We start from the raw sequence: 57,671 nt of genomic DNA, 5'->3' as shown, positions 1-57,671 counted from the left end.
GACATGCGCATCATCCCCATTCTTCATGGTCTTATCTGTTTTTCTTTTCCTTTCCAAATGTACCATAAAGCCCACTTGCCCACAATACGCCGTTCCTTCCAGCCGCAGGAAGAAAAAAGAAACCCGGAAGCGGATGCTCCCGGGTCTCTCCATTATTAAGCCGCTCTTTTGGCAGCTTTGCTCTTGCTGACTGCGTGTGCAATGCTTGCACCCAGGCCACCCCAGATGACAACCATCCCGATGATCATAACAACGATCGCTTCAATAGACATATGGTGAACCCTCCTTATTTATGTTCGTCGAATTCCGCATGGTCTTTATGCCATTTGCCAAGGGACATGAGAACTCCGAGCACGATGGCGCCAAGTGCAACGCTCGTACCGCCCAGCATGATGAATGTATCCGAGTAGCCTTCATAGTTTCCAGTCTCGGTATCAAACTCTTTCAGAAGGTTGGTTTTCAACAAACCGAACATCATGTAGCCCAAAACAATCGGCGTAATGAAGCCCAGGCAGATCTTCCACCAGCCGCCCAGATGGATGTCGGAGATTCCATTGGCATGGTCCCGTAGAGTATCCACTTTGCGGAATGCCCAAACGATCAAGATGACTTCCACTAATCCGATAGCCGCAACACCAAACTGGTTGATGAAGTAATCGGCTACGTCAAGGAAGAATAATCCGCCTTGAGTGGCAAACAGAACGGAAATCAATGCTGCTAGTCCACCGCCGAAAATGACAGCTTTGTTGCGCGAAATGCCGAATTTCTCAGAGAAGCCGGCAACGTACGTTTCTGTAATGGAAATCAATGAAGTCAATCCGGCAAGCGTCAAGGACAAGAAGAATAAGACGCCGAACAGGCCGTTGAATCCAGGGAACTCATTGATAATCTGCGGGAAGACAACGAATGCTAACCCGACGCCCGCTGCTGCTACATCCGCAACCGCTACGCCTTGCTGGTTCGCCATGAATCCTAGTGCTGCGAACACCCCAATACCGGCAAGCAATTCGAATGCCGAGTTCGCAAACCCAGTGATGAAAGCATTATTCGTGATATCCGATTTTTTCGGAAGGTAACTCGCATAAGTGATCATAATCGCAAATGCGATGGACAAACTGAAGAAAATGTGTCCGTACGCCGCTACCCATACCTGCGGGTCCATGATCGCATCAAAATTCGGTTTAAAGAATGCATCCAATCCGAGTGCTGCTCCGTCAAGCGTGACTGCACGGATAACGACAATCAGGAAGATGACGACCAGTGTCGGGATGAAAATGCGGTTTGCCATTTCGATCCCTTTTTTGACGCCGCCCAACAAGATTCCTAAGGCGATAGCCCACACCAGAATTAGCGGAATTAAGACACCCCATACAATTCCTCCGGTTTGCCCTGGCGTTACAGTCAATTGAAGGAAGTCATTAAAGAGGAAATCTTGCGTATCTGATCCCCATGCCTGGTTGATTGAGAAAATCGTGTAGCGCATCGCCCAAGCGATAATAACTGCGTAATACGTGGAGATGACGAATGAAACGAATATCGCCCACCAGCCCATCCATTCCAATTTCTTGCCGCTCATTCTGAAGAATGACAACGGTGCCGATCCGCGGTATTTATGCCCGATGGTGAATTCCATAATTAGAATTGGTATCCCTGCGGTTAACAGAGCGAATAAGTACGGTATAAAGAATGCTCCTCCACCATTTTCATAGGCTACATATGGAAAACGCCAAATGTTCCCCAAACCTACCGCTGAGCCGACAGCCGCCATAATAAATCCGGCGCGTGTACCCCATTGCGAACGTTCCATCTTTCTTCCCCCTTTGTTTGTCTGCTTCCAATTTTCTTACAGAAAAATAGGAAGTTTGTTTATTTTCAGATTATTGACTAATCTAAAAATAGTATAACGATGCTGCCTTTGAAAGTAAAGATAATTCCGGAAAATATTTATAAAAAACTATTGCTAGAATAGTAAAAAGCAGAGGAAAAATTCCTCTGCTTTTAATATTTGCTAGTTATTTGCTTGTTTCTCAAGAATTGTAGTACGTTTTGACCATGTGATAAATAATACTGCTAAAATGACCGCAACTGCTAATAAAGACCATAGCAGCGAACCGGTAAAGCCTATGACGATATACCCCACTGCCCCGATCGCGGCTGCGGTCAGCGCATACGGCAATTGGGTCAATACGTGGTCCATGTGGTTGCTTCCTGCCCCTGTAGATGACAGGATCGTCGTATCTGAAATCGGCGAACAATGGTCCCCGAAAACAGCTCCGGCCAGAACCGCTGACAACGTTGCCAGCAGAAGTTCAGGCGCTGCCTGCCCCATGATGTTGCCGGCAATCGGCAGCAGAATCCCGAAAGAGCCCCAGGAAGTTCCGGTCGAGAAAGCCATGATTCCGGCTAAAAGAAACAGAAGCACCGGCAGGATTTCGGTTGGAATATTATTCTTTGTCACCACATCCGCCAGGTAGACGCCGGTTTCAAGTGCGTCGATCAAATAGCTGAGTGCCCAAGCAAAGATCAAGATCAGCACAGCGCCGATCATCGAGCGAAGCCCTTCCACGATGCCTTTGCCGACCCAGGATGCTTTTGCCGTTTCGTTTTTCTTGAACTGGCGTACATACAATAGGATGGACGCGACAGCTCCCAAAAGGCCGCCCGCCATCAACGACGCCGGTACATCTGTGTTCTCGAAGATTGCCCAGATGTCCCACGCTTGTCCGGCATTCTGATAGCCGGTCCAAACCATTGCCCCGATTGTGCCGGCGATCAGCAAGAGGATCGGCAGGAGCAGATCCGTCACTTTTCCATGTGCGTGCGCCGGGAACTCTTCTTTCATTTCCCCTGGGATTGTTTTGTTTGCGTCGTATAATTCCCCAGTCGTAATTGCGCGCGTTTCATGTTTTTTCATCGCTCCGAAATCGACGTCGCGGATGGCGACGAAAATGACGATGGCCAGCGTCGCAATGACGTAGAAGTTCATCGGGGCCATCCAGATGAATGCTTCAAGCGCCGACATCTGAACATAAGATTGCGCCGACAGGATCGTGGCGACGATTCCGATAATCGCCGCTCCCCAGCTTGATACCGGTGAGATGACACAGACCGGCGCTGCCGTAGAATCGATGAAGTAAGCCAGTTTCGCCCGCGACACTTTATAACGGTCAGTAATCGGGCGTGCGACTTGTCCGACCGCCAATGCGTTGAAATAGTCATCGATGAAAATCACCATGCCGAGTACGACCGTCAGGACCTTGGCGCCGCGGCGGGTCTTGATGCGCGCAGAAGCCCAATCGGCGAATGCTCGGCTGCCGCCTGACAGACTGACGAACGCGGTGATGACGCCTAACAGCAGCAGGAACAGCAAGATAAAGACATTATAGGCGTTGAAGCCTTCGTCCCAGAACGTGACCGCAAAAGAATTGAAGATTTCTCTTGCAGCTTGGACAGGTGCAAACGACGTCAGGATCAACGCAGCTGCCACCACACCGGTGCCGAGCGACAACAGCACCCGCTTGGTCAGCAGCACCATGACAATTGCTACCAGCGGCGGCAAAATCGAGAAAATAGTATTTTCCATATGAATCCCTCCTATTTTTTTAAGGATGGAAGAGAAGATAGAAAAAAGGCCGATCGCTCCAATGGATACAATCAGCCTTCTACAATTCGTCTGTGCATAAAAACATCAAACAACCCTGTAGCTCTTCGCCTGTAAAATCACAGACGACAGTGACATCCTTTTTCAGAATGCCCCCAGCCCTTTTTCCATTGACACCTGAAAAAAGAGCTTCGGCAAAACTTCCTTTCATATGCGTTCAACGTTGTCACACTCCCGCATATTACTGATAAGCTTCGCAGCCTCTACCCATCGATATTGAATTCCTTAAAAGCATAGCGCAGAATTTTATTGAAATCAAATGAAACTCTACTTCGAATATTCGTTCATTTTACTGCTTTTGCCTGGAAAAACCGGCTGAAAACATCCCGCAGGAATTCTGGCATGAAATAAGTTTTTGGCGCCCGTTTCAGCTCCGGGAAAAAATAGCCGAACGTGAACATATCAAGCGTAATCAGCTGATAGACTTTTTCCGGGTCTGCCGGAATGCCGCCGACATACAATTGATGCTCTTCGACGGCCATATTGACATGGACGATGTTCCCGAGGACAGCGCCGCGGAACCCCATCCCTTTCAATTCGATGTTCGGCCACTCGGCATTCAGCGACTGCTGGTAGATTTCCTTCAGTTCTGCGCCCGTCAATTCGACCAGACAGAGATTGATCGGGTGCGGCAGCATCTTATGGAAATCATAGCGTGTCGCGACCCCGACCGGCATCCCCTCCATAAACAAGCCGGCATTGAACAACGCACAGTCTGCTCCGGAATACTCAAGCATCGCTTCCCCGAACAGCTCGGCCAGTTCCGACTCTTTGAACCACTCCGCTTTCAATTCTTTTTCGTTATAAAAAATCGGCTCGCTCAGTTGGGTTTTGCCGTCGGCAATCAATTCATCATTGAACCCCTCTTCCGAATTGCGCAATTCTGCGGTATCGATCAATTCAGCTTCGGTTTCACCGGTTGCCGGATCCCATGTGATATGCCCGATGAACATGCCGAATTTGCCGGCCGCCCCGAGCAGCGTGCTGCCGATTGTTTTCCCTTCGTGGAAAATATGGTGGGTATGGGCGCCGAGGATCACGTCGATGTCGGTGCAAAGCTCCGCCAGCAGTTCATCCTCCCGGATGCCCAGATGGGACAAGCAGACAATGAAGTCCGTCTGGTCCTTGATGGCGTTGACCGATTCAATGATCGATGCTTTCGCATCGGTCACTTCCCATCCCAAGCGCTGATAAAACGGAGTGAATTCTGCTGTTGCTCCGACCAGGCCGATTCTCAGCCCTTCCGCAGTCTCCAGGACCCCGTAAGGCTTTGCCCATTTCGGCCGGCCGCCGCCTTCTTCAAACAGGTTGGATACAATGACATCAAAGTCAGCCTGGATATACAATTCGTCCAGTTCATCCTTGGACAGCGTAATGCCTTCATTATTGCCGATTGTCACTGCATCGTAGCCGGCTTCATTGAGCAATTCCACATTGCCTTTTCCCGCCGTCCCTTCCGTGAACGGATGGGAACGGTCGACGTGGTCGCCGATATCAAGGATCAGGCAGGTATCACCGGCTTCCTCATGCCAGCGTTTCCGTTCATGCAGAAGCGCCCGGATGCTCGGCCAATGCGAAAAATGGCTGTGCAGATCATTTGTATGATAAATGTGAATGAGTTCTCCCATGCCTTACACCTCTTTAAGAACTGAATAATCCTTCGTAGATGGACCGCAGGCCGAGAACCAGCAATGCGATCCGCAAAATGACGACCAATGTTTCTGATTGGAGCTTCTTGTTGAGCGACGCCCCTATTTTGGCTCCGATATACGCGGCAGGCACAACAGCGAGGGTATAAATCCAAGGGACATTGCCAAGCGAAATATGCGTTACCGAATTGACGATCGCGGACAAGAACACCATGAACATCGACGTCCCGACCGCCACGTGCGGCGGGAACAGGAACAGCAAAATCATCGCCGGCACCATGATCGAGCCGCCCCCGATTCCGAACAGGCCGGAGGCGAAACCGACGCCGAACGTCAAAAGCAGCGCGAACCAGACCGGATAGCCGTACACGTATTCTTTGTTCATGGAATCTTTGAAAGTAAATTTCCGCCCGTTCTCGACAAACCAATGCACCGCTTTCAGCCGGTTGCGGATCAACAGCAAGAGGGCCAGAAACACGAGCAGGATGCCGAAATACAAATTGAACGACGGCAAGTCGAGGCCTTTGTTGACAAAGGCGCCGATTATGGTCCCGGGAGCACTGCCGATGAAGAACAGTAAGCCGCTCCGGTAGTCGACCGTTTTGACTTTCATATAGGATAGTGTTGAAGAAAGGCCTGTGAAAATCATCATGATCACCGACAAACCGACAATTTTCTGAGGCGACAAATCGGGGAAGAAAGCCAGTGCCGTACCCAGGAATAAGAGAGCTGGCACCAAAATGACACCGCCGCCAAGGCCGATCAGCGCTCCGACAATCCCTGAAAGCAACCCCGCGATTGCCAGTAGAAGAAATTCCATTAAAGTCCACCGTCAAACAGATCCAGCTGTTTATCGGACAAGCCGGTGAACTCCAAGCCGTTCATTTCCTGGAATTCTTTCGCATCGCCTGCGGCATGTCCGCCCGAATTATTATTGAAAATGATATAGACGTTTTCAGCGGACTGTTGGAGGGTTTCTGCCGCTTTGCTGATTTCCGCCAGTTCTTCCTTGTTGTAATCGTATAGGTACCGCACTTCCCGCCACTTCTGCCCGCCGCCGGGGTTTGTCCAGCCATGCAAATTGCGGCCGTGCAAACGCATCAGCACTTTGTCATCGCGCGTAGCAACCGGCACGAGCGGAACTGATCCATCCCCAGCCTGTGGTTCATCGCAGACCGTGTGGATCAGCCGGTTTTCCCGCAAAAATTCAAAAGTCTTTTCGCGAAGTTCCGGTGAATACCAGGACTGATGGCGGAATTCAACGGCCAGGTCGAATTCTCCCAAATGGCTGATGATTTCCCGGATCGCTTCGACGTTCGATTTCTGGCAATCGAACCAGGGCGGAAACTGGAGCAGAACCATCGCGAGTTTACCGGCTTTCTTCATTGGGCGGACTGACAGCCGGAATGCCTCGAACATCGCTTCACGGCTTTCGAACGGGTTCTCGCCCCGCTGATGCCCTGTCATCCCCTGATAGGCTTTAACGACGAACTGGAAGCCTTCAGGCGTTTCATTGATCCATTTTGTTATATTGCGTTCCGGTTGGACTGCATAAAATGAGGAATCCAATTCGACTATCGGAAAATGCGCGCTGTAATCGATCAATCTTTCTGTTTTTTTTGAGCCTGGGCTATAGACATCCGGATGATCGCCCCAACCCGTCAAACCTACATATATCATCGTCCCGCCTCCATTGTTCGTTATTATTTTATGATAGCATAGAAAAAATTAGGCGTCTTTTTGGAAGATGGCCAGTGCAGCTTGCTGGCTTCCCTCCAAATATTGCCGGTTGCTTTACAATTCCCTGCTTTCGGATGTGCTACACTTTTTTAAAAGGTTTCAGGAGGCAAAACATTTATGAAAAAGACGTGGGACCATCACGGAATTATTCAACGGTTTGAAGCGAACCGCAATGATGAGCTGGCTGTGCCGATGGCCGCTTATATGCGGAACCAGTTCCCTTTTCTGGGCATCAAAACGCCGCTGCGCCAAGCATTGTTGAAAGAACAGTTTTTGGAATATCAGCTGCCGGAGCCCGGACAGCTGGAGCAGGAAGTATGGAAATTGTATAGGCTGCCGGAGCGGGAATATCAATATGCGGCAATCGCATTGCTCGAAAAAATGGCTACACATCTGTCGGTAGCAGACCTGCCTTTTCTTCGGGAGCTGATCGAAAGCAAATCCTGGTGGGACAGCGTCGATTCCATTGCACCACGGGCAGTCGGAAGGATAGTCGCCAAAGAGCGGCCGGCAGGGACCTGCGCCATGTTGGAATGGGCTGAAGCCGGCAATATGTGGACAAACCGGGCAGCCATCCTCCATCAATTAAAATACAAACAAGGGACGGACACGGAAGTGCTTCAGCAAATCATCCTTCGGCATGCCGGTTCCCAGGAATTCTTTTTGCAGAAAGCGATTGGCTGGGCGCTGCGCGAATATGCGAAGACGGATTCCGAATGGGTCCGTTCGTTCACCTTTGAAAATACATTGATGCCACTCAGCAAGCGCGAAGCAATGAAAAATATCGGCAAGTAGAAGCGCGGCTAGAAGTGCGCACTCTATATTCCCTCCAAGGAGGCTTTCCCGGCCAACGAAAACGGATGAACCACTTCTTTTTCACTTTATCCTGAACGAAAACAAACGAAAAAGCCTTCGACATACATAATTGTATGCCGAAGGCTGCTCTTTTTCTCCCAAACATATTCAGCTGCGCCTACTTAAAAAATCCCGCCAATCCCTTTGTCCCCGATGACGGATTTAGCTGATTCAATCAGTTCATTCTTTTCATTTTCGTCGATCTGGCCATCTTCATAAGCTTGTTTCGCTTCCATCATGACATCTTTCGCCTGTCCCAAGTCTGCGCTGCTCAGCTTTTCTTTCAATGCATCGAATTTTTGGCTCATATGCAAACTACCTCCTTGGATTTGGTCTTCTACCCTCTTATACCCTTAAAACAAGCAGTAAAACTGTCCGATTTTGTTCAAGCTGGAGGAATCGGTTTTGGAGAAAACAAAAAACCCTTGGCATGAACAAAGTCATGCCAAGGGTTACTGAAGTATTTATTAACCGATAGAGCCTTCCATTTCGAACTTGATCAAGCGGTTCATTTCCACCGCATATTCCATTGGAAGTTCTTTTGTGAATGGCTCGATGAAGCCCATAACGATCATTTCTGTTGCTTCCTGCTCAGAAACGCCGCGGCTCATCAAGTAGAACAATTGCTCTTCAGATACTTTTGAAACTTTCGCTTCATGCTCCAAAGATACGTTGTCGTTCAAGATTTCATTGTATGGGATTGTATCAGAAGTTGACTGATTGTCCATAATCAATGTATCGCATTCGATGTTTGAACGGGCGCCATCGGCTTTGCGGCCAAAGTGGACGATCCCGCGGTATGAAACTTTACCGCCTTGTTTCGAAATGGATTTCGAAACGATTGACGATGAAGTGTTCGGAGCCAAGTGAATCATTTTCGCTCCAGCATCCTGGTGCTGTCCTTTGCCGGCGATTGCAATCGACAAGGTCATGCCGCGTGCGCCTTCGCCTTTCAAGTAAACAGCTGGGTATTTCATCGTCAACTTCGAACCGATGTTGCCATCAATCCATTCCATTGTACCGTTCGCATCCACGAATGCACGTTTCGTTACAAGGTTGTAGACGTTGTTTGCCCAGTTTTGGATTGTCGTGTAGCGGCAGTATGCATCTTTTTTCACAATGATTTCAACTACTGCAGAGTGCAATGAGTTGGTTGTGTAAACCGGTGCTGTACAGCCTTCTACGTAATGAACGCTTGCGCCTTCATCCACGATGATCAATGTGCGCTCGAATTGGCCCATGTTTTCCGAGTTGATGCGGAAATAAGCTTGGAGCGGCGATTCCACTTTAATGCCTTTTGGCACATAGATGAACGATCCGCCTGACCATACGGCCGTATTCAATGCTGCAAATTTATTGTCAGCCGCCGGAATAACCGATTGCCAGTATTCCTTGAAAAGGTCTTCGTTTTCACGAAGTGCGGCACCGGTATCTTTAAAGACGATGCCCATGTCTTCCAATTCGACTTTCATGTTGTGATAAACAACTTCGGATTCATACTGCGCTGAAACGCCTGCAAGGTATTTCTGCTCCGCTTCAGGAATGCCGAGTTTATCGAATGTAGCTTTGATTTCTTCTGGTACTTCGTCCCAAGAAGTCTGGCTCTGCTCAGATGGTTTTACGTAATACGTAATTTCATCGAAGTTTAACGACCCCAAGTCGCCGCCCCATTGTGGCATTGGCATTGAGTAGAACAATTTAAGAGCTTTCAAGCGGGATTTAAGCATCCATTCAGGCTCTTCCTTGATTTTCGAGATTTCTCTAACGATATCTTCCGTCAGACCGCGCTTGGATCTGAAGATCGAGACATCTTTGTCATGAAACCCATATTTATAATCGCCGATCTCTGGCATTTTTTTAGCCATCGTCGTTCCTCCGTTCTAAGTTACGATTTTTCTTCGCTTTGTACACCTTTTTCCATGGCTTTCCAAGCAAGCGTCGCACATTTGATGCGAGCCGGGAATTGTGAAACCCCTTGAAGGGCTTCAATGTCTCCCAAGTCAATCGAATCGTCATAATCTTTGCCGAGCATCATGTCAGAAAAAATGTGCGATAGCTCTAAAGCGGTGTCTACGTCTTTCCCTTTGACTGCCTGCGTCATCATGGATGCAGAAGCCATTGAAATCGAGCAGCCTTCGCCATCGAATTTCGCATCTTTGACGATGCCGTCCTCGACTTGCAATGTCAGCTGGATGCGGTCTCCGCAAGTCGGGTTGTTCATCTCAATATTAACACTGTTTGAATCCAGCGTCCCTTTATTGCGCGGAGTCTTGTAATGGTCCATGATCACGCGCCGGTATAGTTGATCTAAATTATTAGAAGACATCGTTGAAATACTCCTTTGCTGAACGCAGTCCTTCCACCAGGCGGTCGATATCCGACTCGTCATTATATAGGTAGAAGCTTGCGCGGGCTGTGGCTGAGACTTCCAGCCATTTCATCAGCGGCTGCGCACAATGGTGGCCTGCGCGCACTGCAATGCCGCTCATATCCAGGACGGTAGCAACATCATGCGGGTGGACATCATTCATGTTGAATGTCACAATGCCTGCCCGTTTTGCGGGATCTGTCGGACCGTAGATTTGAAGCCCATCGATTCCGTTCATCTTGTCCATGGCATATGCAGCCATCTGGTGTTCATGTTTCTCGATTTCGCTCAGGCCGACCTCATTGAGGAAGTCGATTGCAGCACCCAATCCGACCGCTCCTGCAATAATCGGCGTGCCGCCTTCAAATTTCCAAGGCAGCTCTTTCCATGTCGAATCATAAAGGCCCACAAAATCGATCATTTCGCCGCCGAACTCCACCGGTTCCATATCATTCAATAAAGTCTTTTTCCCATACAAGACGCCGATCCCTGTCGGTCCGACCATCTTATGCCCGGAGAATGCGAAGAAATCGCAATCAAGCTGCTGGACATCAATTTTCAGGTGCGGCGCCGCTTGTGCACCGTCTACGACCATGACAGCACCGACTTCGTGAGCGATCTGCGCCACTTCTTTGACCGGATTCATCGTGCCTAGTACGTTGGAAACGTAGACCATCGAGACGATTTTCGTCCGGTCCGTAATGGCTGCACGGACCTGTTCCAATGAAATGGTGCCGTCTTCTTCAAGTTCGATATATTTTAGGACAGCACCGCGTTCTTTCGCCAATTGCTGCCATGGAATGATGTTTGAATGGTGTTCCATATAGGTGATGACGATTTCATCGCCTTCTTCGACATTAGCACGCCCGTAGCTTTGGGCCACCAGGTTAAGGGCGGTTGTCGTGCCGCGGAGAAAGATAATTTCCTCTGTTGAAGAAGCATTGATAAACTTTTGCACTTTTTCGCGCGCACCTTCATATTTCTCAGTGGCACGGTTGCCGAGCGTATGAACGCCGCGGTGCACATTCGAATTATCGAATTCGTAATAATGCTTCAGCGCTTCGATCACTTGCACCGGCTTCTGGGAAGTAGCCGCGCTGTCCAGATAGACGAGCGGATGGCCGTTTATTTCCTGGTTCAAGATCGGAAAATAGCTTTTAATCTCTTTTGATATCATTAGCGGACTTTCCTTTCGATAACCTCCGTCAATTGCTTTTTAACGCCTTCGATTGGCAGCACATTTACAACTGGCGCCAGGAAGCCGTGAATAACAAGACGTTCAGCTTCTTGTTTTGAAATGCCTCGGCTCATCAAATAGAACAATTGAAGCGGATCGACACGGCCGACCGATGCGGCGTGCCCTGCCGTTACATCATCTTCATCGATGAGAAGGATCGGGTTGGCATCTCCGCGGGCTTGCGGGCTAAGCATCAAGACGCGAGATTCCTGCTCGGCATTCGCTTTGGTAGCGCCGTGCTCGATTTTTCCGATGCCATTGAAGATCGATGAAGCCGAATCTTTCATGACGCCATGCTTAAGGATCTGTCCATCCGAGTTCTTGCCCCAATGGATAACTTTTGTCGTGAAGTTCTGTTTCTGCGATCCCCGTCCAACTACCACTGTTTTCGTGTCGCCAACGGAATTGTCGCCAATCAAATACGTCGTATTTTCAGAAATCGTATCACTGTCGTTCATCATGCCCAATGCCCACTCAATGCGCGAGTCGCGCTTCGCAACGCCGCGGCGGTTGACATAAGTTGTGAAGCCTTCCGCCAAAACATCGACTGCACCATAAGTGACTTGTGCGTTGTCTTCCGCAATGACTTCAGAAACGATGTTTGCCAATCCGTTGGCATGCGGCACCGTCGAAATATACGTTTCGACATATGTCACTTGGCTGCTCGTATCCGCAACAACCAGCGCATGATTGAACAATGACGCTTCTTCGTTGTCATGGATGAAGATGACCTGGACAGGCTCTTCAACAACGACATTTTTCGGAACATAAAGGAAAACGCCGCCGTTCAATAAAGCTGCATGCAATGCTGTCAATTTATGCTCTTCGGCCTTTACTGCATCTTTCATGAAATACTTCCCGACGATGTCCGCGTGGTCGCGGATCGCAGTGAAGATATCCGTCAAAATGACGCCTTTCGCTTTCAGGTCATCAGATAGCGATGAGTATGCCGGTGTATTATTGTGCTGGATATACAGGTTTTTCTGTTCAAGGTCCACCAATGATTTCACTTCTTCAGGAAGCTCACCCAATGAAGAATATGTGGAGCTTTCTGTTGAATGGACCGGAAACTCTGTGAAATTCCAGGCTGTGATTTTCGTTTTATCCGGTTTTGGCAGCGGCAATGCTTCCGCAGCTGCCAGCGCTTGGACGCGCAGGTTCGTAAACTCTTCCGGTTCTGATTTCGAAGCCGAGAAGGAGCGCACGTCCTGCTCGGTCACTTTAAGATTTGTTTCAACCGTCACGTTAGTCTCCCCTTCCAATTAAGCTTCTTGTCCTACTGTCTCGTCTTCGATGCCAAGCTCAGCTTTGATCCAGTCATAGCCTTCCGCTTCCAATTTATGTGCAAGCTCTTTGCCGCCAGATTTCACGACACGACCCTGCATCATGACATGGACTTGGTCCGGAGTGATGTAGTTCAAGAGACGCTGATAGTGAGTGATGATCAAGCAGCCGAAATCTTCGCCTTTCATCTGGTTGACGCCTTCTGAAACAACTTTCAATGCATCGATATCCAAACCGGAGTCGATTTCATCTAGGATAGCGAATGTCGGTTTGATCATCATCATTTGAAGGATTTCATTGCGTTTCTTTTCCCCGCCTGAGAAACCTTCGTTCAAATAGCGCTGTGCCATTTCCTGGTCCATATCAAGGACTTCCATCTTTTTATCCAATTCGCGGATGAATTTCATCAATGAAATTTCTTCGCCTTCTTCGCGGCGCGCGTTGATCGCAGAGCGCATGAAATCGGCATTGGTAACGCCGGAAATTTCGCTTGGGTATTGCATGCCCAGGAACAGGCCAGCACGGGCGCGTTCGTCAACTTCCATTTCAAGAACGTCTTCCCCGTCAAGCGTAACTGATCCTGATGTGATTTCGTATTTCGGATGACCCATGATAGCAGAAGCCAAAGTGGACTTTCCTGTACCGTTAGGCCCCATGATGGCATGGATTTCACCTGTATTAATTGTTAAGTTTACACCTTTTAAAATCTCTTTATCTTCGATTTTAACGTGTAAATCTTTAATGACCAAAGTTGACATTTAAATACCTCCAGTAAGTTAATATAGAATGGAAATCCATCCTTAATTAGTATCATTCTAATCTTACCTGAAATTAGGCATAGTAGCAAATCTTTAAATCGGATGTTCCGGATTGATAAAACCATTTTATTTCCGTGTATTTTTGCTGAAATCTCTTCTCATTTAGGATATATTTTTTCTTGTTTATATTTTCAATAACCTTAGGCTAAATGAGAAATCCGGCCAAATAAAAAACCAGCACCTTAAGGCACTGGCTGGCTTTCTGCAATTTCTATTTATGAATGTCCGTGTACTTGGCGTTCGAGGCGGGCGGCTACTTGCTGCCCTTGCCGGTAATCTGCTTCCCTGCGCTGTTCCACCTGTACAATCTTGTCTGTGTCATTAGTGTATTCGTCAATTCCGAATCCGTGTACATCCCTGAAGGCTTGCTCCATTTTCTCGGTACGTTCTAAGCCATGTGAATCGATAGTTGGTCATCCCTCTCTTGGTTTGTAATTTTCTATTATGTTATACCCTTTGGCTTCAGAATAAAACCAAAGCTTTTATATTTTACAGAAAATAGCTCAATTGTCATGCGAATTTCCAATAAATGCAAAAGCCCGGCGGAGGACCGCCGGGCTTCGGAGTTTCTTATTGACTTACTTCGTTCTGGATGCTTGAAGGATTCAATTCCTGCACTTCCAACAAAGCGTTGAACTTGTCATCTGCTTCCTGGAATTTAGCAATTGCCGCTTCAAAAGAAGCTTCCTTCGTCAGTTCATCCGCCTTCATATCATACGATTCTTTGATCAGCGCCAATGCTTCCTCAATCTCGCCTTTTTGCTCTTCAAGCGTTTCAGGGATCTCGATGCCTTCTACGGCAGCAGCTGTTTTTTCTGCGGCTGCTTTCGCTGCATCTTTCATCTTCTGCAAATCTTCGCCTTCCGGAAGAGATGCATCCGCCTGCGCTGCTTCAAAAGCGTTCAAGTCTGCGTCGCTTGCATTGATCGTATTCGGCACTGACATATAGAAGCGCATCATTTCCTGCTTAATATCAGCAGAAGATCCTGCGGCTTCCTCCGTACCAGCTGTTTCTTCATTAGTTGTGTCTGTAGCGTTTTCTTCGCTGCATGCTCCAAGAAGCAAAGCCGCTGAAAATCCAATAACCAATAATTTCTTCATGTAAAAGCCCCCTATGTGTGTATGTTCCGAAAATTATATTAACACAGCTTTTTGGGGGCGTATATACATGGCCGAATAGTCGCAATTGGAAAAACATTCCTAATAATCCCATTCCTCATCCGGCTGCGAGAATTTCACTCCGCCTGAGAAAGACGTGTTGCTTTTACGGAACCGCCGCATTAGAGTTTCGCTGCCTGCTTTCCGTTCGTAAACCGGTCGACGATCATCGCTAACGCGCCGTCTCCCGTGACATTCGTCGCTGTCCCGAAGCTGTCTTGCGCCAAGTACAGGGCGATCATCAAAGCGACCATAGTGGAATCGAATCCGAGCATGGTCTCAAGCAAGCCAATCGCCGCCATCACTGCTCCGCCCGGGACGCCGGGTGCTGCGATCATCGTAACGCCGAGCATCAGGATAAATGGCAGGATGCTTCCGAAAGAAGCGACATCCCCCGTCAATAGCATGACGCCGACCGCACAAGAGACAATCGTGATCGTACTTCCAGATAGATGGATTGTTGCAAACAATGGAACCGCAAAATCAATGACCCGTTCGTTAGCACCCGTTTTGCGTGCTTGCCGCACAGTGACCGGGATTGTCGCTGCAGAAGACTGCGTTCCAAGAGCCGTGAAATATGCCGGCAGCATCGTTTTCAGCAATGAAAACGGGTTGCGGCCATTGAGTGTGCCGGCTGTCGTATACTGCAGCAAAAGCATGACCCAATGCAAAATGATGATCATCACGAAAACGACAGCGAAGAGCGAAAGTATCTCTGCCACCGCTCCGCCATAGGCCATGTTTCCGAAGATCCCGAAGATATGGAACGGCAAAAGTGGGATGATGACATACGTGATCGCTTTCTCGATAATTGCCTGGAATTCATCAAAAAACGAAAACATCGTTTTGCTCCCAGTGGAAGCCATACCGATTCCGAGCAGGAATGCCAGGATCAATGCAGACATGACGCCGAACACCGGCGGCATATCAAGCGCGATGAATGAGGTTGCGAGTGCATGTTCCGGATCATCAATTGCGCTCAACGAACCGCCTTGCATGAAATTCGGCAAAATCGTCGTCGCTGCAAAAAACGCCATCGTTCCAGCGATAATGGTTGACGCATACGCAAAAAACGTTGCCAGTCCCAGCAATTTCCCCGATCCTTTGCCTAATTTGGCAATGCCGGGCGCGATGAACCCGAGAATGATCAATGGCACGATGAAATTAAGAAAGTTTCCGAAAATCGTTGTGAATGTAGCAAAAATCCGTGCCAGCCACTCTGGCGCAAACGAACCGATCAACACCCCTAAAGCGATGGCGACAATGATTCTTGGCAGTAAACCAAAATTAAACTTCACTTCCATGTCCTCCCTATATGAACAGATGTATTTTATTTATTATCCAAAAGTATCACAAAGGCAAAAAAAAGTTAATAGGAACTCCAATACGCGAAATATTTTTATTATTTCAACAAAGTTAAAACTCCCCTTTCCTAGTTCCATCTTCTTTCCCACAATGCAAAAGGCCCCTGAATCGGATTCAGGGGCCTTTGTTCGTTTTATTAGTCGACCGGCACTACAGAGCCGCCCCACTCTTCAAGGATGAAGTCTTGGATTTCGTCAGATTTCAGCACTTCCACCAAGGCTTTGACGTTTTCGTTGTCTTCGTCGCCTTTGCGGACAGCAATGATGTTGACATATGGTGAATCTGAGCTTTCAAGAGCGATGGAATCTTCCATTGGGTTCAGGCCTGCATCGATGGCATAGTTCGAGTTGATCAATACGGCATCACCTTCACCTTGCTCATACATTTGGACAAGAATCGCCGCTTCGTAATCCGTTTCAAATTGCAGGTTCTTCGGATTATCTGTAATGTCGCTTACTTCAGCTGTTGTTTTTTCCACCGATTCATCCAAAGTGATCAAGCCTTGCGCTTCAAGCATAGACAAGATTCGTCCATGGTCCGCAACAGAGCTGCTCATCAAGATTGTCGCGCCTTCCGGAAGTTCTTCTAGTGACTTGTATTTTTGGGAATAAACACCGATCGGTTCAATATGGATGCCTCCGGCATTTTCAAACTCATAGCCATTCTCAGCAATCTGTGATTCTAAATAAGGGACATGCTGGAAGTAGTTGGCATCAATTTCGCCTGATTCAAGATCTTGGTTAGGGAAGATATAATCCTGATAAGTTTCGATTTCCAGTTCAATTCCCTGTTCTTCGAGGATAGGCTGGGCCTGCTCCAGAATCTCCGCATGCGGTACGTTGGACGCTCCCACTTTCAATGTGCTTGACTCTTCCCCGCCGGATCCGCCGCTGCCGGATTCTTCTGCGCCGCAGCCTGCCAATGCCAATGCTGCCAATAATGTTCCTGTTACAAGTTTCTTCATGTGTGTACGCTCCCTTTTCTATGGTGTTTTTTATTATGGAATTCTTGGATCAACGTTTATCTGATTTCACCGTCAAACGGTCTCCGACAAACTGGATGGCAAAAACGATGATCAAAATCAGGATGGTCGCTACCAGAACAACATCCTGGCGGCTGCGCTGGAAGCCATCTAGGAAAGCCAATGTGCCAAGGCCGCCTGCTCCGATGATGCCCGCCATCGCGGTATAGCCGACCAATGCAATGGCCGTCACCGTAATTCCGGAGATCAACGCCGGCTTCGACTCCGGCAGCAGCACCTTGCGGATGATCGTCCATGTGCTTGCGCCCATCGAGCGCGCTGCTTCAATGACGCCTTTGTCGATTTCTTTCAAAGCGATCAGCACCATGCGTGCATAGAAAGGTGCTGCGCCGATGATCAGTGCCGGCAATGCCGCATTCGGCCCCCGGATGGTTCCGATCATGAATTTCGTAAGCGGGATCAGCAAGATGATCAGGATGATGAACGGAATCGACCGGAAAATATTGACGAATGCGCCGGTCAGCCAATTCACGATGCTGTTTGCCCATAATTGTTTTGGTGCGGTCAAAAACAGGACGATTCCGAGCACAAGGCCGATGGCGAATGTAAAGAGCGTCGACATGGCCGTCATATACAAGGTTTCCAGCGTCGCTTCCCACATATCCTGCCAATCGACGTTCGGGAATAATGACTCAATCATTTGCCATCACCTCCGTCTGGACGCCTTCCGCATTCAAGAATGCCATGGCCTCAGCAACTTCCGGCTGAGAGCCTTTTATCTGCAAAATCAATGTTCCGTATGCTCCTCGTTGTGTATGGGCGATATTGCCCTGCACAATATTAATATCGACCGGATGCTTCCGGATCAATTTGGTCAAAATCGGCTGCTCTGTCTGATCTCCGACAAAGACCAGTTTTACCAGCACGCCTTCCGGATACAACTCGCGGAGGTGCTTGATCGTCTCTTGCGAATCTTCCGTATCCGTCACTTGCGCCACAAATCGTTTGGTGATGTTTTCCTTTGGCGCCTGGAAGACGCGGAGCACATCGCCCATCTCTACGACCCGGCCGCCTTCCATGACGGCGACGCGATGGCAGATTTTCCGGATGACATGCATTTCGTGTGTAATCAGCACAATCGTAAGCCCCAAGCGCTTGTTGATGTCCACCAGCAAGTCCAGAATCGAGTCCGTCGTCTGCGGATCGAGTGCAGACGTCGCTTCGTCGCACAGCAGCACTTCCGGCTCATTAGCAAGTGCGCGTGCAATGCCGACGCGCTGCTTCTGTCCCCCTGACAACTGGGACGGGTAAGCATTTTCCCGTCCGCCGAGGCCGACGAGTTCCACCAGTTCCTGAACGCGCGCTGCGCGCTTCTCTTTCGGAACGCCGGCGATTTCAAGCGGGAACTCGATGTTCTCCTTGACGGTGCGCGACCATAGCAAATTGAAATGCTGGAAAATCATGCTGACTTTCTGGCGCGCTTTCCGCAGCTCACCGCTGCTGATATTCGTGATGTCCTGCCCGTTGATAACAACAGAACCATTTGTCGGTTTTTCGAGCCCGTTCAGCAAACGGATCAATGTACTCTTCCCGGCGCCGCTATAGCCGATGATGCCGAAGATCTCGCCGTCGCCGATCGACAGGTCCACGCCGTCCACTGCGGTCAATGAACCTTTGCCGGTATCGAACACTTTCGATAATTGTTTTAATTCGATCATTCCTAAACACTCCCGCCTCAAAATAAAAACCCTTCTGCGCAAATTTGAGCAGAAGGGTAACTTTAAAAGTAAACCGATCTCTCATCTTCCAAAGCTATTGCTTTGTGTGATTTGGCACCATTTCATTTTCATGACGGTTGCCGGGCTTCATAGGGCACTTCCCTCCACCACTCTTAATAAGAGTTGACGATATTTAATTGATTTCAGAAATTCAATTTACCACGCTTCACTTTATACGTCAACAGATTTTAACTTTCCATATAAATAAGGCACGGATTGGAACGCGTAGATCTTTTCAGCCAGCTCGCCGTTCTTTGTCAAGAGCAGGCATGGCACGCTCTCCACTTGATAGAGTTCAGCTATTTCCTGCACAAAATTCAAGTTTGCCTTGCCCATCGGCATGTCCGGCAACAGCTCTTCGACCACATCCAGCATTTTCGAAGCAACTTGGCATGTGCCGCACATCGGCGTGTACAAATAAAACGCGGCAACCGTTTTCGTGTTCTTTTCTTTCAGCCATTCTTTATGTGTCCATTCTTCCATTTTGTTTCATCCCTCAGCTAATAACTTATTGACTTGAACGTTTGCTGAAATCAGAACATCGATCAAGTTGCGGATCGGCGTGGCCGCCACTTCCTTGAAGCTCGGGCTGATGTAAAAGTGCCGGGCTTCGGGAAATTCGCGCTTCACCAATTTCCGCAATTTCTCTCCTGATTTGTCCGCATCGACCAGGATGATGATGTCCAGGCCTTCATATGGCAGCAGCAGTTCTTCAAGCCTCGATGCACTTACTGTACCATTTGTGCAAAGAATCGTCACGGGTTCTGCAATGAGCGGCGCGATCCGCGACTTATCGCTGATCCCTTCCACCACGATTACTTTTTCCATAAGCCAACACCTCACTAGATCGGTATGAAAGAAAATCTGTATAAAAAAAGCGCCAAAAAGAGGCGCTTTGAGATTACTCGTTGATCATTTCTTTATATTGCTCAGCTGTCATCAACTCGCCTACTTCAGCTTCGCTAGGAGATTCGATTACCACCATCCACGCATTTTCGTAAGGAGATTCGTTGACAAATTCAGGGCTGTCTTCCAGCTCAGCGTTCACTTCAACCACTTTGCCGCTAATCGGCGCGTAAAGTTCCGATACGGTTTTTACAGATTCAACGCTTCCGAAAGGCTGGTCTTTTTTCAGTTCGTCCCCAACTTGCGGCAATTCAACGAAAACGATATCGCCCAATTCGGCTTGTGCAAAATCAGTAATGCCAATACGTGCTGTACCGCCTTCTACTTTTACCCATTCATGCTCTTTTGAATAACGAAGTTCTTGTGGTGTGCTCATCGAAAACCCTCCAAATTATGTAGTTTGCTCCCCTTTAGTTTGACATAAACATTTGGGAAACACAAGAAATGTATGGCGCTACTTCCAGGTATTTTCATAGACGTCTTCCTTAAAGCCAAGCGTCGTTTTCTCCCCGTCCCATGCAAGCGGCCGCTTGATGAGCATCCCGTCGCCAGCAAGCAATTCCAGCTGTTCGTCCTCGCCCATTTCCGGCAATTTTTCCTTCAGCCCAAGCTCGCGGTACTTGATGCCGCTCGTATTGAAAAACTTCTTCAGTTCGATGCCGCTGGCTTTGTAGATTTTGCGGAGCTCTTCCTTAGAAGGCGGCGCTTCGGCAATATTGATCTCCCGATAATCGGCACCGTTTTCATCAAGCCATTTCTTTCCGTTGCGGCACGTGGTGCATTTTGGATAAGCATAATACGTAATCACAATAAAACCCCCTTTTCCTCAAGCTTACCAAAATTCATCTAGCCGGTCGAATGGAGAAAAGTGTCCATTTGCGGTGTGCCTGTAATCATTAAGCTGGATGATTTACTAATTCTATAAAAAGTTGAACGTTTCATTCTCTAAGAGCGGTTCTCGAGGGTTTATGAGCGGCTTTCGGAATCCTATGAGCGCTTTTACAGATTCTATGAGCGCATTCCGTACTTCAATGAGCATACGACCGAAAATGCCTGTTCATGCCTTACTACTCTCCATCTGCCATAGAAATTGAACAAAAGAAAAAACGCAGCCTGAGCTGCGTTTTCAAAAATTCTTACACGACGTATTTTTCAACTTCGATCAATTTAACGGCCGCTTCGCGTTTTTTCGCAATGACGTTGTAAGGCGTCGAGCGCGTCAATTTACGCAATGCAGAAAGCATCATGCGCTGGTTGTCGCCTTCGATAGCTGCAAGCAACGTTTCTTTTGCGTCTTTTTCGATTTTGTCGAATGCTTCCTGGCAATAGATCTGCGTGTAAAGGAGTTTCTGTTTCGCTTTTTCTTCGCCAGAAGCCGCGATCGCTTTTTCGGTGCGCAAAACTGCTGATTCCATTGCAAAGACGTTGCTGACGATGTCCGCGATGTTCACAAGCACTTCCTGCTCCTGCTCAAGCTTCGCTCCGTAGGTCTGTGCCGCTAGGCCAGCCGCCAAAAGCGCGATTTTCTTCGCGTTGCGCACCAAGTATTTCTCCTGGGCCAATGCTTCTGTGCCGATTTCTTCCGGCATCATCATCAACAGCTCTTCCTGGAGTTTTTGGGCATGCTCGAACAATGGCAGTTCGCCTTTCATCGCTTTGCGGATCAAAGTGCCCGGCACCAGCAGGCGGTTGATTTCATTCGTTCCTTCAAAGATCCGGTTGATGCGTGAATCGCGGTACGCTTTCTCGATTTCATATTCAGCCATAAAGCCATAGCCGCCGTGCAATTGAACGCCTTCATCAACGATATAATCAAGCGTCTCTGTTCCGAAGAATTTGTTCATGGAGCATTCCACTGCAAATTCAGCGATCGAATCAGCCACCAGTTTGCCGTCTGCGTGCTGCTCATCCGTAAAGCCGCTCATGCGGTCTTCGAACAAGCCGACTGTGCGGTAAACAGAACTTTCAAGGGCATACAATTGCGAAGCCATTGTGGCCAATTTTTCGCGCGTCAAGTTGAAAGATGAAATCGGCGTCTTGAACTGCTGGCGCTGGTTTGTGTAAGGGATGGTCAATTCCATCGCATATTTTGCTCCGCCGATTGTGCCTACGCCCAATTTGTAGCGGCCGATGTTCAAGATGTTGAACGCGATGACGTGTCCGCGCCCTGCTTCTCCCAACAAGTTCTCAACAGGCACTTGCGCATCCTGAAGGATCAATGTACGGGTAGAAGAAGATTTGATTCCCATTTTCTTTTCTTCCGGTCCGACCGAAACGCCGTCGTACGCGCGCTCTACGATGAATGCCGAGAATTTTTCCCCGTCGATTTTCGCGTAGACAACGAAGACATCCGCAAAGCCGGCATTCGTGATCCATTGTTTTTCGCCGTTCAAGACGTAATGCGTTCCGGCTTCGTTCAAACGGGCAGTTGTTTTCGCACCAAGTGCATCGGATCCTGAGCTCGGCTCAGTCAACGCGTATGCTGCAATCATATCACCTGTCGCTAGGCGCGGAAGGTATTTCTGTTTCTGGTCTTCGTTTCCAAAAAGCACGATCGGCAATGAACCGATTCCAACGTGTGCGCCGTGCGTAATTCCGAAGCCGCCTGCTTTCGACATCTTTTCAGCAATCAAAGCAGAGGCGATTTTATCAAGCCCAAGGCCGCCGTATTGTTCCGGCACATCTGCGCCTAAAAGACCCAGGTCTCCAGCCGATTTCAACAAACGGACGGAATGTTCAAATTCATGGTTTTCCAAGTTCTCGACGACTGGCATGACTTCTGTGTTCACGTAGTCTTCCGTCGTTTTCGCAATCATCTTATGCTCTTCTGTGAAATCTTCCGGTGTGAAAACCCGTGAAAGGTCCGCTTCTTCAATTAGGAAACTGCCGCCTTTGATCAATGTTTTTTCTTCTGCCATTGTGAATTCCTCCTAGTTATTGTTTCTATAGAGATGAAATCGCTCCAGGCGGACGCTTTCCGCGGGGCGTGGCCTGAGCCTCCTCAGTCGCTTCGCTCCCTCCGGGGTCTCAGGACTCACGCTTGCCCCGCAGGAGTCGCCGCCTTCCACTCATTCATCTAAGATTCATGTGAAAAAAGTATAAGCTATTACAGCATTTCAAAGACGCCGGCTGCGCCCATTCCGCCGCCGATGCACATGGTCACGACGCCGAACTGTTTGCCTTGGCGCTTCAATTCGCTCATCATGCGGATGGTCAGGATCGAACCTGTTGCGCCGAGCGGGTGGCCAAGTGCAATGGCGCCGCCGTTGAAGTTCACTTTGTCGATATCGATGCCCAAGTTGCGGACAACTGCGAGCGACTGGGAAGCGAAAGCTTCGTTCAGTTCCCAAACATCGATGTCTTCAATCGAAAGGCCTGCGATTTTCAATGCTTTCGGAATGGCTACGATCGGGCCGATTCCCATGACTTCCGGCGGCACGCCGCCTGTTGCAAATGAACGGAATTTCGCAATCGGCTTCAAGCCGAGTGCTTCCGCTTTCTCCCGGTCCATGACCAACAACGCGCCTGCGCCGTCCGATGTTTGCGAGGAATTCCCCGCCGTTACTGAACCGCGTGCAGAAAATGCCGCGCGCAATTTATTCAATGTCTGGATGCTCGTGCCGTGGCGCACGCCCTCATCCATTTCGAACATGAAGGTTTTTTCCTGGTACTTATTGTTTTCGTCGACAAAGCGCTTAGTCACTTCGACCGGAACGACTTCTTCGTCGAATTTTCCGGCTGCGATTGCAGCTGCTGCCCGTTCGTGCGAACGGACGGCGAATGCATCCTGGTCTTCCCGGCTGACGCCATATTGTGTCGCCACTTGTTCAGCGGTATGCCCCATGCTCATATAATACTGGGGAGCTGTTTCTGCCAGTTTCGCGTTCGGGCGGATGACATTGCCCATCATCGGCACCATGCTCATCGATTCGACGCCTCCGGCGATGACCGCTTCGGCTGAACCGACCATGATCTTTTCCGCTGCATAGGCAATCGATTGAAGGCCGGATGAACAGAACCGGTTGACTGTAACCGCCGGTGTTGTATCCGGGAGTCCTGCAAGCGCCCCGATATTGCGGGCGATGTTCATGCCCTGCTCCGCTTCCGGCATGGCGCATCCCATAATCAAATCATCTATCGGGCCGTCATATCCTGCCCGGTTTAATGCTTCCCGTACAACCAGTGCCCCGAAATCATCCGGGCGCACAGTTGCAAGAGAACCTTTTTTCGCTTTTCCGACCGGTGTACGGGCGCCGGCCACAATTACTGCTTCGCGCATGTTGTTTCCTCCTTTAATGTCTCGCCCTTAGTTGCGGAGCGGTTTTCCTTTGACCAGCATATGCTGCATCCGCTGTTGGGTTTTCGGTTTCGCGACCAGGCTCAAGAATGCCTCGCGCTCTAAATCAAGCAGGTATTGTTCATCCACCAACGTGCCGTACGGAAGTTTGCCGCCGGATAGGACGAATGCAAGCTTTTTCGCAATCTTCAAATCGTATTCCGAAATATAGCCCGAAATCAGCATGCCTTCTGCTCCAAGAAGCAGCGTGGCATATCCCGGTTCCCCTGTAACCGGCACTTTATCACGTACGGGAGCCTGGTAGCCGTTTTCGAAAAGATTCAAGGCCGCTTGCTTCGCGTCGTAGATCAAGTGATCGCTGTTGACGCTGATGCCGTCTGTGAAGTTCAGGAAGTTGTTTTCACGCGCTTCTTCTGCCGAAGTCGAAACTTTCGCCATGGCGATCATTTCGAAGACATTGCTTGCGACGTTCTGGTAATCGAACGTGACGCCATGCGGCAGGCCTTTCAAGTGTTTGATATACAATTCCTTGTTTCCGCCGCCGCCCGGGATCAGCCCGACGCCCGCTTCCACCAAGCCCATATAAGTCTCCATCGACGCCTGGATATGTGCTGCATGCAGCGCCACTTCCGCGCCTCCGCCGAGTGTCATGCCGAATGGCGCCACAACGACCGGCTTGGAGCTGTATTTGATTTTCATCAATGCGTTCTGGAACGTCTTGATGGTGAAATCGAGTTCAAAGATATTGTCGTCCTGCGCTTCCATCAGGATCATGCCGAGGTTCGCTCCGACGCAGAAGTTCTTGCCCTGGTTGCCGATGACAAGCCCTTTGTAGTTTTTCTCCACTTCGTCTACCGCGTAATTGATCATTTGCATGATATCCAAGCCGATGGCATTTGAGCGTGAATGGAACTCGAGCAATAAGATGCCGTCGCCGAGATCGATCAAGCTGGCACCGGAATTCGACTTCAGGACGCCATGCTTTTTCTTATAGCGCTTCAAGTCGATCACTTTTTCATTGACCGGGACCGGTGTGTAGTCTGCGCCATTGAAGAAATAGAGATCGCCGTTTTCTTCTTTATAGAAGCTTTCGTTGCCGCTGTCGAGCAGGTTTTGAACGAATGCCGGAATTTCATGTCCTTCTTGCTTCATTTTTTCAACCGATTCGCGGACGCCGATTGCATCCCACGTCTCGAACGGCCCCTGTTCCCAGCCGAAGCCCCACTTCATGGCGTTGTCGATCGCCACGATGTCATCGGCGATTTCGCCGTGCAATTGTGCCGAATAAAGCAAGGTCGGTTTGAAGAGGTTCCACAGCAATTCGCCTGTGCGGTCATTCGCATAGACCAAGGTCTTCATTTTCGCGGATAGCCCTTTTTGCTGTTTCGCCATTTCCTGTGAAGGCGTTTTCAATTTTCCGGCTGTCCGGTATTCCATTGTTTCTGGGTCCAGTTCCAGGATCTCTTTGTCTTTTTTCAGGAAGAAGCCTTGCCCGGATTTGGCGCCGATCCAGCCGTTTTCGACCATCTTGGTCATGAAGGCCGGTGCTTCAAACACTTTCTGCTCTTCGCCTGTTGTCTGGTCGTAGACGTTTTTCGCAACGTGCATGAACGTATCAAGCCCGACCACATCCAATGTGCGGAATGTCGCGGATTTCGGACGTCCGATCAATGGGCCGGTGACGGAATCCACTTCGCCGATCGAATAGCCGCGGCTTTGCATTTCACGCAGCGCCACCAGCAGCCCGTATGTGCCGATCCGGTTTGCGATGAAGTTCGGCGTATCTTTTGCAATGACGACGCCTTTTCCTAGACGGTCTTCGCCGAAGCGGGTCATAAATTCAAGCACTTCCGGGGAAGTCGTGTTCGCCGGAATCACTTCAAGCAGTTTCAAGTAGCGCGGCGGATTGAAGAAATGGGTGCCAAGGAAATGCTTCCCGAAATCCTCTGAACGCCCTTCCGCCATGGCATTGATGCTGATGCCCGACGTGTTCGATGTAATAATCGTTCCCGGCTTTCTGACTGCATCCAATTTTTCGTAAAGCGATTTTTTCACTTCCAGGTTCTCGACAATGACTTCGATGATCCAGTCCACATCTTTCAAGCGGTCCAGATCGTCCTCCAAGTTGCCCGGAGTAATCAGCTGCAAATTCTTCTTCGCTGCAAGCGGAGCAGGCTTCTGTTTCAGCAATTTCTGCACCGCAGTCGATGCGATCCGATTGCGTACGCCTTTATTGTCCAAAGTCAGTCCTTTGGCCTCTTCTTCTTTTGTCAGTTCGCGCGGAACGATGTCCAGAAGCACGACTGGAATTCCGATATTTGCAAGGTGTGCCGCTATGCCCGATCCCATGACGCCTGAACCGATGACAGCCGCTTTTTTGATTTGGTATGCCACTCGAAAACCCTCCTAGTGTTTTTGAATGAATCCTCATTCATTTTTTGGTTAAAAAAAATAGAACGTTCTCTATGCTCTTTAGTGTAAATTATTTTCGTTGTTTTCGCAATATTTAATCCTTAAATTTTTAGCAGCTCAGAACCGGCTCCCAAACTTCCTTTGCCAATCCCCATTAAACTGCTTCACTTTTCGCTAAAACAAAACTTCAGCGGCGATAAGCAAAAATTCTTTTCGAAAAGCGAAACACAAGGTACACTGTTGTAGAAGCGATTAGGAGGAGATTTTATGAAACCGATCAACACAACTGAACAATTCAATGAAGTGATTGCAGGAACACAGCCTGTCATCGTGAAATTCCAAGCTGGCTGGTGCCCTGACTGCACACGGATGGATATGTTCATCGACCCGATCATCGAGGAATACAACCAATACCAATGGTTCGACGTAAACCGCGATGAATTGCCGGAGCTGGCTGAAAAGTATGAAGTCATGGGCATTCCTAGCCTGTTGATCTTCCAAAATGGCGAGAAGACAGCCCATTTGCACAGCGCAAATGCGAAATCGCCGGAATCGGTCACAGACTTTCTTGCAAGCCAGGAAAAATAAGCAGAACCCCCAAAAGAATTAGATTTCGGTCTAATTCTTTTTTTGCGTTATAATAGAATTACTAACTATAGCAGAGGTGTCCCATGGATCAAACACAGCAAATTGAAGAACTGAAACAATTGGTTTCCCATTATGAAAAAGTCATCAGAAATATGTCGGCGCCCATCATTCCTTCCATCGTTCCGAATACCATCCTGGTTCCGATCGCGGGATATGTGTTTCCTGAACGCTTCGAAACGATCCGCACAAAGGTGCTGGAGTATGCGGAGATAAACCGCGAAACCGAACGCGTCATTTTCGATTTCACCGGCGTCCGGATGGAGGACGTGGAAACGTTCGACTACAACGTCCTGGCAACTGAATTGAGGCAATTGAACAACGCTTTGAAGCTCATGGGGCTCCGCCCGATCTATGTCGGCTTCAACCCCCGCTTTGTCCGTGAAATCGTCCATGCCGGCATCCAAGTGGAGCTGGAAGTATTCAATACGTTCCGTGCGGCGCTTCAGACCTTACTGGATGAAAGTGCAAGCGGCCTGACGAAATAATAAATCTGTTCAATCCGGAGGTGGAACGATGAAAGTCCTGATCCCTTTTGCCGGCATGTCGCAATACGATAAGAAGATTGACGAAAAATTGCGCGGGTCGGCATGCGGGCCAACGACTGCCGCTTCCATACTCCGATACCATGAAAAAAAAGACTGGGATGTCAACGAGGTGTATCAAGCACTCGGCACCACCCGAATCGGACTTTTCACTTGGCGATTGAAACGGAATTTCCGGAAGCTCGCAGGCAAGCGGTACAAGATTGAAAAAACGGCTTCCTTGGAGGAAGTCAAAAGCGAGCTGGCCTCCGGGCGGCCGCTTGCTGTAAAATTCGACCGCTATTTTTCATTCCGCTGGTTCTCGAAACCGGTCTTCAATTACCATTGGGTGCCGCTTGTCGGCTTTGAAGAAAAGCTGGACGACCTGATCCTCTACATCCACGACAACGGAAAAAGAAACCGCCCCAGCAAATTGCAGGCGGTTTCCTATGGAGCGAATAAAAAATTTCTGACGTTCGTCAAGATCGTCCCTACTCAAACGGATTAATGGGCGCCACGTTTTTTTCCAGTTGGCGGGCCAGCAGTTTCAATTCCTGGCCGTCAAAATTCTGGACCATATCGTTCGTGTAGTTCGGGACCGTAATTTCATCAAGAGAAACCTCAAGCGGAATGTCGCATTTGATGACCGCCAATTCCTTGGATAGGAGAAGCATTTCTTTATGCTCTTCTATCTTTTTCTTTTGCGCCGGCTTTAGTTCGTCAATCGCTCCGAGGACGCCGTCGACCGATCCGTGCGTCTGGATCAACTGGAGGGCGGTTTTCGGGCCGATCCCTTTGACGCCCGGATAGCCGTCGCTTGCATCGCCCATGAACGCTTTGACGTCTGCAAACTGGGCCGGCTCGATGCCATACTCTTCCTTAAAGCGTTCTTCTGTATAAACATCGTATACATGAAACCCTTTTTTCATGAATGCGATCCTGACCGAAGGGTTCAGCAATTGCAGCATGTCCTTATCACCTGTGATGATGGTGAACTCTGCTTTGTCTTTCCATTGCTTCGTGAACGAGCCGATAAAGTCGTCTGCTTCGATCCCCTTTTCCCCGTAGTTCATCCAACCGAGCTCTTCTGATACTTTTTTCGCCAGATCGAATTGGTGGAGCATATCATCCGGCGGCGCCGGGCGGTTCGATTTATAGCCTTCGAACAGATCTGTCCGGAACGTATGGGCACCCATGTCCCAGCAGACCGCCATATGCGTCGGCTTCATCATTTCTTTCGCTGCCAGCACGTGGCGCGCGAAACCTTGCACTGCATTGGTGGCTAGCCCTTCAGACGTGCGGAAATACTGGCCGACCGCTGATGTTGCAAAAAAAGAACGGAACAAAAGCGCCATGCCGTCCACCAGCAGTACGTGTGGTTTTTCATTCATAAAAAGTCCCCCATTCACTCTAAACATAATCTCCATTATACACTTCCAGACAGCAAAAAACCGCCGAAGCGGCGGTTTTAGCGTTTTCTTTTATAGGCCCGGTGTTCGATGCTGACGGACTTGAAAAACGAAGCCATCATCATCAGCATGATGAACGAGAACGGGAAAGCGGCGACAATCAGCGCGGTCTGCAAGGCATCTAGCCCGCCGGCAGACAATAAAATTACCGCAATCAGCGACTGGGCGATTCCCCATGTCAGCTTGACTGAGTTTGCCGGGTTCAATGAACCGTTTGTCGACTGCATCCCAAGGACGAATGTCGCTGAGTCTGCAGAAGTGATGAAGAAGGTGATGATCAACATAACTGCCACTACGGACAACAGGATGCCCCATGGCAATTCATTGAATACGCCGAACAGCACTTCCGAAGTCAAGAGACCGGTAAGGTCCGTTCCGCTTTGCTGCACATCCATCGCTGTTGAGCCGAATGCCGCAAACCAGATAAAGCTAAGGAATGTCGGGATCAATAGGACCCCGATCAGGAATTCGCGCACGGTCCGGCCGCGCGAAACACGGGCGATGAAAATCCCGACGAATGGCGACCAGGAAATCCACCACGCCCAATAAAAGATTGTCCAGCCATCAATCCATGCCCGGTTCTCGCCGTTGACCGGCGCAGAACGGAAACTCATCTGGACGATGTTCTGGAAATAACTGCCCAGAGAATCGGTGAACATGTTCAGGATCAGCAAGGTCGGCCCTAAAATGATGACCAGTACAAGCAATGCGATGGCCAATACCATATTGGTGTTCGACAAATACTTGATGCCTTTGCTGAGCCCGCTCCATGCGGAAATCATGAAAAGGACCGTGATGACGGCAATGATGATCAGCTGGACGGTGAAATTGTCTCCAGGGATATCATCGATCAGAAAAGCAAGCCCTTCGTTGATCTGGATGGTCCCGAAACCGAGTGTTGTCGCAACGCCGACTGCTGTCGCAAATACAGCGATGACGTCCACGAGGACACCCAACGGGCCATTCATCTTATCTCCGAAAAGCGGCTTCAGCGTAGCTGAGATCAGCCCGGGCTCGCCTTTGCGGAATTGGAAATAGGCAAGCGATAACGCGACGACTGCATAAATCGCCCAAGCGTGGATGCCCCAGTGGAAAAAGGTGAAGCGCATCGACTCGCGGAAAGCTTCGACGCTTCCCGGTTCGGCCGTCGCCGGGTCGATGGCGAAATGGGACAGCGGCTCCGCTGCTCCCCAGAACACAAGCCCGATCCCCATGCCTGCTGAAAACAGCATAGCGATCCATGTGCCGTAAGAAAATTCCGGTTTGTCGGTGTCTTTCCCTAGACGGATTTGCCCCATCGGACTGATGAGGAAAAACAAGCAGAACAGAACCATGACCGAAACAATCAATAAATAATACCAACCGAACGATGTGGTCAGGAATCCTTCTATATTCCCGGTAACTTCTGCAAAACTGTCTGGTGCCATCGCTCCATAGGCTACAGCCAAAACGACAAGCGCCAGCGCAATCCAGAAGACATTGGTTACTTTCTTCATATAGTACCCCTCCTGATATTTTTATCACAAGTGTTTATGTTACGGAATAATGCGGTGAGTGTCAAACCCCTCCGCCTATGTATGCACGCAAAACGAGAGCCTGATTCCATAACGGATCAGTCCCGTTGGGTGGAGGAAATTCAAGCACTCCTAGTGTTGCGCAGCCTTCCGGCTGCCCTATTCTTTTGCTTCAGCATCCATTCATAAAATATCAAATAAATATTTCGGAACGCTGAAATCGTGCAAAAACCTGCTGAAATTTACAACATTTCCATCGAACGCTTTTTGCGTCCACACCTCATTAGTCTTTTCATTCCCTTTAATTTCTTAAACTATTCCCTGAATCGCCTTTTGACCAAAATAAAAAAGCGCCAGTTCCAGAGCCAATTTATGCAGCTCCGAAACCCGTGCTTATTCATGCCCGAAGGCCTGTTTTTACTCATCGATGCCCATGGACTTTTTATAGCCGGCCAAGTAGCCCATCTCGGACGGACTGCCCAGTTCCATTGAATTCATCGCCCGATGCCAATTCGGATAAATCGGTGCCGGCCGCGCAGCGGATTCGATCCGGTCATGCTCTTCCGGTGCCAGCTGAATATCATATGAGGCGATATTTTCCTTCAGCTGCTCCTCATTGCGCGCGGCGATGACAATCGGGCCGACGTTCGGGCGGTCCCGCACCCATGCGTAGGCGATTTGAGGGACTGATGCATTGTGGTTCGCAGCCACTTCTTCCAGCACATCAATCACATCGTATAACCGTTCCTGATCCTGTACCCACGGTTCCGGCCATCCGGCGCCTTGGCGCGTATTCTCCGGCGCTTTTTTATTGCGCCCGATTTTCCCGTTCAGCAGCCCTTCACCGAGCGGGCTCCAAATCATCGAACCGATGCCCAGTTCCGTTCCTGCAGGCAAAAGCTCGTATTCCGCTTCGCGGGCTTCCGGCGTATAGTAGATCTGCTGCGTGATCGGCGGAATAAAACCGCTCCGCTCCGCCACCGAGAACGTTCTTGCCAGCGCCCAGCCGCTGTAGTTTGATACGCCCCAATGCCGGATCTTCCCGGATTTCACGAGGCTCGTCATCGCTTCCACCGTTTCTTCGACCGGCGTCTGCCCGTCCCAAAGATGCACGAAATATACATCGAGGTAATCCGTCCCGAGGCGCTCCAGCGACTCGTCGATCGAAGACAGGATATTGTTCCGGGAAGCACCGCGGACATTCGGGTTCTCACTTAGCGGAAAACCGGTTTTCGAGGTCAGCAGCACTTCGTCGCGGCGCCCCTTGATGGCTGCCCCAAGCACCCGTTCAGCATCCCCTTTTGAATACAGGTTCGCCGTATCGAACATGTTGATCCCGGCTTCCAGCGACAGGTCCACCATACGGCGCGCTGTGTCTTCCTTGATGTCGCCTGCTGCTTCAAATCCGTTTGTCCCGCTGAACGGCACCGTTCCAAGAATGTACTTCGGCACACGCAAGCCTGAGTTTCCAAGATAGATGTAATCCATAAAATCCTCCTTCTGGCCATGAATAAATGGCCTAATACGGCATAATAATGGATTACCCTACTGTACTTTTTATAAAACTGTTGGACTCCACTTTAACTGACATCTCACAAGCTCCGAAATTCCATGAATGCCGTTTTCTCAAAAACGTTCAGGATGCACGGCTGCTTTTCCTTTTTCTCCAATGCCTCATGCTCTGCAGGGAATTCGGATTCGACATTCAGGCGGATGAACGGCAATTTCTCCTGCGCTTTTTGCGAGCGGAGGTTCACCACTCTTGCCCCTGCAAAAACCCGTTCCAATTCCAGTTCTTCAAAAGCGATCCGCAAAATGGCAAGCTTGGACGCTTCGTTGTATCCTTGTCCCCAGTATTCATGGCCAATCCATGTACCGATATGGCAGGATTTTTTATGGTGGTCAATGAACATGAGATCGGTGAGGCCGACCAAACGGTTTTCTTCATTCAAAATTACGCGCGGAAGGGTTTTGCCTTCCCCCTCTTCTGCCATTACTCTCCGGATAAACCGCTTTGTGTCTTCTACGGTGCCGTCTGGCAGCCCCAAGGCTTCCTTCACAGCCGGTGCGGAGGATAACCTGTATATTTCTTCGCCGAACTCTTTCCGGTGCTGTACCAGCTTTATGTTTTTCATTTAATTCCCCCAACTCGCCCTTCTATTGTTGCGGCAAACCCAGCTGAACCGTTTTTCACGATGCTGTCCGCGATCCCTATATTCACTTTTAAAAAGTCCGGAATTTCTTCGCTTTCCATTATCTCCTGTGTGCTCATCCAGCCGATATCCGCCACTTCATCCGGATCTTTAGCGAACGGTTCCCCGGACTCATATGTACAAAGAAATACAATATCCACCACAGGAACCCCGGAGTCTGCCACAAATGAAGAACTGTTGACGTAGACAAGAAGGGATACGGTTATGCCCACCTCTTCTTCCACTTCCCTGATCAAGGTCCGCTCCAGAATATCCGTCGTGTTTCCTTCCTGGTCGACTTTCCCGCCCACCAAAGCCAGCGTCCCCGGCGCATGATCTTCCTTGTCGCTTCTTCGGACAATCAGCCATTTCCCGTCTTTATAAATTGCACCTTCGACATTTACAATAAACATGTTCTCATCTCCAGTTTTTTGTTTTCTGCTGCATATCTTTAACTATATCCAACTTCTCCATTTCGATCCAAGGAATTTCCAGAATAGTAAAGTATAATGAAACTACTTGTCCAGCAGAAAATGAAGCAATCTATGATACAAAATGCAAAGGAGTGAAGGGAATGAAACATGCATTGGTCATCGGCGGAACGGGGATGCTTGCTAAGGCTTCAGTTTGGTTGTCTGAAAACGGCTATCACGTTTCGGTGATCGGCAGAAATCCGGAGAAGATGCAGCATCTGATAGGACAAAACCCCGTACAACTGACACCCGTCTTGGTTGACTACACGCTGACCAGTCAGCTGGCCCAACAAATTCCTGCCATACAGCAAAAAAATGGACCGATTCAGTTGGTCATTGCCTGGGTGCATTCAACCGGACCACTCGTTATTCCAAGCCTTCTGCGAATGCTTCCTGCCCATCAACCTGTGGCATTCTTCCATGTGAATGGCAGCAATTCAAACCTGAAGGACATAAAGGCTGAAACAGAACCACCCCACCACATTCTTTATCACCAGATCCAGCTCGGGTTCAAAATAGAAAATGGGATGTCCCGCTGGCTGACGCATGATGAAATTTCACAAGGCATTATCGAAGCCGTCCGATCAGGAAAACCGGAATCGGTCATTGGGACGACTGAACCATGGGACAAACGCCCTTAAGCGACTCCCCGCTATGATTCCCATTGATTTCTAAACCGATATTGATAACTTTTCTGTTCTCTTAGCCGTGCCAGCTGATTACATAAATATGAATCGGCCCTGATTTCGGCAGCAGCCCGCCTAATCGCTTTCAAAGGGCGGATCTTCTTGAGGGCCGCTCAAGAATTAGATGAAAATTGAAAACAGGAAACAGCCGCGTTTATCCGGCTGTCTCCTGTTTTTCTCTTTCAATCACCTACTTTAAAGATACTTGTTATCTATAATGAAACAAAAAAGTTCTTTCAATCCGCTTTATTTCTGTGCAATCATTACGTATAACGAAGCTGCAGGAAAGAACCTTTGGGTAATGCGAAACCCTGCTGCAGTTAAGGCTTCTTCCATCCCGGCTGCTGTGATTCGCGGTGCTTTGTGAATCTGCTCGTTTTTTGGTTCAAGCTCGATGCACACCAGAAAGCCATCTTTCTTGAGGACAGTGCTGATTGCGTCCAAGGTTGGCGCCAGCGGTTTGATTTCGTGCAGCACAAGCGAAGCGATGACAAGATCGATGGATGCGTCCGGCAATGGGATTCCGGTGCTTCCGGCCTGGAGCGGCACAATATTCGTGAGGTGTTCCTCAATCGCTTTATCCGCAATGATGTTGAGCATGCTTTGATCGATGTCCATAGCGTATACCTTGCCCATCACTTTTTTGGCCAGCGGCAATGAAAAATAGCCGGTGCCTGCACCGAAATCCAACACATTATCACTTTGCTCCAAGGGAATCTTGCTGAACAATTGCTCCGGTGAAAATTCACCTCTCCGCTCCCGGCTTTCCAGATAGGCTATTTTTCCTTTATGCGAGTGTGTTTCATGCGGCTTGCTCGATTTTTCATGCATCTTTTCATTCCTCCAAGTGTTCATATCTTGAATTTCTCTTCGATCAATGCGGCGTTTACGCCAATTGCGGCCATGCTGCCATCGGCTGCTGCCATAATCAGCTGTGACGCCCCTGCCATTAAAATGTCTCCACAAGCAAACACGCCTTCTACATTGGTGCGTTTCATGCCATCCGTTTCGATGCCGCCGAGTGCATTCCGTTTACAGCCAAGCGCGGCACTTATGTCTGACGCCTGTACCCACTCAGGTGTGATAAATCCGCCTTCCCGCCGTATGGCCGCTCCGCTTTCAAATTCGATTTTCTCCAAAACTCCAAGATTGCCGACCAGTCTCGCAATCTTTTCTGCATACACTTGAATCCCATTGTTCTCCAGCATGTTCTTCTCATCGGCCGACAGCGAGGCTTTGCCATTGGTGCAGAAAATCAAATCATCGGTCCAATTCGACGCGACTTTCACGAGATGTAACGCGTTTTCATTTTCGGAAATGACCGCGAGCGGCCGATCCCGCATTTCCCAGCCATCGCAGAACGGACAGCTGAACAGGCTTTTTCCGTAAAACTCTCCGACTCTTTCCAGATCGGGAAGAACTTCTTTAAAGCCGGTTGCCAGGATAAGCTTTTTAGCCAGGAAGACCTTGCCGTCCGCGGCTCTAACTTCAAACAGCCCCTCCTTTTTTTCGACAGCCAGCACATGCTGTTTTTCTATCTTTACGTCCGGATACTTGCCCAGTTCTTCCTGGGCAATACTTTTCAACTCTTGCGGGTCGATGCCATCCCTCGTTATAAAACCGTGGGACTCGGAAGTCACTGCATTGCGCGGTTTATTGTCATCGAACAGAACGGTCTTCCTGCGCGACCGTCCCAAAACCAACGCGGCATTCAGCCCCGCCGGGCCTCCGCCAATTACTGCACAATCCATGATCATCGCTTTTCCTCCGTCCGAGCTTTATTTTTTCTGCTGTGCAGACTCTGCCATGGATACAATATCGCTGATAAGTGTATTGTCCAGTTCCGCCTTCATGTTATCTTCCGCCTGCCGCATGGCATTCTCAATCAGGCAGCCTTCACCATGGTGGATCGAACAATCGAATAAATGCGTGTCCCCTTCAATCGCGTTGATTACATCCAAAAAAGAGATCCGGCTTTTCGAACGGGCAATTTTATAGCCGCCTTTGACACCTGTCATCGATTCGATCAAACCGGCTTTCGTCAGCTTCGTCAGAATTTTAGACAGGTACGTAGGCGACAATTTTTGCATTTCCGCCAACTCCTGCACACCGATCGTGCTGGTTTGCGGCAGCCGCATTAGATGGACCATCGTGTGCAAAGCATAATTTGTTGCATTGGAATATTTCATAGGAACCTCCTGAAGGTTTATTTTAAAGATATTAAAGACTCTTGTTATCTCTAATTGAACTTAATTTAGCATGCAGACAAAAATAAGTCAAACTTATGAAGCTCTTTGAAGCTCTTTGTGCTGAAAGGTGTGTAACTTGTTTGAAATAAAAAGCCGGAGGGGTAAACAGAGAAAGTACATTTAACAAGGGGCTGTTCTAGGCGCAACTTCCAAGAACGGACACCGAAAATAGAATGGAGACAAACTTAATGAATACCGATTTTTCGAAGATTTATATAAATGGCGAATGGATTGCAGGATCAAGCGACAGCCAGATGAAAAACACAAACCCGTTCACGGGTGAAGAACTGGTCACTACCCAAGCAGCCGACAAGGCCGATCTGGATGCCGCTTATAAAGCAGCTGCCGAAGCGCAGGTCGAATGGGCGAAAGAATTGCCGCAGACCAAGCGGGCCGTCATCGAAAAAGCGCTGGAAGTCATGATGGAAAACAAAGAGCTTATCATCGACTGGCTCGTCAAAGAAGCCGGCAGCACCGTCATCAAAGCGACCGTCGAGTTTGGCGCTTCGATCAATATTCTAAAAGAAGCGGCGACTTTCCCTTACCGCATGGAAGGCAAGATTCTCCCTTCCCAGCAAGCGGGCAAAGAAAACCGTGTCTACCGCCATGCACTTGGCGTCATCGGCATCATCAGCCCATGGAACTTCCCGCTGCACCTGGCGATCCGTTCCATCGCACCGGCAATTGCGACAGGCAATGCAGTTGTCATTAAACCTGCAACTGACACACCGGTAACCGGCGGCTTGTTGTTCGCCAGCATTTTCGAAGCAGCCGGCTTGCCGAAAGGCCTACTGAACGTTGTCGTCGGACGCGGCTCCGAAATCGGCGATGACATCGTCACCCACCCGACACCGCGTTTGATTTCCTTCACCGGATCCACGCCGGTCGGAAAACGCATCGGCAAACTTGCCGGAGGAGAATTGAAGAAAACCGCCTTGGAGCTCGGCGGCAATAACAACTTCATCGTCTTGAACGACGCCGATATCGAAGGCGCTGTCGATTCAGCGCTGTTCGGCAAATTCTACCACCAGGGCCAGATCTGTATGGCGATCAACCGCATCTTCGTCCACGAAGACATCTACGACGAATTCGCAGAACAGTTTATCGCCCGCGCCGGCAAAGTAAAATTCGGCAACCCGGCAGAAAAGGATACGCAGGTTGGACCGCTCATCAACCGCGAGCAAGTCGACCGGATCCTTAAAGAAATCGATGCAAGTGTTGAACAAGGTGCCCAATTGCGACTCGGCGGAAAAGCCGACGGCAATGTCCTGGAGCCGACGGTCTTGACCGGCGTCACCAACGACATGTCTCTTGCGGAAAATGAAATCTTCGGGCCGGTAGCCATCCTGATTCCATTCAAATCCGACGAAGAAGTCATCGCAATGGCGAACGCCTATCCGTTCGGACTGAGCGGAGCTGTCCATTCTGCCAACATCGAGCATGGCACGAACATCGCTCACCAGATCCACACCGGCATGATCCACGTCAACGACCAGCCGGTCAACGACGAAGCGCATATGCCATTCGGCGGCGAAAAAGAATCAGGCCTCGGCCGCTTCAACGGCGAATGGGTGCTTGAAGAGTTCACCACATTGAAATGGCTGTCGGTGCAGCATCAGCGCCGCCAGTATGGTGCGTTTGTTGATAATACAAAAGAATAGGTAATACTGTTAAGAGCCGGCGATCCCAGGAATGGGGTGCCGGTTTCTTCCTGACTAGAAGCAGAAAAAAACACCTATCCTTTCGATTAGGATTAGGTGATGAATAGGAGTGCGATCAATGGCTAGTTCCGGACTCATAATTCAGTCATTGTCTGTAAAGAAGAGCCGACTTCTGTATATTAAAATTCAGAAATATAAACAGAGAAACCTCTTGTATATTATATGGATTAGTACATTCATCATTTAATTTCATAAAAGCTTCATTGACTACTCTTTATAATGCCCTAGAATCAAATTTCAAAAATCAATTAATCTAATATTTATTCAAATACTAGCTGCTCTAGAGATAAGTTTTTCAAAAGTCACTTGGGGGTTATAGACATATCTAAAAACTTATTTATATAAACTATTCAAATAATTCAAGGTTATAAGGAGTAGTGTCAGAAAGCTTTCTTTCTAGTAAATTTCCATCATAAATCTCTTTTATAAAGTAATTTTGTAAATTAAATTGGCCATCCGAATATACATCTAAAATTCTATTAAGCAATGAGTTTGCATAAGCTTCAGAAAAATTTACTAGGTATGGAATAAGGTTTTTATCAACATAACCATTATGGACTATTTGATTTCTACACTTATATATATAATCAACTGTTAATTTAACTTCATTTCTTTTAGCCCTAAGTCTTTTTAAAGCCTCTTTATTGTCTTGATAGAATTTAATCGTGTCTTCAATTTCATCCAAGAAACTTTCTTTTGTCGTATATTTTTTTAAGTCTACCATTCTGTTATAAAAATTTTCCAAGGAAATTATAGAATCTTCTGTGCGAGACTTATAAATTCCCACATTATGAAGGAATTCGTCTGGCATATTTACCGTCCCATCTTTATTATAGAAACTCCGACTATAAATTTCTGTTAATCTAAAAAGATCATGTATCGGTTTGTATTTTTCCCAAAGAAAATAGATATTAGAGATAATTTCTTTAACGAAGTGAAACTTAGATTCTTCATCTTTTTTTGATATATTTGCTAAACTCTCAATAGCAATCCAATAATTTAAAAGCTTATTTTCTTCGTTTTGCCACTGAGCCTGAGACATTATATCAATAACACCTAAAATAGTATTTGCTTCATAAAAAAACTCTCTTTTTTCTAATTCATCTATAATGTTTGAAACCCTGTTGATATCTTCAAATTTTTTATCGCTTAAAAATTTAGGGCTATCTCTGCTTAGATTTCTTCTCAATTGTTTATCATCTCTAGAACCCCATAATGTACCGAAGGAGCCATATGATTCGCCGACTTTTTTACCTATATATTGACCATCCCAAAAAAATTCATGATGTTTGTGAGCGAAATACAAATTCAACAAACTTAGCAGGTTGAAATATTTTAACTCGGCTAATTTTTTTGCTGAATTTGAAGAAGTCGCTGCCACTAGAATCTTCACATTACACTTACTTCGATACTTATCGTTATTTTTAGGTTCTGTCTCTTTACTTTGTTCTTCGGTATTGCTTAAATCAAATGTTTCATCATAATAACCTTCACTAAGCATCTTCTCTAGATTCGGATTATATAATTGACAGCCAAATATAGAATTATTTTCAACTCCTTTAGGAAATGTAACCATTCCCCAAATTGGATAGATAAAAATATATTCGGTTTCATTGGGAAGCAACTTTTCCCTAAAGAAATTAAGTCGATCTAGAATACTTAAGCCATCAATATATTTCACTTTTTCTTCATCAGTATTCAGTTCTTGCGGTACTCCTTCATATTTTATGAATATTTTACTTTCATGGATAAAATACGATTCAAATATATTTAAAGCTAATTTTTTAACATCTTCAATATTCATGCCAGAGGTCACCAAATCAACTATTATTTCCTTAGTTAATTCTTTTATTTTTAAACGATTTTGTTTTTCAAATAGTTTCTTCTCTAAAATCGGAAATAATTCATCAAAAAGAACATGAGCAAAACTTTGTTTAGAAATCAGACTAGACAGTTCTTTAGAAATAACATAAACTGATCTTTTTTCCTTTTTCTCTAATTTTTCTTTTAGAATAAGCAATTCTTCTCGAAAAATACTTATATATCTTTTTGCAATAAGAGTATTAATTAATTTTATATATACTTTTCTATTATTGTCACTTTCAAATTGATTTAATTCATATTCATTAATGATGTCTAAAAGAACGACTCTAATATTCACAATATTAATACCAATCATTCCTTTTTTAACTTCTTCAGAAATCGAATTCCATTCATCATACCAATAAGTAAGCGCTTGGCTATATAACGAATCATTCTCAAAATTTTTCCAATCCAAACTATCATCTACTTTCATTTAATATTTAGTTAATCTGCAAAAATAACTTTCAAAATATAATTTAAGTAACGTATACTAAATCTTATTCTTTTTGGATTTCTATAAAATGTACTAATTAAAGTAAGGGACTTTATACAATTTTCTTAAATTAGCTAATATCATTCTCAAATGAAAGGTAGTATAATTGGCTTTTAAAATGGTTAGATGAGAAATCAAAAATGTATAGCTTTCCGTTTGTCAATATAAGATAAGCTAGACAACTCTACTCCATTCAGGTGACTCATAAATGCTTCCAGAGGCCTACAGTAATCCATCGACTTCCGTGGGATGTGATTGCGCTTATCAGCTACTGTCGAAATGAACGGTTGGTCCACCTGGTTGAAGTCCATCTCCTTTACCAAGCCGTCTTTGCGAAGGAGCCCGTTGGAATTTTCATTCAACGCGCGCTGGGAAGGCGTGCCGGAATCCGCAAAATAAATCGATATGTCATGCCGGTTGCACAGCGGCTTCCAGTTGGAGAATTCCCTCCCACATTCAAACGTGATGGACTTGAATAGATTTCTCGAAATCCCTTGAAACCACTGGTTCAACGCGGTTTCAATATCGCATGCATTGCGTCCTGCAGGTTTCAAGTCGATGATGACTTTCGTCAGCCGTTCGACCAGCATGATGACCGCACTTTTGTAGCGAGCGCCAACAATGGGTCGCCTTCGATGTGCCCAAACTCTTTCTGAAACGAAGGATAATCAACTTCCCGTTCCGAGGTATGCCGTTTGAACTCCTGCTTTCCGCGGCGTTCCTGGTGTCCATTGGGTTTTCGTTTCCCTTTCATCGGCAGTGTGGCTTCGTCAAAGTACGATTTTTGAACAGGCGATAGATGGGTGCGCACAGAACAATCGATGACGGTTTCCGTGCGTCCACAATGACATCCAGCGCCCAGCCTTGCGTCACCTTGTCTTGAATATAAGCGAGTTATTTCTGCGGCCAGGCAATCTTTCGCCGTCCGCAGCGCTTCTTGTTTTGCTTGTATTGGGTATAATAAACGAGCGCCGTATGCCCCATTTTCAAAAAATTGATGATATTGTAGATCGACTGCCTGGAACGGTTGAGGCGCTCAGCGATTATTGTCACGCGCGTGTTTTGGTGGAAATATGCTTCTATCATCACTAATTCGTCCGAGGTAAGATGAGTGTAGGTCATTCGTGGTCACTCCTATGTTTTTCTTTGGTCGGAAAATACATTTAGAGTGTATCACGAATGGCTTTTTCAGTTGTCTAGCTTAATTTTACAATCGGCGTTTTTAAAAAAGCTATGAGTTAAAATGAATGGTAGAATAATTTTATGAAAAATTTGGAAGAGGGTATAAAAAAATGAGTGAATTCTGGATTAGTATTACGAGTTTAGTATTAGGTATCGTTGCGACAATAATTGTTTCACACTATTATTATAGGAGGACTTTTAAAAAAACCTCTCTTACTCCATATATACAATTTTATTCATTATCATTAAAAGGAATAGACTCTAAAGTACGTAAGGAGCTTAAAATTAAATACAATGAACAAAGTATAGAAAATTTATTTGAAATTCAATTTTTAATAGCTAATACAGGAAATAATACTATTAAAAACATTATAGAGCCTTTATCATTGACTATGCCTAATAACTGTAATTTATTAGACGCTCATATCATTCATATAAGTCCAACTGGTCGCAAGGTTGATCTAAAAATTACGCCTGATAGAAGTTCGATAGTATATGACTTCTCTTTATTAAATAGTGGAGACTTCTTTATTGTTAAACTGTTAATTGATGGAAACCCATCACACAAAGATTTTAATTTTTCTATTGAAGCAGAAGAGTTATCACCTATACTAGAAACATCTTATTTGCCTGGAGGAGCTATTGGACATATAAACGAGAAAAAATCGTTTGAAAAAGTACCTTTCTTTTTTGGACTAGGTTTTATTGGGACAGGATTAGTTTTATTCAACTTAATTCGTATGAGTTGGTACACTATTCCTTCTTTTACTAAATTTAGTATTTTTGACTATATTTTTGAAATTGGAATCGATGGATTCTCTATACTTATAAGTAGTATTCCAGCATTTATTTGTATGTTCCTTGGAATCGTTATGATTATAGGTTCATTTTCAGACTTCGTATTTCCAAAAAAGAAAGAAAAATTTATAGTTCCAGACGATAAGGAATTATTAAAAAGAAGGTTATATTCTCCTTTTGATTACTTGGACTTTTAATTTTTCCACGAAATTCCATGTAATAGAGTTGAAGCTTACTTTATTTCATTTTTCGGCTGCCTCTATAGGTAGCTTTTTTGTTAGAAAATAAAGTTATCCACTTCCATATAGTATTAATATGTAAACAATATAATTTTTTTATAGATTTCATTCAATATAAAATCTCTTTACTATAAAGTTCACTGAACGGAAGTAAATCATCCTGTAAGATTGAAAATTAATTTCTTGAAATTCGAATGTTAAAAGCATACGCTGCAAAAATACTCGAGCTTTATGAAGCGGGAGCAACCTTAAAAGAAGTGCAAGCACGACTAGGGTATACAGACGTTAATAGAACAATGGATATCTATCTATACTCATGTAACAGAAAAAGCGAAGGCAGCAATCATCGAAAAGTTCGAAAATTATTTAGAGGATAGTCCGAATCGGGACTAGGTTTTTGACTAGGTTTATTTGATATTCTATGAAATTTCATGACATCAAAAAACGCCAAAACCCTTGGTACATAGAGGATTTTGACGTTCGTTGAAACTCCATGAAATTAATCTATGGAGACGGCGGGAGTCGAACCCGCGTCCAGAAACTCCGCTACTTGAGCGTCTACGCGTGTAGCTTACTTATTAGGGTTTCATGCGTCAATCTGCCAATAAGCGGGCGTCCTGGGCACTAACTTGCGAATCTCTTGCATGCAGCTCAAGTGGCACTGCCTGCCGTATCCCACTAAAGTTGAGCTTTACCCAGCCACATGGGCGATGGATAGATAAAGCAGATCCGAGCTTACGCTGCGAATGCTAGGTTTTGGTTTGTTTTGCCAGTTGTTATAAACGCGTTTTTACGGAGCCGACCCTCCGACGCGCAACCCAAGCCCAGATCATCCCTGTCGAATCCGTAACGTCCCCTCATATTAAAGGAACACGGAAAGGCGATCAGCCTTGTGTGCTATACCATTAGTATAAGACAAGATAGGTCAGACTTCAAGCTTAACGGCTGCGTTCTTTCATCGCACGGTCGATTTCCCGTTTTGCGTCTTTCTTTTTCAGGTCCTGGCGCTTGTCATAGTTCTTCTTCCCTTTACCTACGCCCAGCAGCACTTTCGCGTAGCCGTCCTTGAGGTACATCTTCAGCGGAATGATTGCCGCTCCCTGCACCTTCGACACACCGATCAGTTCATTGATCTGCTTTTTGTGCAGCAGCAGTTTCCGGACCCGTGTCGGATCGTGGTTGAAAATATTGCCTTGTTCGTATGGTGCGATGTGCATATTAGAAATCCAGGCTTCGCCGTTGCGGATCCGCACAAATGCATCGACCAATTGCACTTTGCCGTTGCGGGCTGACTTGATTTCCGTCCCTTGCAGGACAATTCCGGCTTCGATCGTCTCTTCAATTGCATAATCGAAGCCGGCTTTTTTGTTCTGGGCTATGACTTTCCCTTCACCCTTTGCCATAATGCTTCACCTCATAATCAATCTGAAAAGAGCGGCCCGGAAGCCGCATCCTCATTTTTTCTTTTTGCCTCCGCGTTTAGCGGCGCCTTCGTAAAACTTCTTCTTCTGGCTCTTGGCTTTGCGCCCTGGGGCTTCTCCCGGTTTTCCGCCGGGTTTGCCGCCGCCCGGCTTGCCGCTGCCGCCGCGACCTTTGCCTTTTGCTTCTCCGTCGCGTTTGCCGGCACGGATCACTTTCGGTGCGTCTTTTCTTGTGCGGCGGTTGCTTTGCGGCATGCCGACAATTTCAAAGTCGATCGAAGATTCCTCAGGTTTCACCCCGATCACCTTGATCTGGATTTCATCGCCGATGCGGAATTGGCGGTTCGTGCGTTCGCCGATCATCATCATCTGGCGGTCGTCGAACCGGTAGAAGTCGTCCGTCATATTGGAGACGTGGACCAAACCTTCAATCGTATTCGGCAATTCGATGAACAAACCGAAATTCGTGACAGACGAAATGATGCCCTCGAATTCCTCGCCGATTTTGTCCGCCATGTATTGTGACTTCTTCAAAGCGTCCGTATCGCGTTCTGCATCGACTGCCCGGCGTTCCCGCTCGGATGTATGTTCAGCGATTTCATCCATATTCGCATCCCAGTGCATAAGGGTCGCTTTCGACAGATCCTTATTGATCAGGTACGTACGGATCAAACGGTGGATGATCAAATCCGGATAACGGCGGATCGGTGATGTGAAATGCGTATAATACTCACTTGCCAGTCCGAAATGCCCAACGCTTTCCGCTGAATATTTCGCCTGCTGCATCGAGCGCAGCATCATCGTTGAAACAACTGCTTCTTCAGGCGTATCTTTAATCGAATTGATGATTTCCTGGAGCGCACTCGGTTCCACTTGCGTCCCTTTCCCTTTGACAACGATTCCGAAATTCGTAATGAATTCGAAGAAGCGTTGAAGTTTTTCCGGTTTCGGGTCTTCGTGGATCCGGTACAGCGACGGAACTTCCATGTGGTGGAAATGTTCAGCGACTGTTTCGTTGGCTGCCAGCATGAACTCTTCGATCAAGCGTTCCGAAACCGTCCGTTCACGGACAACGACGTCGATCGGGTAGCCTTCTTCGTCGACAATCACTTTCGATTCCTTGAAGTCGAAATCGATCGCACCGCGGCGCATGCGCCGTTGGTTCAGAATGCCTGCCAGTTCTTTCATCAATTCGAACATCGGCACCAGCTCGGAATACTTCTCTTTCAATTCCTGGTTGTCCGTTTCCAATATTTCATAGACATCGGTGTAAGTCATGCGCGCCGATGTGTTGATGACGCTTTGGAAAATATCGTGCGACAGCACTTCGCCCATGTCGTTGAAAATCATTTCACACGACAGCGTCAACCGGTCCACTTGCGGGTTCAGCGAGCAGATGCCGTTCGATAGGCGGTGGGGGATCATAGGGATGACCCGGTCGGTCAAATAGATGCTCGTCGCGCGGTCATAAGCTTCTCGGTCGATCGGCGAACCTTCTGTGACGTAATGGCTGACATCGGCGATGTGCACGCCTAATTTATAAGTTCCGTCTTCCAATTTGATCACTTGGACAGCATCATCCAGGTCTTTCGCGTCAGCGCCGTCGATTGTGACGATCTGCTGGTCGCGCAAGTCGCGGCGGCCATTCAAATCAGCCGGATCGATTTCTTCCGGCACATTGTTCGCCTGCTCCAATACATCCGGCGGAAATTCGGTTTCAATTCCGTGCTTGTGGATGATCGACAGGATATCGACGCCCGGATCGTTTTTGTGTCCAAGGATCTGTGTGACCATTCCAGTCGCTGACAAGCGCCCTTCCGGCCAGCTGGTGATCTCCACAACGACTTTATGGCCGTCGACTGCCCCCAGCGTATCGTCTTTTGCGATAAAGACGTCCATATTCAGTTTCTTGTCATCCGGCACGACAAAACCGAAGCCGCGGTTGTCCTGGAACGTGCCGACCACTTTCGACGTACCCCGCTCCAGGATCCGGATGATGGACCCTTCCCGGCGGTCGCCCGCTGAATCATCCGACACGCGGATCATGACTTTGTCGCCATTGACCGCACCGTTCACTTCATTCGGCGGAATGAAAACATCATCAAGGCCCGGTTCTTCCGGTGCTACGAAACCGAAGCCTTTTGCATGTCCGATAAACTTCCCGCGCATCAAATTCATGCGCTCAGGCACGCCGTAACGGTTCGCACGCGATCGTACGAGCAAGCCTTTCTCTTCGAGCCGCACCAATGTCTTGACGAGTTCCTTGAACTCGTCCGCATCTTCGAACCCGAATTGTTCTTCTATTTCTTGTACGGTCAATGGTTTGTATGCATCTTCGCGCATAAATACCAATAGCCGTTGTTCCAGTGACATTTCGTTTTTAGCCATTGCTTATTCCTCCTAATTCGACCGTCTCACACACTCCATTCAAGCGATTCGAGAAAATCTAAAATATCTTCATGCAATTGTTCTTTTTCCTTATCGAGGGTGATGACATGCCCCGATTCTTCATACCACTTGATTTTCTTCTGGAAGGATTCCGCTTCTTCATAGATGATATTGGCGGAATCGGTGTTGATGACGTCATCAAGTCTGCCTTGCACCACAAAGAGCGGTGCGTAGATGTGATCCACTTGCCCGCGGACGTCGTGGATCAGTTCCCGGAGGTACTGCAGCGATTCCATCGGCTTCTCCTGGAACTTCTTCATTTCCTCTTCGATAACCGTGTCATCTTTTCCTTCATATTTCTTATATTCTCGTGCATAATTCAACACGCCTTCGTACATCAGATCCGTCGTTTTCATATACATCGGGGCGCACATCGTGACAAGCCCCTTTACAGGGAAAGTATACCCTATCTTCAGGGCAAATACGCCCCCGAGCGACAACCCGGCCACCGCAATTTCCTGGTAGCCTTCCTCTTTCAACTGGTTGTACGCGCCTTCGACGTCCTGCCACCAGTCTTCCGGCCCTGTCGGCACCAGCTTCTCCGGTTCCACTCCGTGCCCGGCATAATGTGGCGCAATCGATGTATAGCCGTGCTTCTCCAAGAAGCGGCCCAGCATCCGCACATCTGCAGAATTCCCGGTGAATCCGTGCAGCAGCAAGACGGCCCTAGGTCCAGATTTAAAGAAAAACGGTTTTGGCTGCGATACTCGCAAAATAACCCCTCCAATAATTCATGTTAAATAGGATACTTTTACAAAACGCTCCGACCGCTTTGGGCATGGCTCCCGCAAGAAGCCAGGCATAGAACGCCTGTCTTCTTACTTCGCCTAGCCCTTGGACGCGCCGTCGCTAAGTTAGTTACTGGCTATGAAGTAATTTTTACTTTTGCTGTTTTATTACAGTAGATATGAAGCAAAACAGCTGCGAAAACCGTACTGCTCCTGCAGTGCTGCGCACTTCGTCGCAAAGCCATTGTCCGAACTACCTTCGGCCAATGACTTGCCTGCGGAACAGCGAGACGGACGAGACCCCACAGGGCGCAAAGCGACCGAGGAGGCTTGGACGCGAGCCCGCGGCAAGCGCAGCTGTTTTGCGGAATATCAACAAACTTATAAAAGAAAACGCCTAACCAGTAGTTTGGTCAGGCGATTTAATCTACATTAAACTTTGGTTACGGCGATAGCCAGAATAAAGAATAAGGCAGCAAGTACAATCGTTACCCGGTGCAGGACCAAGTCCAGCCCACGAGCTTTTTGCTTGCCGAAAAGTTGCTCAGCTCCACCGGAGATGGCTCCTGAAAGACCTGCACTTTTTCCTGATTGCAATAATACGACGACGATTAAAGCGAGCGATACGATGACAAGTAATGTCATTAACAACGTATGCATAAATTCCACCTCCTGAAAAGAACTTCCACAACAAGAACTAGTTTACCAAATTCTAAGAAATATGACAATAGCAATAGAAGAAACCCTTTGCTTCGTCCTTATTTCTTCAAGTTGTAGAAAGTCTTGAGGCCTAGATACTTCGCCGTCTCATTCAATTGGTCTTCGATGCGCAGCAGCTGGTTGTATTTCGCTACACGGTCCGTACGCGACGGAGCTCCTGTTTTGATTTGGCCAGCGTTTGTCGCTACTGCGATATCAGCAATCGTTACGTCTTCCGACTCGCCTGAACGGTGGCTGATGACCGCTGTGTAGCCCGCACGTTTCGCCATTTCGATCGCATCGAATGTTTCTGTCAATGTACCGATCTGGTTAACTTTGATCAAAATCGAGTTGCCGACGCCCTGCTCGATGCCTTGCGCCAATTTCTTCGTATTCGTAACGAACAAATCATCTCCGACCAACTGGACACGGTCGCCGATGCGTTCAGTCAGCAATTTATGGCCTTCCCAGTCGTTTTCATCCAAGCCGTCTTCGATTGAGATGATCGGGTATTTATTGGCAAGTTCTTCGTACCAGTCAACCATTTCAGCTGATGTTTTCACTGTATTGTCGCCCGGCAAGTTGTAGACGCCTTTTTCTTTGTCATATAGCTCAGACGATGCAACGTCCATCGCAAGCAATACATCTTCGCCCGCTTTATAGCCTGCTTTTTCAATTGCTTCCATGATCGTTGTCAGCGCTTCTTCATTTGAACCTAGGTTCGGTGCGAAGCCGCCTTCATCGCCGACAGAAGTGTTATAGCCTTTTTCTTTCAAGACGCTCTTTAGGTTATGGAAGATTTCAGCGCCCATGCGAAGTGCATGGCGGAACGTTTCCGCTCCAACCGGCATTACCATGAATTCCTGGATGTCGACATTGTTGTCAGCGTGCTCGCCGCCGTTCAAAATGTTCATCATTGGAACCGGCAATTGCTTGGCATTGAATCCACCCAGGTATTGGTAAAGCGGTACGTCCAAATAATCCGCCGCTGCATGCGCAACCGCCATGGAAACGCCGAGGATCGCATTAGCGCCCAGACGGCCTTTGTTTTCTGTGCCATCCAATTCGATCAACGCCTGGTCGATCGACACTTGGTCGAGCACCGAGAAATTCTCTTCAATTTCAGCAGAAATTTCATTGTTGACGAAATCTACAGCTTTTAAAACGCCTTTTCCAAGGTAACGGCTTTTATCGCCATCACGCAGTTCAACCGCCTCGTGCTCTCCTGTAGATGCGCCCGATGGGACGATTGCGCGCCCGAAAGCGCCGCTTTCAGTGAATACTTCTACTTCGATGGTTGGATTTCCGCGTGAATCAAGTACTTCGCGTGCTAGAATGTCGGTAATGATTGGCATTAAAAACAGCTCCCTTAGTTTAGAATAATGGTTTTCCGGTCATTTCTGCCGGTTGTTCTACGTTCAGCAATTTCAATACAGTCGGCGCCAGATCAGCAAGGATGCCGTCGTTCCGCAAGACGACACCGTGCTTGGTGACAATGAGCGGCACCTGGTTGGTCGTATGCGCCGTCATCGGCTTGCCTTCAAGCGTCGTAACTTCGTCGGCATTGCCGTGGTCGGCTGTGATGATGGCCGTCCCGCCTTTTTCATGAAGCGCTTCGACTATGCGGCCGAGGCATTCATCGACCACTTCAATGGCTTCGATGGTCGGCTGCAGCATGCCGCTGTGGCCGACCATGTCCGGATTGGCGAAGTTCAAGATGATGGCATCGAACGCCTCCTCCTTGATTTCCTGCACAAGGCGGTCGGTCACTTCAAATGCACTCATCTCCGGCTGCAAATCATATGTCGCAACTTTCGGCGAATCCACCAGAATGCGCTGTTCGCCCGGGAAAACATCTTCCCGCCCGCCGCTCATGAAGAACGTGACATGCGGATATTTTTCCGTCTCGGCGATGCGCAGCTGGCGCAGGCCATTTTCCGACAGGACCTCACCGATGGTGTTTTCAAGATTCAATGTATCAAATGCCACACGCGTCGGCAAGTCGTCGCTGTAGCTCGTAAATGTGACGAAGACGAGATCTTCGGGTTTTGTGCCCCCTTGCGGGAAGCCTTCGAAATCCTCACGGACGAAAGCCGACGTCAGTTGGATTGCACGGTCTGGCCGGAAGTTGAAAAAGATGATGGAATCGCCCGATTTGATCGTTGCAATCGGCAATCCATTTTCGGTGACCGCAAACGGCACGACGAACTCATCGTTGGTGCCCACTTCGTAGGAACGCATTACGCCCTCAGCGGCTGTGTCAGCGGTTCCGCCGACGCCGTCCACCAGCACCCGGTATGCGAGTTCAACCCGCTCCCAGCGGTTGTCGCGGTCCATTGCGTAATAGCGGCCGCTGATCGAAGCGAATTTTCCAATGCCGATTTCTTCCATTCTTCGTTCAGTTTCTTCAATGTAACCTACAGCAGTCTGTGGGCCTACATCTCGGCCGTCGAGGAATCCGTGAACATAAACTTCCGTCAGCCCCTGCTGTTTTGCCAGTTCGAGCAAGGCAAACAGATGCTCATAATGGCTGTGCACTCCCCCGTCAGAAAGGAGACCCATCAAATGGAGCGCAGTGCCTTTCGCCTTGGCATTCGCGACTGCTTCCAGGAAAGCAGGATTCTGGAAAAAATCGCCGTCCTTAATGGATTTGTGGATGCGCGTCAGGTTCTGGTAGACAATCCGCCCTGCGCCAATGTTCAAATGGCCTACTTCAGAGTTGCCCATCTGCCCTTCCGGCAAGCCGACCGCTTCACCGGAAGCGGTCAGAAGCTCGTGGGGATAAGTAGACCATAATCGGTCGAAATTCGGTTTTTTTGCTTGAGCGACTGCATTCCCGTAGCTTTCAGCCCGGAAGCCGAAGCCGTCGAGAATGATCAGCGCTACTGGATTTTCAGTATTACGCATGCAATCCCGCCTCTAATAGTTTGACAAAAGATTCCGTTTCCAGGCTCGCTCCGCCGACCAACGCACCATCGATATGCTCCATTCCGAGCAATTCTTCGATGTTCGCCGGTTTGACGCTGCCGCCGTATTGAATCCGGATTTGCTGTGCTGTTTCATCGTTATACAAAGCCGCCACTTTTTTGCGGATGATGCCGCATACTTCGTTGGCATCTTCGGCCGTAGCTGTTTTTCCGGTGCCGATTGCCCAGATCGGTTCATATGCGATTACGGTTTTTGACGCCTGTTCTTCCGTTAAGCCTTTCAGCCCTTCTGCAACCTGGTTTTCAACAATGCTGCCGGTTGAACCGCTTTCGCGCTGTTCCAGTGTTTCTCCGACGCACATGATCGGCGTCAGGCCGAATTCAAATGCGGCATGGACTTTTTTATTGACAGAAGCGTCGGTTTCGTTGAAGTACTGGCGGCGCTCTGAATGGCCGATGATCACATAAGGGATGCCAAGATCGGCCAATTGGGCCGGACTGATTTCACCTGTGAACGCGCCTTCTTTCTCTTCATGCATCGTCTGGGCTCCGATTTGGAGCGTGCTGCCTTCCACTGAAGCTTGGAGCTGCTGCAAAAAGAGTGCAGGCGCACAAATGACGGAATCCACTTTGCTTGCGTCCGGCGCCAGCCCTTTGACTTCTTCAACAAATTCTTTCGCTTCAGAAAAAGTTTTGTACATTTTCCAGTTTCCCGCAATAATCGGTTTTCTCAACAAAACCACTCCTTCTTATTTATCGGTTAAAGCCGTAACGCCTGGCAGGTCCTTGCCTTCCATAAACTCGAGTGAAGCGCCGCCGCCCGTAGAGATATGGTCCATTTTATCGGCTACATCGAATTTCTCGACAGCCGCCGCAGAGTCTCCTCCGCCGATAATCGTGTACGCTTGGGTTTCAGCCATCGCCTGAGCGACTGATTTCGTGCCATTTTCAAAGGAGCTCATTTCGAACACGCCCATAGGCCCGTTCCAGATGACCAGCTTCGAATTTTTGATGACCTCCGCATAGGTTTTAGCGGTTTCCGGTCCGATATCGAGGCCCATCCAGTCAGAAGGGATTTCCGAAATCTCGACAACTTTCGTTTCTCCTTCGTTTGAAAATTCCTTCGCAACCACTACATCAATCGGCATGTATAATTTGACGCCTTTTTCCTCCGCTTTTTCAATGAAAGATTTAGCGAGGTCGATCTTGTCTTCTTCCAACAGCGAGTTTCCGACTTCATGGCCCTGCGCTTTGCTGAATGTATAAGATAAGCCGCCGCCGATGATGAGGTTATCGACTTTCTCCAAAAGATGGTCGATGACGCCGATCTTGTCTTTCACTTTCGCACCGCCGATGATTGCTGTGAACGGGCGATCCGGTTCGGATAGCGCTTTCCCGAGGACGTCCAATTCTTTCTCCAGCAGCAGGCCGGATACCGCTGTCAGATGCTCTGCAATGCCAGCTGTCGACGCGTGCGCACGGTGCGCGGCTCCGAATGCGTCATTAACAAACACGTCAGCGAGTGCCGCAAATGCTTTTGCCAGCTCCGGATCGTTCTTTTCTTCGCCCGGGTGGAAACGGACATTCTCGAGCAGGATGACGTCGCCGTCATTCATTGCGGCAATTTCCTGTTCCACTCCTTCCCCGATGGATTCATCGAGGCTCTTCACTTCTTTATGTAATAATTCGCTTAACCTGGCTCCAGCCGGCGCCAGCCTCATGTCTTCATTGACTGCGCCTTTCGGGCGCCCTAAATGACTTGCCAAAATAACTTTTGCCCCGTTTTCGACCAAGTATTCGATCGTCGGGACAGCTGCGCGGATCCGCGTGTCGTCTGTTACGTTCCCTTCAGACATCGGCACATTGAAATCCACTCGGCAAAATACGCGTTTCCCTTTTAAATCCACGTCTTTCATGGTCATTTTCTTCATCATGAAAACATCCTCCCGTTCATCTAAAAAAATAAGAGGTGGGGTAAATTCCCCACCCCTTTTACCCTCTTTCATTATAGAGGTTCAACGGTAATTAAGCTATGATTTTGGGATTACAATCCCGTTTTGTACATGTGCATTGCAATGTCGATGCATCGTGCAGAATAACCCGATTCGTTATCATACCATGCAAGAACTTTTACCATGTTGCCGCCAAGTTCCATCGTGGACAACAAGTCGACAGTGGATGAAGCCGTGACGCCGTTGTAATCGCGTGAAACCAATGGAAGCTCGCTGTAGCTCAAGAAAGCATTTTGGTCTTTATCGATTGCTTCTTTCAAAGCGTTGTTCACGTCTTCTTTCGTTACATCCGTTTCAAGTTCTGCAACCAAGTCAATCAATGATACGTTTGGTGTCGGAACGCGGATTGCCATACCGTCCAATTTGCCGACCAATTCCGGCAATACTTTTGTAACGGCAACTGCAGCGCCTGTTGTTGTCGGAATCATGGATTCTGCAGCAGCGCGTGCACGGCGGAAATCTTTATGCGGTGAATCCAAAAGAATCTGGTCGTTTGTATACGAGTGGATTGTCGTCATCATCGCTTTTTTGATGCCGAAACGGTCGTTCAGGATTTTAGAGATGCCTGCAAGGCCGTTTGTGGTGCAAGAAGCGTTTGAAATGACATCGTCTTCTTCAGGGTTGTAGCTTTCATGGTTAACGCCCATGACAAGTGTTTTCATGTTCTTGCCTGGTGCCGAAACGATGACTTTTTTCGCGCCTGCTTGGATGTGTTTTTTCGCATCGTCAGCATTTGTGAAGAATCCTGTAGACTCGATCACGATATCGATGTTGTTTTCAGCCCACGGAAGGTTTGCCGGATCTTTTTCAGAGTAGACATGGATTTTCTTGCCGTTAACGACCAAATCATTGCCGTCAGCTGAAACTTCTGCATCCAAAATTCCGTGGATGGAATCATATTTCAAAAGGTGTGCAAGCATTTTCGCGTCCGTCAAATCGTTTACTGCCACTACTTCCACTTCTTCGTTTGCCAATGCCTGGCGGAAAACGATGCGTCCAATGCGTCCGAATCCGTTAATTGCTAATTTTAAAGTCATTTAGTATTCCTCCAAGTTTTGTATTTGTTCAATTATTTCTCTGGCGGCACCTTCATCGGTGACCAGGACTGTTTGAGGCGATGCAACTTTGCAATAAGAAAGGATGGCTTTCGCCTTTGAATGCCCACCGGCTACCGCCAGTATATAAGAGGCATTTTTGACCTGCTCCAATTGGATTCCCGCTGTACGGATGCGGTAAACAATATTTCCTTCGTTGTCAAAGTAGTATCCGAATGCTTCGCTTATGGCCCCGCCGGAACGGATGCGCTCCACTTCTTCAGTGGAGGATTTCCGTTGCAGCGCAATTTCCTCTGCATTACCGATCCCATGGACGACAACATCAACCTTGCTGTAGAGGTCCATCATTTCCATAATCACCGGTTCCCGCATCATCATCTCGAACGCTTCTGCACTTAAATGGTCCGGCAAGTACAGCGTCTTGACGGAGCCGCCGGTCTGGGCGGCAAAGGCAGAAGCGATCGTATTGGCCTGATGGAGCACGTCCTCGCCCAGGCCGCCTCGGGCAGCGATAAACTGAAGGGCCGGGTCGTTCCTGTCGGATGCCAATTCTTTTGAAATGGCGGCCATCGTGCTGCCGCCGGTTACAGCGATTTTCTTGGAATGGGCGAACCGGGTTTCCAGCAGCCTTGCCGCTTCTTTGCCGATTGTTGTTTTGACCGCAGGGATTTCATCGCTGTCCTGCGGAACAATCAGCACCCGGGAAATTCCCAAAATGGCTTTCAACTGTTTCTCCAGATCGGATAAACCTGAAACCTCACGCATAAATTCCTTTAAGCTTTCGAGCACCAGCTCGCCTTGAGCGGAAATCACCATACCGGCTGATTTCGCTTCAATAAGCTGCTGGCCGCGCAGCAAATCGGTTTCTTTCCGTGCTTCCCTTTCTGTAATGCCAGCCAGTTCACTAAGCGTGCGCCTGCCAATCGGCTGTTCCATCCCTATCGTCTGCAATATCTGATAGCGTTTTTTCAGGAGGTCGGTCATTTCCGGTACAAGCATCTTTTGTGCTTCCGTTAATGGATCCATTTTTTCACTCCTTTATAGCTGGACGTTTTTCGTCCCACTATGTATATTAATGTCCCACTACCCTCATAATAGCCAATTGACCGAATAAATGCAAATAAAAAGAAGCGTTAGAGTTCTAACGCTTCCAAAAGTTCGATATAGCCGATATTTCCATAGATGATGGTCTTGCCGCCTTTTTCAACCACCGGAATCATGAGCATGTATTTTTCGTGGAGCGCTTCGTCGCTTTCGATGTCCACTTCCTGTACATCAAGTTCGAAATCCTCCTGGACTAATTGGAGCATCAGCCGCGCTTCTTCACATAGGGGGCAGTTTGCCCGGGTATAAAAAGTGATCATGCCATCCCTGCTTTCCATTTTTATGATTAATAAATGAAGCATTCCCGTAAGGAATAATAAAAGCCGACGCCCCTTCCGCAGATGCGAAAAAGGAATCGGCTTAGCTGTTAAGAATGCCCTCGGAGAGAATCGAACTCCCATTTCAAGAACCGGAATCTTGCGTGTGATCCATTACACTACGAGGGCGAATCACCTATTAGCGACTTTTCTATTATATACAGATATAATATTTAAATCAAGAGCGTTTTTTCAATTCGTTAAATTTGACCTTCATTGACCATGATGTGTATGATATTAGTACAGCTGAAGACCATTCAGCATGAAAAAGCAATCACCCATACGAGGAGGAAATGTACTATGAACTTAATTCCTACAGTTATTGAACAAACAAGCAGAGGCGAACGCGCATATGACATTTACTCGCGCTTGCTTAAAGACCGCGTTATCATGCTCGGCAGCGGCATCGACGACAATGTTGCGAATTCAATCGTAGCTCAGCTGCTATTCCTGGAAGCTGAAGATCCGGAAAAAGATATTTCAATCTACATCAACAGCCCTGGCGGCAGCATCACAGCCGGTATGGCAATCTACGATGTTATGCAGTTCATCAAACCGGACGTACAGACGGTCTGCGTAGGTATGGCAGCTTCAATGGGCGCCTTCCTATTGGCAGCCGGCACGAAAGGCAAACGCTATGCACTTCCGAACGCGGAAGTCATGATTCACCAGCCGCTCGGCGGCGCACAAGGGCAAGCGACTGAAATCGAGATCGCAGCAAAACGCATCTTGTTCCTTCGCGAGAAATTGAACACGATCCTGTCAGAACGGACGGGCCAGCCTTTGGAAGTCATTTCTAAAGACACAGACCGCGACAACTTCATGACAGCTGAACGTGCCCTTGAATACGGCTTGATCGATCAGATCATCACACGCAGCAAAATGCCTGAACACGTAAAAGAAGATATCTAAATACCAAGAGCCTGCAGCCCACGCTGCAGGCTTTTTATATTGGAAAAACTCATTAGACACCGATGTTTTTTTCTAGGCCTACAGCCTGAAATGAAAGATTTGAGATGTAGAAGCCCGACCGGGCTGGAGCGTCACTTGTATTTAATCGATGACGCAGGAGAAATAGATTCAACACAAACTCGCTAAGTCCAATCCATTGGCTTCGGGATCCGGAACGGAAGGCGGCAAGTGCAAACATTATGCTCCTGTCCCTGCATCGCTGCGCTAGCTTCGGGACATGAAAAACCGTTGCAGTGCTTCGCACTTCGTCGCAAAGCCAATGACCGAACTGCCTTTGGCCATTGGCTTTCCTGCGGGATAGCGAAGAGCCGAAATCCACTCGGACGCCAGTCAATGCTTGACCGAAGCTTGCGAGGGCAAGTATTTGCGACGAGCTTGCGCAGGAGCACAAGTTCTTTGTTAGTTCGGCGCAAGCCCGCGGAAAGCGTCCGCCTGAAGTGGAGGATCCGGTACAGCTTCTCTTAAATGACTGGTGATTCTTTAAGAACAAAAAATATTCTTTTGTTTAAAAGCTCGAAAGGTCCGCAGCTTCCGCTGCGGACCTTCTTACGCTTCTTTATCGATTAGGGAAGATAACGCTTCCACTGCAGACTCTTCGTCTGAACCGTCTGCTGAAATAATGACGGATGTGCCTTTGCTGATTGCCAGGCTCATGATTCCCATGATGCTTTTGGCGTTGACCTTTTTAGAGTCCTTCTCCAAATACACATCAGCACTGTACCGATTCGCTTCTTGCACAAACAATGCTGCCTGCCTTGCCTGCAAACCTGATTTCAACTGGACTTCCACTTGTTTTTCAACCATACTGCTCCTCCTCTGAACCGAACTGAATCTAATATATATGAAAGATTGGCCTTTGGCTACCGGCCAATCATTTCTCCTTTTCTCAATTGCTCTGCAATCTCATCGATTTTCCGCAGCCGGTGGTTCACACCGGACTTGCTGACGTTCCCGGCAGACACCATTTCGCCAAGCTCTTTCAAGGTGACGTCCTGGTATTCTACGCGCAGCCTTGCGATTTCCCGCAAGCGCTCCGGCAACTGGTCGATGCCGATCACCGAATCGATAAAGCGGATGTTTTCCACTTGCCGCAAAGCCGCATCGATGGTTTTGTTGAGATTCGCCGTCTCGCAATTGACGAGCCGGTTGACGCTGTTGCGCATGTCCCGGATGATCCGGACATCTTCGAATTTCAACAACGCCGAATGGGCGCCCGTGATGCCAAGGAAATCCGCAATCTTTTCCGCTTCCTTCAAATAAGTGACAAACCCTTTTTTGCGTTCAATCGTCTTGCCGTTCAAATGGAATTCGTTCATCAACTCCACCAGTGAATCTGCATGGTCTTTATAGGACGAATAAATTTCAAGGTGATAGGAAGACGTTTCCGGGTTATTGACCGACCCTCCTGCCAAAAAAGCACCGCGCAGGTA

Annotated in this window: 56 protein-coding genes, 1 tRNA gene, 1 other RNA gene, 1 pseudogene and 2 riboswitches (2 of these 61 cut by a window edge); of the genes and pseudogenes, 8 read left to right on the top strand and 51 right to left on the bottom strand. The window is 48.0% G+C overall.

Going from position 1 to position 57,671, the window contains the following annotated elements; genetic code table 11:
• The 7 genes from lipA to ACFSDB_RS10760 form a co-directional block, all read right to left on the bottom strand.
• Positions 1-5 carry the beginning of a lipoyl synthase gene (lipA, locus tag ACFSDB_RS10790; protein ID WP_204893089.1) on the bottom strand. It extends 919 nt beyond the left edge of the window, so 5 of the gene's 924 nt are visible here — the first part of the coding sequence; its start codon is at positions 3-5; its stop codon lies beyond the left edge, outside the window.
• Between the two features lie 150 nt (positions 6-155).
• Complete coding sequence (locus ACFSDB_RS10785; RefSeq protein ID WP_204893088.1) at positions 156-272, bottom strand: methionine/alanine import family NSS transporter small subunit; 117 nt, start codon at positions 270-272, stop codon at positions 156-158.
• Between the two features lie 14 nt (positions 273-286).
• Positions 287-1,807 (bottom strand): sodium-dependent transporter, encoded by a 1,521-nt coding sequence (locus ACFSDB_RS10780; protein ID WP_204893087.1) that lies wholly within the window; start codon positions 1,805-1,807, stop codon positions 287-289.
• 201 nt (positions 1,808-2,008) lie between these two features.
• Positions 2,009-3,583 (bottom strand): Na+/H+ antiporter NhaC family protein, encoded by a 1,575-nt coding sequence (locus tag ACFSDB_RS10775; RefSeq protein ID WP_204893086.1) that lies wholly within the window; start codon positions 3,581-3,583, stop codon positions 2,009-2,011.
• 110 nt (positions 3,584-3,693) lie between these two features.
• A riboswitch (Lysine riboswitch) is annotated at positions 3,694-3,875 on the bottom strand.
• A 70-nt stretch (positions 3,876-3,945) separates the two neighbouring features.
• Positions 3,946-5,289, bottom strand: a complete 1,344-nt coding sequence (locus ACFSDB_RS10770) for a bifunctional metallophosphatase/5'-nucleotidase (protein WP_204893085.1) — start codon at positions 5,287-5,289, stop codon at positions 3,946-3,948.
• Between the two features lie 13 nt (positions 5,290-5,302).
• Entirely contained in the window at positions 5,303-6,130 is an 828-nt protein-coding gene (locus tag ACFSDB_RS10765; protein ID WP_204893084.1) for a sulfite exporter TauE/SafE family protein, read from the bottom strand.
• On the bottom strand, positions 6,130-6,990 hold the full coding sequence (locus ACFSDB_RS10760; RefSeq protein WP_204893083.1) for a DUF72 domain-containing protein: 861 nt from the start codon (positions 6,988-6,990) through the stop codon (positions 6,130-6,132). The genes ACFSDB_RS10765 and ACFSDB_RS10760 overlap by 1 nt, the downstream gene beginning before the upstream one ends.
• A gap of 177 nt (positions 6,991-7,167) precedes the next feature.
• Between ACFSDB_RS10760 and ACFSDB_RS10755 the strand changes: the two genes are divergently transcribed.
• Positions 7,168-7,845, top strand: coding sequence for a DNA alkylation repair protein (locus ACFSDB_RS10755; RefSeq protein ID WP_204893082.1), 678 nt, complete (start codon positions 7,168-7,170; stop codon positions 7,843-7,845).
• Between the two features lie 182 nt (positions 7,846-8,027).
• Here ACFSDB_RS10755 and ACFSDB_RS10750 read toward each other — a convergent pair whose 3' ends face one another.
• The 19 genes from ACFSDB_RS10750 to ACFSDB_RS10660 form a co-directional block, all read right to left on the bottom strand.
• Positions 8,028-8,213: a hypothetical protein gene (locus tag ACFSDB_RS10750; protein ID WP_204893081.1), complete on the bottom strand. Its 186-nt coding sequence runs from the start codon at positions 8,211-8,213 to the stop codon at positions 8,028-8,030.
• 159 nt (positions 8,214-8,372) lie between these two features.
• Positions 8,373-9,770 carry a Fe-S cluster assembly protein SufB gene (gene sufB, locus ACFSDB_RS10745; RefSeq protein WP_204893080.1) on the bottom strand — a complete coding sequence of 466 codons (1,398 nt, stop codon included), beginning with the start codon at positions 9,768-9,770 and terminating at the stop codon, positions 8,373-8,375.
• Between the two features lie 20 nt (positions 9,771-9,790).
• Positions 9,791-10,231 carry a Fe-S cluster assembly sulfur transfer protein SufU gene (sufU, locus tag ACFSDB_RS10740; RefSeq protein ID WP_204893079.1) on the bottom strand — a complete coding sequence of 147 codons (441 nt, stop codon included), beginning with the start codon at positions 10,229-10,231 and terminating at the stop codon, positions 9,791-9,793.
• Positions 10,221-11,450 carry a cysteine desulfurase gene (locus tag ACFSDB_RS10735; protein ID WP_204893078.1) on the bottom strand — a complete coding sequence of 410 codons (1,230 nt, stop codon included), beginning with the start codon at positions 11,448-11,450 and terminating at the stop codon, positions 10,221-10,223. Before ACFSDB_RS10735 ends, sufU begins: the two co-directional genes overlap by 11 nt.
• Positions 11,450-12,754 (bottom strand): Fe-S cluster assembly protein SufD, encoded by a 1,305-nt coding sequence (gene sufD / locus ACFSDB_RS10730; protein ID WP_204893077.1) that lies wholly within the window; start codon positions 12,752-12,754, stop codon positions 11,450-11,452. Before sufD ends, ACFSDB_RS10735 begins: the two co-directional genes overlap by 1 nt.
• An 18-nt stretch (positions 12,755-12,772) precedes the next feature.
• Entirely contained in the window at positions 12,773-13,552 is a 780-nt protein-coding gene (gene sufC, locus ACFSDB_RS10725) for a Fe-S cluster assembly ATPase SufC (RefSeq protein ID WP_204893076.1), read from the bottom strand.
• Between the two features lie 275 nt (positions 13,553-13,827).
• A complete protein-coding gene (locus ACFSDB_RS10720) occupies positions 13,828-13,986 on the bottom strand; it encodes a hypothetical protein (RefSeq protein ID WP_204893075.1) in 159 nt (52 codons plus the stop codon).
• Positions 13,987-14,182: 196 nt separating this feature from the next.
• A complete protein-coding gene (locus tag ACFSDB_RS10715) occupies positions 14,183-14,713 on the bottom strand; it encodes a hypothetical protein (protein ID WP_204893074.1) in 531 nt (176 codons plus the stop codon).
• Positions 14,714-14,892: 179 nt separating this feature from the next.
• The gene (locus tag ACFSDB_RS10710; RefSeq protein ID WP_377340042.1) at positions 14,893-16,068 is read right to left on the bottom strand and encodes a dicarboxylate/amino acid:cation symporter; all 1,176 of its coding nucleotides are present in this window, start codon (positions 16,066-16,068) and stop codon (positions 14,893-14,895) included.
• Between the two features lie 203 nt (positions 16,069-16,271).
• The gene (locus ACFSDB_RS10705) at positions 16,272-17,099 is read right to left on the bottom strand and encodes a MetQ/NlpA family ABC transporter substrate-binding protein (RefSeq protein WP_204893072.1); all 828 of its coding nucleotides are present in this window, start codon (positions 17,097-17,099) and stop codon (positions 16,272-16,274) included.
• Positions 17,100-17,148: 49 nt separating this feature from the next.
• Complete coding sequence (locus tag ACFSDB_RS10700; protein WP_204893071.1) at positions 17,149-17,817, bottom strand: methionine ABC transporter permease; 669 nt, start codon at positions 17,815-17,817, stop codon at positions 17,149-17,151.
• Positions 17,810-18,835, bottom strand: coding sequence for a methionine ABC transporter ATP-binding protein (locus tag ACFSDB_RS10695; RefSeq protein WP_204893070.1), 1,026 nt, complete (start codon positions 18,833-18,835; stop codon positions 17,810-17,812). The genes ACFSDB_RS10700 and ACFSDB_RS10695 overlap by 8 nt, the downstream gene beginning before the upstream one ends.
• A 78-nt stretch (positions 18,836-18,913) precedes the next feature.
• Positions 18,914-19,018: riboswitch (SAM riboswitch) on the bottom strand.
• 48 nt (positions 19,019-19,066) lie between these two features.
• Positions 19,067-19,378, bottom strand: a complete 312-nt coding sequence (locus ACFSDB_RS10690; RefSeq protein ID WP_204893069.1) for a thioredoxin family protein — start codon at positions 19,376-19,378, stop codon at positions 19,067-19,069.
• Positions 19,379-19,384: 6 nt separating this feature from the next.
• Positions 19,385-19,723, bottom strand: a complete 339-nt coding sequence (locus ACFSDB_RS10685) for a toprim domain-containing protein (RefSeq protein ID WP_204893068.1) — start codon at positions 19,721-19,723, stop codon at positions 19,385-19,387.
• Between the two features lie 73 nt (positions 19,724-19,796).
• On the bottom strand, positions 19,797-20,177 hold the full coding sequence (gcvH, locus tag ACFSDB_RS10680) for a glycine cleavage system protein GcvH (protein WP_204893067.1): 381 nt from the start codon (positions 20,175-20,177) through the stop codon (positions 19,797-19,799).
• 78 nt (positions 20,178-20,255) lie between these two features.
• Positions 20,256-20,612 carry an arsenate reductase family protein gene (locus ACFSDB_RS10675; RefSeq protein ID WP_204893131.1) on the bottom strand — a complete coding sequence of 119 codons (357 nt, stop codon included), beginning with the start codon at positions 20,610-20,612 and terminating at the stop codon, positions 20,256-20,258.
• A 325-nt stretch (positions 20,613-20,937) separates the two neighbouring features.
• On the bottom strand, positions 20,938-22,719 hold the full coding sequence (locus ACFSDB_RS10670) for an acyl-CoA dehydrogenase family protein (RefSeq protein WP_204893066.1): 1,782 nt from the start codon (positions 22,717-22,719) through the stop codon (positions 20,938-20,940).
• A gap of 188 nt (positions 22,720-22,907) precedes the next feature.
• Positions 22,908-24,080, bottom strand: coding sequence for an acetyl-CoA C-acetyltransferase (locus ACFSDB_RS10665; protein WP_204893065.1), 1,173 nt, complete (start codon positions 24,078-24,080; stop codon positions 22,908-22,910).
• Positions 24,081-24,107: 27 nt separating this feature from the next.
• On the bottom strand, positions 24,108-26,492 hold the full coding sequence (locus ACFSDB_RS10660; protein WP_204893064.1) for a 3-hydroxyacyl-CoA dehydrogenase NAD-binding domain-containing protein: 2,385 nt from the start codon (positions 26,490-26,492) through the stop codon (positions 24,108-24,110).
• 285 nt (positions 26,493-26,777) lie between these two features.
• On the opposite strand from ACFSDB_RS10660, the gene ACFSDB_RS10655 reads away from it, so the two are divergent.
• The 3 genes from ACFSDB_RS10655 to ACFSDB_RS10645 all read left to right on the top strand — a co-directional run bounded on the left by ACFSDB_RS10655 (position 26,778) and on the right by ACFSDB_RS10645 (position 28,187).
• On the top strand, positions 26,778-27,098 hold the full coding sequence (locus tag ACFSDB_RS10655) for a thioredoxin family protein (RefSeq protein WP_204893063.1): 321 nt from the start codon (positions 26,778-26,780) through the stop codon (positions 27,096-27,098).
• Positions 27,099-27,181: 83 nt separating this feature from the next.
• Positions 27,182-27,643 carry an STAS domain-containing protein gene (locus ACFSDB_RS10650; protein ID WP_204893062.1) on the top strand — a complete coding sequence of 154 codons (462 nt, stop codon included), beginning with the start codon at positions 27,182-27,184 and terminating at the stop codon, positions 27,641-27,643.
• A gap of 28 nt (positions 27,644-27,671) precedes the next feature.
• Positions 27,672-28,187: a C39 family peptidase gene (locus tag ACFSDB_RS10645; RefSeq protein ID WP_204893061.1), complete on the top strand. Its 516-nt coding sequence runs from the start codon at positions 27,672-27,674 to the stop codon at positions 28,185-28,187.
• On the opposite strand, the gene ACFSDB_RS10640 is transcribed toward ACFSDB_RS10645, so the two are convergent.
• From ACFSDB_RS10640 to ACFSDB_RS10620, 5 genes are all read right to left on the bottom strand, one after another.
• The gene (locus tag ACFSDB_RS10640; protein ID WP_204893060.1) at positions 28,171-29,070 is read right to left on the bottom strand and encodes a 5'-3' exonuclease; all 900 of its coding nucleotides are present in this window, start codon (positions 29,068-29,070) and stop codon (positions 28,171-28,173) included. The genes ACFSDB_RS10645 and ACFSDB_RS10640 overlap by 17 nt on opposite strands.
• Before the next feature lie 77 nt (positions 29,071-29,147).
• Positions 29,148-30,644: a glycine betaine uptake BCCT transporter gene (locus ACFSDB_RS10635; RefSeq protein ID WP_204893059.1), complete on the bottom strand. Its 1,497-nt coding sequence runs from the start codon at positions 30,642-30,644 to the stop codon at positions 29,148-29,150.
• 435 nt (positions 30,645-31,079) lie between these two features.
• On the bottom strand, positions 31,080-32,150 hold the full coding sequence (locus tag ACFSDB_RS10630; protein ID WP_204893058.1) for an aldo/keto reductase: 1,071 nt from the start codon (positions 32,148-32,150) through the stop codon (positions 31,080-31,082).
• Positions 32,151-32,254: 104 nt separating this feature from the next.
• The gene (locus ACFSDB_RS10625; RefSeq protein ID WP_204893057.1) at positions 32,255-32,797 is read right to left on the bottom strand and encodes a GNAT family N-acetyltransferase; all 543 of its coding nucleotides are present in this window, start codon (positions 32,795-32,797) and stop codon (positions 32,255-32,257) included.
• On the bottom strand, positions 32,794-33,267 hold the full coding sequence (locus ACFSDB_RS10620) for an NUDIX hydrolase (RefSeq protein WP_204893056.1): 474 nt from the start codon (positions 33,265-33,267) through the stop codon (positions 32,794-32,796). The genes ACFSDB_RS10625 and ACFSDB_RS10620 overlap by 4 nt, the downstream gene beginning before the upstream one ends.
• Before the next feature lie 161 nt (positions 33,268-33,428).
• Between ACFSDB_RS10620 and ACFSDB_RS10615 the strand changes: the two genes are divergently transcribed.
• Positions 33,429-33,968 (top strand): short-chain dehydrogenase, encoded by a 540-nt coding sequence (locus ACFSDB_RS10615; RefSeq protein WP_204893055.1) that lies wholly within the window; start codon positions 33,429-33,431, stop codon positions 33,966-33,968.
• Positions 33,969-34,259: 291 nt separating this feature from the next.
• Here ACFSDB_RS10615 and ACFSDB_RS10610 read toward each other — a convergent pair whose 3' ends face one another.
• From ACFSDB_RS10610 to ACFSDB_RS10600, 3 genes are read right to left on the bottom strand one after another with little or no spacing between them, the layout of a single operon-like run.
• Complete coding sequence (locus ACFSDB_RS10610; RefSeq protein ID WP_377340029.1) at positions 34,260-34,844, bottom strand: class I SAM-dependent methyltransferase; 585 nt, start codon at positions 34,842-34,844, stop codon at positions 34,260-34,262.
• Positions 34,845-34,864: 20 nt separating this feature from the next.
• Entirely contained in the window at positions 34,865-35,770 is a 906-nt protein-coding gene (locus tag ACFSDB_RS10605; protein ID WP_204893053.1) for an NAD(P)/FAD-dependent oxidoreductase, read from the bottom strand.
• Between the two features lie 21 nt (positions 35,771-35,791).
• The gene (locus ACFSDB_RS10600; RefSeq protein WP_204893052.1) at positions 35,792-36,202 is read right to left on the bottom strand and encodes an Rrf2 family transcriptional regulator; all 411 of its coding nucleotides are present in this window, start codon (positions 36,200-36,202) and stop codon (positions 35,792-35,794) included.
• 248 nt (positions 36,203-36,450) lie between these two features.
• Between ACFSDB_RS10600 and ACFSDB_RS10595 the strand changes: the two genes are divergently transcribed.
• A complete protein-coding gene (locus tag ACFSDB_RS10595) occupies positions 36,451-37,923 on the top strand; it encodes an aldehyde dehydrogenase family protein (RefSeq protein WP_204893051.1) in 1,473 nt (490 codons plus the stop codon).
• 406 nt (positions 37,924-38,329) lie between these two features.
• On the opposite strand, the gene ACFSDB_RS10590 is transcribed toward ACFSDB_RS10595, so the two are convergent.
• Together ACFSDB_RS10590 and ACFSDB_RS10585 are read right to left on the bottom strand one after the other, a co-directional pair.
• The gene (locus ACFSDB_RS10590; RefSeq protein WP_377340025.1) at positions 38,330-40,261 is read right to left on the bottom strand and encodes a hypothetical protein; all 1,932 of its coding nucleotides are present in this window, start codon (positions 40,259-40,261) and stop codon (positions 38,330-38,332) included.
• A 212-nt stretch (positions 40,262-40,473) separates the two neighbouring features.
• A pseudogene (locus tag ACFSDB_RS10585) lies at positions 40,474-41,461 on the bottom strand (IS30 family transposase).
• A 170-nt stretch (positions 41,462-41,631) separates the two neighbouring features.
• Between ACFSDB_RS10585 and ACFSDB_RS10580 the strand changes: the two are divergent.
• Complete coding sequence (locus ACFSDB_RS10580; RefSeq protein WP_204893049.1) at positions 41,632-42,516, top strand: hypothetical protein; 885 nt, start codon at positions 41,632-41,634, stop codon at positions 42,514-42,516.
• A gap of 546 nt (positions 42,517-43,062) precedes the next feature.
• On the opposite strand, the gene ssrA is transcribed toward ACFSDB_RS10580, so the two are convergent.
• The 13 genes from ssrA to ACFSDB_RS10515 form a co-directional block, all read right to left on the bottom strand.
• Positions 43,063-43,415, bottom strand: a transfer-messenger RNA (tmRNA) gene (gene ssrA / locus ACFSDB_RS10575).
• A gap of 81 nt (positions 43,416-43,496) precedes the next feature.
• A complete protein-coding gene (gene smpB / locus ACFSDB_RS10570) occupies positions 43,497-43,961 on the bottom strand; it encodes an SsrA-binding protein SmpB (RefSeq protein ID WP_135501110.1) in 465 nt (154 codons plus the stop codon).
• A 51-nt stretch (positions 43,962-44,012) separates the two neighbouring features.
• Positions 44,013-46,367 carry a ribonuclease R gene (rnr, locus tag ACFSDB_RS10565; RefSeq protein WP_204893048.1) on the bottom strand — a complete coding sequence of 785 codons (2,355 nt, stop codon included), beginning with the start codon at positions 46,365-46,367 and terminating at the stop codon, positions 44,013-44,015.
• A gap of 26 nt (positions 46,368-46,393) precedes the next feature.
• Complete coding sequence (locus ACFSDB_RS10560) at positions 46,394-47,140, bottom strand: alpha/beta hydrolase (RefSeq protein WP_204893047.1); 747 nt, start codon at positions 47,138-47,140, stop codon at positions 46,394-46,396.
• A 447-nt stretch (positions 47,141-47,587) separates the two neighbouring features.
• On the bottom strand, positions 47,588-47,815 hold the full coding sequence (gene secG / locus ACFSDB_RS10555; RefSeq protein ID WP_008429540.1) for a preprotein translocase subunit SecG: 228 nt from the start codon (positions 47,813-47,815) through the stop codon (positions 47,588-47,590).
• A gap of 98 nt (positions 47,816-47,913) precedes the next feature.
• A complete protein-coding gene (gene eno, locus ACFSDB_RS10550; RefSeq protein ID WP_204893046.1) occupies positions 47,914-49,209 on the bottom strand; it encodes a phosphopyruvate hydratase in 1,296 nt (431 codons plus the stop codon).
• A 19-nt stretch (positions 49,210-49,228) separates the two neighbouring features.
• A complete protein-coding gene (gpmI, locus tag ACFSDB_RS10545; RefSeq protein ID WP_204893045.1) occupies positions 49,229-50,761 on the bottom strand; it encodes a 2,3-bisphosphoglycerate-independent phosphoglycerate mutase in 1,533 nt (510 codons plus the stop codon).
• A complete protein-coding gene (gene tpiA / locus ACFSDB_RS10540) occupies positions 50,754-51,515 on the bottom strand; it encodes a triose-phosphate isomerase (RefSeq protein WP_204893044.1) in 762 nt (253 codons plus the stop codon). Before tpiA ends, gpmI begins: the two co-directional genes overlap by 8 nt.
• 15 nt (positions 51,516-51,530) lie before the next feature.
• The gene (locus ACFSDB_RS10535; protein ID WP_377340019.1) at positions 51,531-52,715 is read right to left on the bottom strand and encodes a phosphoglycerate kinase; all 1,185 of its coding nucleotides are present in this window, start codon (positions 52,713-52,715) and stop codon (positions 51,531-51,533) included.
• Between the two features lie 110 nt (positions 52,716-52,825).
• Complete coding sequence (gap, locus tag ACFSDB_RS10530; RefSeq protein ID WP_204893043.1) at positions 52,826-53,830, bottom strand: type I glyceraldehyde-3-phosphate dehydrogenase; 1,005 nt, start codon at positions 53,828-53,830, stop codon at positions 52,826-52,828.
• Positions 53,831-54,874 carry a sugar-binding transcriptional regulator gene (locus ACFSDB_RS10525; RefSeq protein ID WP_204893042.1) on the bottom strand — a complete coding sequence of 348 codons (1,044 nt, stop codon included), beginning with the start codon at positions 54,872-54,874 and terminating at the stop codon, positions 53,831-53,833.
• 107 nt (positions 54,875-54,981) lie between these two features.
• A complete protein-coding gene (locus ACFSDB_RS10520) occupies positions 54,982-55,212 on the bottom strand; it encodes a glutaredoxin family protein (protein WP_204893041.1) in 231 nt (76 codons plus the stop codon).
• 114 nt (positions 55,213-55,326) lie between these two features.
• Positions 55,327-55,398: transfer RNA gene (locus ACFSDB_RS10515), tRNA-Arg, on the bottom strand.
• Between the two features lie 171 nt (positions 55,399-55,569).
• Here ACFSDB_RS10515 and clpP point away from each other — a divergent pair.
• Complete coding sequence (clpP, locus tag ACFSDB_RS10510; protein ID WP_204893040.1) at positions 55,570-56,181, top strand: ATP-dependent Clp endopeptidase proteolytic subunit ClpP; 612 nt, start codon at positions 55,570-55,572, stop codon at positions 56,179-56,181.
• Positions 56,182-56,787: 606 nt separating this feature from the next.
• Here the strand turns inward: clpP and ACFSDB_RS10505 are convergent.
• Together ACFSDB_RS10505 and whiA are read right to left on the bottom strand one after the other, a co-directional pair.
• Positions 56,788-57,045: an HPr family phosphocarrier protein gene (locus ACFSDB_RS10505; RefSeq protein WP_204893039.1), complete on the bottom strand. Its 258-nt coding sequence runs from the start codon at positions 57,043-57,045 to the stop codon at positions 56,788-56,790.
• 56 nt (positions 57,046-57,101) lie between these two features.
• A protein-coding gene (whiA, locus tag ACFSDB_RS10500) for a DNA-binding protein WhiA (RefSeq protein WP_204893038.1) crosses the window boundary here: on the bottom strand, positions 57,102-57,671 show its 3' portion. 381 nt of this gene lie beyond the right edge of the window; only the last 570 of its 951 coding nucleotides appear in the window; its start codon lies off the right edge, out of view; the stop codon is at positions 57,102-57,104.

This window comes from Planococcus chinensis, from assembly GCF_042681545.1.
GTDB lineage: Bacteria > Bacillota > Bacilli > Bacillales_A > Planococcaceae > Planococcus > Planococcus chinensis.
The sequence above is the reverse complement of the archived record's forward strand: the minus strand, read 5'-3'. Positions and strand labels throughout refer to the sequence as shown.

Bases quoted from the DNA above. Each gene is read 5' to 3' on its own strand.
- ACFSDB_RS10785 (WP_204893088.1), bottom strand. From the start codon at position 272: ATGTCTATTGAAGCGATCGTTGTTATGATCATCGGGATGGTTGTCATC.
- ACFSDB_RS10780 (WP_204893087.1), bottom strand. From the start codon at position 1,807: ATGGAACGTTCGCAATGGGGTACACGCGCCGGATTTATTATGGCGGCT.
- ACFSDB_RS10775 (WP_204893086.1), bottom strand. From the start codon at position 3,583: ATGGAAAATACTATTTTCTCGATTTTGCCGCCGCTGGTAGCAATTGTC.
- ACFSDB_RS10770 (WP_204893085.1), bottom strand. From the start codon at position 5,289: ATGGGAGAACTCATTCACATTTATCATACAAATGATCTGCACAGCCAT.
- ACFSDB_RS10765 (WP_204893084.1), bottom strand. From the start codon at position 6,130: ATGGAATTTCTTCTACTGGCAATCGCGGGGTTGCTTTCAGGGATTGTC.
- ACFSDB_RS10760 (WP_204893083.1), bottom strand. From the start codon at position 6,990: ATGATATATGTAGGTTTGACGGGTTGGGGCGATCATCCGGATGTCTAT.
- ACFSDB_RS10755 (WP_204893082.1), top strand. From the start codon at position 7,168: ATGAAAAAGACGTGGGACCATCACGGAATTATTCAACGGTTTGAAGCG.
- ACFSDB_RS10750 (WP_204893081.1), bottom strand. From the start codon at position 8,213: ATGAGCCAAAAATTCGATGCATTGAAAGAAAAGCTGAGCAGCGCAGAC.
- sufB (WP_204893080.1), bottom strand. From the start codon at position 9,770: ATGGCTAAAAAAATGCCAGAGATCGGCGATTATAAATATGGGTTTCAT.
- sufU (WP_204893079.1), bottom strand. From the start codon at position 10,231: ATGTCTTCTAATAATTTAGATCAACTATACCGGCGCGTGATCATGGAC.
- ACFSDB_RS10735 (WP_204893078.1), bottom strand. From the start codon at position 11,450: ATGATATCAAAAGAGATTAAAAGCTATTTTCCGATCTTGAACCAGGAA.
- sufC (WP_204893076.1), bottom strand. From the start codon at position 13,552: ATGTCAACTTTGGTCATTAAAGATTTACACGTTAAAATCGAAGATAAA.
- ACFSDB_RS10720 (WP_204893075.1), bottom strand. From the start codon at position 13,986: ATGGAGCAAGCCTTCAGGGATGTACACGGATTCGGAATTGACGAATAC.
- ACFSDB_RS10715 (WP_204893074.1), bottom strand. From the start codon at position 14,713: ATGAAGAAATTATTGGTTATTGGATTTTCAGCGGCTTTGCTTCTTGGA.
- ACFSDB_RS10705 (WP_204893072.1), bottom strand. From the start codon at position 17,099: ATGAAGAAACTTGTAACAGGAACATTATTGGCAGCATTGGCATTGGCA.
- ACFSDB_RS10700 (WP_204893071.1), bottom strand. From the start codon at position 17,817: ATGATTGAGTCATTATTCCCGAACGTCGATTGGCAGGATATGTGGGAA.
- ACFSDB_RS10695 (WP_204893070.1), bottom strand. From the start codon at position 18,835: ATGATCGAATTAAAACAATTATCGAAAGTGTTCGATACCGGCAAAGGT.
- ACFSDB_RS10690 (WP_204893069.1), bottom strand. From the start codon at position 19,378: ATGGAAGAATGGACACATAAAGAATGGCTGAAAGAAAAGAACACGAAA.
- ACFSDB_RS10685 (WP_204893068.1), bottom strand. From the start codon at position 19,723: ATGGAAAAAGTAATCGTGGTGGAAGGGATCAGCGATAAGTCGCGGATC.
- gcvH (WP_204893067.1), bottom strand. From the start codon at position 20,177: ATGAGCACACCACAAGAACTTCGTTATTCAAAAGAGCATGAATGGGTA.
- ACFSDB_RS10670 (WP_204893066.1), bottom strand. From the start codon at position 22,719: ATGGCAGAAGAAAAAACATTGATCAAAGGCGGCAGTTTCCTAATTGAA.
- ACFSDB_RS10665 (WP_204893065.1), bottom strand. From the start codon at position 24,080: ATGCGCGAAGCAGTAATTGTGGCCGGCGCCCGTACACCGGTCGGAAAA.
- ACFSDB_RS10655 (WP_204893063.1), top strand. From the start codon at position 26,778: ATGAAACCGATCAACACAACTGAACAATTCAATGAAGTGATTGCAGGA.
- ACFSDB_RS10650 (WP_204893062.1), top strand. From the start codon at position 27,182: ATGGATCAAACACAGCAAATTGAAGAACTGAAACAATTGGTTTCCCAT.
- ACFSDB_RS10645 (WP_204893061.1), top strand. From the start codon at position 27,672: ATGAAAGTCCTGATCCCTTTTGCCGGCATGTCGCAATACGATAAGAAG.
- ACFSDB_RS10640 (WP_204893060.1), bottom strand. From the start codon at position 29,070: ATGAATGAAAAACCACACGTACTGCTGGTGGACGGCATGGCGCTTTTG.
- ACFSDB_RS10635 (WP_204893059.1), bottom strand. From the start codon at position 30,644: ATGAAGAAAGTAACCAATGTCTTCTGGATTGCGCTGGCGCTTGTCGTT.
- ACFSDB_RS10630 (WP_204893058.1), bottom strand. From the start codon at position 32,150: ATGGATTACATCTATCTTGGAAACTCAGGCTTGCGTGTGCCGAAGTAC.
- ACFSDB_RS10625 (WP_204893057.1), bottom strand. From the start codon at position 32,797: ATGAAAAACATAAAGCTGGTACAGCACCGGAAAGAGTTCGGCGAAGAA.
- ACFSDB_RS10620 (WP_204893056.1), bottom strand. From the start codon at position 33,267: ATGTTTATTGTAAATGTCGAAGGTGCAATTTATAAAGACGGGAAATGG.
- ACFSDB_RS10615 (WP_204893055.1), top strand. From the start codon at position 33,429: ATGAAACATGCATTGGTCATCGGCGGAACGGGGATGCTTGCTAAGGCT.
- ACFSDB_RS10610 (WP_377340029.1), bottom strand. From the start codon at position 34,844: ATGCATGAAAAATCGAGCAAGCCGCATGAAACACACTCGCATAAAGGA.
- ACFSDB_RS10605 (WP_204893053.1), bottom strand. From the start codon at position 35,770: ATGATCATGGATTGTGCAGTAATTGGCGGAGGCCCGGCGGGGCTGAAT.
- ACFSDB_RS10600 (WP_204893052.1), bottom strand. From the start codon at position 36,202: ATGAAATATTCCAATGCAACAAATTATGCTTTGCACACGATGGTCCAT.
- ACFSDB_RS10595 (WP_204893051.1), top strand. From the start codon at position 36,451: ATGAATACCGATTTTTCGAAGATTTATATAAATGGCGAATGGATTGCA.
- ACFSDB_RS10580 (WP_204893049.1), top strand. From the start codon at position 41,632: ATGAGTGAATTCTGGATTAGTATTACGAGTTTAGTATTAGGTATCGTT.
- smpB (WP_135501110.1), bottom strand. From the start codon at position 43,961: ATGGCAAAGGGTGAAGGGAAAGTCATAGCCCAGAACAAAAAAGCCGGC.
- rnr (WP_204893048.1), bottom strand. From the start codon at position 46,367: ATGGCTAAAAACGAAATGTCACTGGAACAACGGCTATTGGTATTTATG.
- secG (WP_008429540.1), bottom strand. From the start codon at position 47,815: ATGCATACGTTGTTAATGACATTACTTGTCATCGTATCGCTCGCTTTA.
- eno (WP_204893046.1), bottom strand. From the start codon at position 49,209: ATGCCAATCATTACCGACATTCTAGCACGCGAAGTACTTGATTCACGC.
- gpmI (WP_204893045.1), bottom strand. From the start codon at position 50,761: ATGCGTAATACTGAAAATCCAGTAGCGCTGATCATTCTCGACGGCTTC.
- ACFSDB_RS10535 (WP_377340019.1), bottom strand. From the start codon at position 52,715: ATGATGAAGAAAATGACCATGAAAGACGTGGATTTAAAAGGGAAACGC.
- gap (WP_204893043.1), bottom strand. From the start codon at position 53,830: ATGACTTTAAAATTAGCAATTAACGGATTCGGACGCATTGGACGCATC.
- ACFSDB_RS10525 (WP_204893042.1), bottom strand. From the start codon at position 54,874: ATGGATCCATTAACGGAAGCACAAAAGATGCTTGTACCGGAAATGACC.
- ACFSDB_RS10520 (WP_204893041.1), bottom strand. From the start codon at position 55,212: ATGATCACTTTTTATACCCGGGCAAACTGCCCCCTATGTGAAGAAGCG.
- clpP (WP_204893040.1), top strand. From the start codon at position 55,570: ATGAACTTAATTCCTACAGTTATTGAACAAACAAGCAGAGGCGAACGC.
- ACFSDB_RS10505 (WP_204893039.1), bottom strand. From the start codon at position 57,045: ATGGTTGAAAAACAAGTGGAAGTCCAGTTGAAATCAGGTTTGCAGGCA.